Source organism: Aeromonas sp. R7-5, from assembly GCF_040908015.1.
Classification (GTDB): Bacteria; Pseudomonadota; Gammaproteobacteria; order Enterobacterales; family Aeromonadaceae; genus Aeromonas; species Aeromonas caviae.
Genome location: NZ_JBFOCZ010000032.1, coordinates 336,897 through 392,697 on the forward strand (window position 1 = coordinate 336,897; position 55,801 = coordinate 392,697).

51 protein-coding genes and 3 pseudogenes (2 of these 54 only partly in view) are annotated in these 55,801 nt (G+C 62.7%); 25 read left to right on the plus strand and 29 right to left on the minus strand.

The window, feature by feature from the left end:
* The 4 genes in view from AB5Y53_RS14605 to AB5Y53_RS14620 are tightly spaced (at most 39 nt apart) and all read left to right on the plus strand, a layout consistent with a single transcriptional unit that may run on beyond the window.
* Nucleotides 1-233: the 3' portion of a YeeE/YedE family protein gene (locus tag AB5Y53_RS14605; RefSeq protein ID WP_042881673.1), read on the plus strand. Its footprint begins 181 nt before the window's first position; only the last 233 of its 414 coding nucleotides appear in the window; its start codon lies off the left edge, out of view; the stop codon is at nucleotides 231-233.
* A 13-nt stretch (nucleotides 234-246) separates the two neighbouring features.
* On the plus strand, nucleotides 247-693 hold the full coding sequence (locus AB5Y53_RS14610) for a YeeE/YedE family protein (protein ID WP_041214809.1): 447 nt from the start codon (nucleotides 247-249) through the stop codon (nucleotides 691-693).
* A gap of 39 nt (nucleotides 694-732) precedes the next feature.
* A complete protein-coding gene (locus tag AB5Y53_RS14615; protein WP_368182456.1) occupies nucleotides 733-1,752 on the plus strand; it encodes an efflux RND transporter periplasmic adaptor subunit in 1,020 nt (339 codons plus the stop codon).
* Nucleotides 1,745-4,927 (plus strand): efflux RND transporter permease subunit, encoded by a 3,183-nt coding sequence (locus AB5Y53_RS14620; RefSeq protein WP_368182390.1) that lies wholly within the window; start codon nucleotides 1,745-1,747, stop codon nucleotides 4,925-4,927. The genes AB5Y53_RS14615 and AB5Y53_RS14620 overlap by 8 nt, the downstream gene beginning before the upstream one ends.
* Before the next feature lie 33 nt (nucleotides 4,928-4,960).
* Here the strand turns inward: AB5Y53_RS14620 and AB5Y53_RS14625 are convergent, their stop codons facing one another.
* Nucleotides 4,961-7,348 (minus strand): diguanylate cyclase, encoded by a 2,388-nt coding sequence (locus tag AB5Y53_RS14625; RefSeq protein ID WP_368182458.1) that lies wholly within the window; start codon nucleotides 7,346-7,348, stop codon nucleotides 4,961-4,963.
* A 468-nt stretch (nucleotides 7,349-7,816) separates the two neighbouring features.
* Here AB5Y53_RS14625 and AB5Y53_RS14630 point away from each other — a divergent pair, with 468 nt between their 5' ends.
* Both AB5Y53_RS14630 and AB5Y53_RS14635 read left to right on the plus strand, forming a co-directional pair.
* A complete protein-coding gene (locus AB5Y53_RS14630; protein ID WP_201901342.1) occupies nucleotides 7,817-8,830 on the plus strand; it encodes a lipoate--protein ligase in 1,014 nt (337 codons plus the stop codon).
* 176 nt (nucleotides 8,831-9,006) lie between these two features.
* A complete protein-coding gene (locus AB5Y53_RS14635; RefSeq protein ID WP_368182392.1) occupies nucleotides 9,007-10,701 on the plus strand; it encodes an aspartate aminotransferase family protein in 1,695 nt (564 codons plus the stop codon).
* A 74-nt stretch (nucleotides 10,702-10,775) separates the two neighbouring features.
* On the opposite strand, the gene AB5Y53_RS14640 is transcribed toward AB5Y53_RS14635, so the two are convergent.
* The 7 genes from AB5Y53_RS14640 to AB5Y53_RS14670 form a co-directional block, all read right to left on the minus strand.
* Nucleotides 10,776-11,153 carry a copper-binding protein gene (locus AB5Y53_RS14640; RefSeq protein WP_171268785.1) on the minus strand — a complete coding sequence of 126 codons (378 nt, stop codon included), beginning with the start codon at nucleotides 11,151-11,153 and terminating at the stop codon, nucleotides 10,776-10,778.
* A 44-nt stretch (nucleotides 11,154-11,197) separates the two neighbouring features.
* The gene (locus tag AB5Y53_RS14645; RefSeq protein ID WP_368182393.1) at nucleotides 11,198-14,326 is read right to left on the minus strand and encodes an efflux RND transporter permease subunit; all 3,129 of its coding nucleotides are present in this window, start codon (nucleotides 14,324-14,326) and stop codon (nucleotides 11,198-11,200) included.
* Between the two features lie 76 nt (nucleotides 14,327-14,402).
* Nucleotides 14,403-15,935 (minus strand): efflux RND transporter periplasmic adaptor subunit, encoded by a 1,533-nt coding sequence (locus tag AB5Y53_RS14650; protein ID WP_368182394.1) that lies wholly within the window; start codon nucleotides 15,933-15,935, stop codon nucleotides 14,403-14,405.
* Between the two features lie 283 nt (nucleotides 15,936-16,218).
* Entirely contained in the window at nucleotides 16,219-16,707 is a 489-nt protein-coding gene (locus AB5Y53_RS14655; protein ID WP_043154755.1) for a hypothetical protein, read from the minus strand.
* Between the two features lie 183 nt (nucleotides 16,708-16,890).
* Entirely contained in the window at nucleotides 16,891-17,697 is an 807-nt protein-coding gene (gene xthA, locus AB5Y53_RS14660) for an exodeoxyribonuclease III (RefSeq protein WP_010673667.1), read from the minus strand.
* Between the two features lie 252 nt (nucleotides 17,698-17,949).
* Nucleotides 17,950-18,912, minus strand: coding sequence for an ion channel (locus AB5Y53_RS14665; protein ID WP_029314056.1), 963 nt, complete (start codon nucleotides 18,910-18,912; stop codon nucleotides 17,950-17,952).
* Nucleotides 18,913-18,972: 60 nt separating this feature from the next.
* On the minus strand, nucleotides 18,973-20,619 hold the full coding sequence (locus AB5Y53_RS14670; RefSeq protein WP_042014219.1) for a response regulator: 1,647 nt from the start codon (nucleotides 20,617-20,619) through the stop codon (nucleotides 18,973-18,975).
* Between the two features lie 270 nt (nucleotides 20,620-20,889).
* Here AB5Y53_RS14670 and AB5Y53_RS14675 point away from each other — a divergent pair, with 270 nt between their 5' ends.
* A complete protein-coding gene (locus tag AB5Y53_RS14675) occupies nucleotides 20,890-21,315 on the plus strand; it encodes an Hsp20/alpha crystallin family protein (protein WP_113736095.1) in 426 nt (141 codons plus the stop codon).
* Nucleotides 21,316-21,356: 41 nt separating this feature from the next.
* On the opposite strand, the gene AB5Y53_RS14680 is transcribed toward AB5Y53_RS14675, so the two are convergent.
* Nucleotides 21,357-22,400 (minus strand): FAD:protein FMN transferase, encoded by a 1,044-nt coding sequence (locus AB5Y53_RS14680; protein ID WP_368182396.1) that lies wholly within the window; start codon nucleotides 22,398-22,400, stop codon nucleotides 21,357-21,359.
* Between the two features lie 299 nt (nucleotides 22,401-22,699).
* Between AB5Y53_RS14680 and azu the strand changes: the two genes are divergently transcribed.
* Both azu and AB5Y53_RS14690 read left to right on the plus strand, forming a co-directional pair.
* Nucleotides 22,700-23,140, plus strand: a complete 441-nt coding sequence (gene azu / locus AB5Y53_RS14685; RefSeq protein ID WP_043155526.1) for an azurin — start codon at nucleotides 22,700-22,702, stop codon at nucleotides 23,138-23,140.
* A gap of 181 nt (nucleotides 23,141-23,321) precedes the next feature.
* The gene (locus tag AB5Y53_RS14690; protein ID WP_103244534.1) at nucleotides 23,322-23,525 is read left to right on the plus strand and encodes a hypothetical protein; all 204 of its coding nucleotides are present in this window, start codon (nucleotides 23,322-23,324) and stop codon (nucleotides 23,523-23,525) included.
* On the opposite strand, the gene AB5Y53_RS14695 is transcribed toward AB5Y53_RS14690, so the two are convergent.
* The gene (locus AB5Y53_RS14695; protein WP_368182397.1) at nucleotides 23,522-24,091 is read right to left on the minus strand and encodes a HutD family protein; all 570 of its coding nucleotides are present in this window, start codon (nucleotides 24,089-24,091) and stop codon (nucleotides 23,522-23,524) included. The two genes, AB5Y53_RS14690 and AB5Y53_RS14695, sit on opposite strands and share 4 nt — an antisense overlap.
* Before the next feature lie 129 nt (nucleotides 24,092-24,220).
* Entirely contained in the window at nucleotides 24,221-24,643 is a 423-nt protein-coding gene (locus AB5Y53_RS14700) for a MarR family winged helix-turn-helix transcriptional regulator (RefSeq protein WP_257726140.1), read from the minus strand.
* Nucleotides 24,644-24,724: 81 nt separating this feature from the next.
* On the opposite strand from AB5Y53_RS14700, the gene AB5Y53_RS14705 reads away from it, so the two are divergent.
* The 3 genes from AB5Y53_RS14705 (at nucleotide 24,725) to AB5Y53_RS14715 (ending at nucleotide 26,553) form a co-directional block, all read left to right on the plus strand.
* On the plus strand, nucleotides 24,725-25,024 hold the full coding sequence (locus tag AB5Y53_RS14705; RefSeq protein WP_041214821.1) for a DUF3861 domain-containing protein: 300 nt from the start codon (nucleotides 24,725-24,727) through the stop codon (nucleotides 25,022-25,024).
* 132 nt (nucleotides 25,025-25,156) lie between these two features.
* A complete protein-coding gene (locus tag AB5Y53_RS14710; protein WP_368182398.1) occupies nucleotides 25,157-26,128 on the plus strand; it encodes a nucleoside hydrolase in 972 nt (323 codons plus the stop codon).
* A 95-nt stretch (nucleotides 26,129-26,223) separates the two neighbouring features.
* Nucleotides 26,224-26,553 (plus strand): DUF3634 family protein, encoded by a 330-nt coding sequence (locus AB5Y53_RS14715; RefSeq protein ID WP_039039207.1) that lies wholly within the window; start codon nucleotides 26,224-26,226, stop codon nucleotides 26,551-26,553.
* 90 nt (nucleotides 26,554-26,643) lie between these two features.
* Here AB5Y53_RS14715 and AB5Y53_RS14720 read toward each other — a convergent pair whose 3' ends face one another.
* Complete coding sequence (locus AB5Y53_RS14720) at nucleotides 26,644-27,552, minus strand: LysR family transcriptional regulator (RefSeq protein ID WP_368182400.1); 909 nt, start codon at nucleotides 27,550-27,552, stop codon at nucleotides 26,644-26,646.
* 119 nt (nucleotides 27,553-27,671) lie between these two features.
* On the opposite strand from AB5Y53_RS14720, the gene AB5Y53_RS14725 reads away from it, so the two are divergent.
* From AB5Y53_RS14725 to AB5Y53_RS14765, 9 genes and pseudogenes are all read left to right on the plus strand, one after another.
* Nucleotides 27,672-28,115 carry a carboxymuconolactone decarboxylase family protein gene (locus tag AB5Y53_RS14725; RefSeq protein WP_103260469.1) on the plus strand — a complete coding sequence of 148 codons (444 nt, stop codon included), beginning with the start codon at nucleotides 27,672-27,674 and terminating at the stop codon, nucleotides 28,113-28,115.
* Between the two features lie 506 nt (nucleotides 28,116-28,621).
* Nucleotides 28,622-29,710 carry a cytochrome o ubiquinol oxidase subunit II gene (gene cyoA, locus AB5Y53_RS14730; protein ID WP_080767819.1) on the plus strand — a complete coding sequence of 363 codons (1,089 nt, stop codon included), beginning with the start codon at nucleotides 28,622-28,624 and terminating at the stop codon, nucleotides 29,708-29,710.
* Nucleotides 29,711-29,713: 3 nt separating this feature from the next.
* Nucleotides 29,714-31,690: a cytochrome o ubiquinol oxidase subunit I gene (gene cyoB / locus AB5Y53_RS14735; RefSeq protein ID WP_041211612.1), complete on the plus strand. Its 1,977-nt coding sequence runs from the start codon at nucleotides 29,714-29,716 to the stop codon at nucleotides 31,688-31,690.
* Nucleotides 31,611-32,306: a cytochrome o ubiquinol oxidase subunit III gene (locus AB5Y53_RS14740; RefSeq protein WP_080560441.1), complete on the plus strand. Its 696-nt coding sequence runs from the start codon at nucleotides 31,611-31,613 to the stop codon at nucleotides 32,304-32,306. Before cyoB ends, AB5Y53_RS14740 begins: the two co-directional genes overlap by 80 nt.
* Entirely contained in the window at nucleotides 32,307-32,636 is a 330-nt protein-coding gene (locus AB5Y53_RS14745; protein WP_010673684.1) for a cytochrome o ubiquinol oxidase subunit IV, read from the plus strand. It begins immediately after the preceding gene.
* An 8-nt stretch (nucleotides 32,637-32,644) separates the two neighbouring features.
* Entirely contained in the window at nucleotides 32,645-33,538 is an 894-nt protein-coding gene (gene cyoE, locus AB5Y53_RS14750; RefSeq protein ID WP_010673685.1) for a heme o synthase, read from the plus strand.
* A gap of 13 nt (nucleotides 33,539-33,551) precedes the next feature.
* A pseudogene (locus AB5Y53_RS14755) lies at nucleotides 33,552-33,653 on the plus strand (protoheme IX farnesyltransferase); the annotation flags it as partial.
* A 164-nt stretch (nucleotides 33,654-33,817) separates the two neighbouring features.
* On the plus strand, nucleotides 33,818-35,179 hold the full coding sequence (locus tag AB5Y53_RS14760) for an MFS transporter (protein ID WP_041213223.1): 1,362 nt from the start codon (nucleotides 33,818-33,820) through the stop codon (nucleotides 35,177-35,179).
* 83 nt (nucleotides 35,180-35,262) lie between these two features.
* Nucleotides 35,263-35,631, plus strand: a complete 369-nt coding sequence (locus tag AB5Y53_RS14765) for a DUF1428 domain-containing protein (protein WP_010673687.1) — start codon at nucleotides 35,263-35,265, stop codon at nucleotides 35,629-35,631.
* Nucleotides 35,632-35,772: 141 nt separating this feature from the next.
* Here the strand turns inward: AB5Y53_RS14765 and tauD are convergent, their stop codons facing one another.
* From tauD to AB5Y53_RS14795, 6 genes are all read right to left on the minus strand, one after another.
* Nucleotides 35,773-36,624, minus strand: a complete 852-nt coding sequence (gene tauD, locus AB5Y53_RS14770; RefSeq protein WP_043155533.1) for a taurine dioxygenase — start codon at nucleotides 36,622-36,624, stop codon at nucleotides 35,773-35,775.
* Between the two features lie 79 nt (nucleotides 36,625-36,703).
* Nucleotides 36,704-37,534, minus strand: coding sequence for a taurine ABC transporter permease TauC (gene tauC, locus AB5Y53_RS14775; RefSeq protein ID WP_368182401.1), 831 nt, complete (start codon nucleotides 37,532-37,534; stop codon nucleotides 36,704-36,706).
* Nucleotides 37,531-38,298, minus strand: coding sequence for a taurine ABC transporter ATP-binding subunit (tauB, locus tag AB5Y53_RS14780; RefSeq protein ID WP_226043994.1), 768 nt, complete (start codon nucleotides 38,296-38,298; stop codon nucleotides 37,531-37,533). The genes tauC and tauB overlap by 4 nt, the downstream gene beginning before the upstream one ends.
* 16 nt (nucleotides 38,299-38,314) lie before the next feature.
* Complete coding sequence (gene tauA / locus AB5Y53_RS14785; RefSeq protein WP_368182402.1) at nucleotides 38,315-39,289, minus strand: taurine ABC transporter substrate-binding protein; 975 nt, start codon at nucleotides 39,287-39,289, stop codon at nucleotides 38,315-38,317.
* Nucleotides 39,290-39,577: 288 nt separating this feature from the next.
* Nucleotides 39,578-40,681, minus strand: a complete 1,104-nt coding sequence (locus AB5Y53_RS14790) for an ElyC/SanA/YdcF family protein (protein WP_368182459.1) — start codon at nucleotides 40,679-40,681, stop codon at nucleotides 39,578-39,580.
* 150 nt (nucleotides 40,682-40,831) lie between these two features.
* On the minus strand, nucleotides 40,832-41,725 hold the full coding sequence (locus AB5Y53_RS14795; RefSeq protein WP_161653013.1) for a LysR family transcriptional regulator: 894 nt from the start codon (nucleotides 41,723-41,725) through the stop codon (nucleotides 40,832-40,834).
* Nucleotides 41,726-41,825: 100 nt separating this feature from the next.
* On the opposite strand from AB5Y53_RS14795, the gene AB5Y53_RS14800 reads away from it, so the two are divergent.
* Together AB5Y53_RS14800 and AB5Y53_RS14805 are read left to right on the plus strand one after the other, a co-directional pair.
* Nucleotides 41,826-42,314: a DMT family transporter gene (locus AB5Y53_RS14800; protein WP_104454450.1), complete on the plus strand. Its 489-nt coding sequence runs from the start codon at nucleotides 41,826-41,828 to the stop codon at nucleotides 42,312-42,314.
* 10 nt (nucleotides 42,315-42,324) lie between these two features.
* Nucleotides 42,325-42,759, plus strand: coding sequence for a DMT family transporter (locus AB5Y53_RS14805; protein WP_368182404.1), 435 nt, complete (start codon nucleotides 42,325-42,327; stop codon nucleotides 42,757-42,759).
* 272 nt (nucleotides 42,760-43,031) lie between these two features.
* Here the strand turns inward: AB5Y53_RS14805 and AB5Y53_RS14810 are convergent, their stop codons facing one another.
* Nucleotides 43,032-43,274, minus strand: coding sequence for a DUF3297 family protein (locus tag AB5Y53_RS14810; protein WP_010673692.1), 243 nt, complete (start codon nucleotides 43,272-43,274; stop codon nucleotides 43,032-43,034).
* Nucleotides 43,275-43,365: 91 nt separating this feature from the next.
* On the opposite strand from AB5Y53_RS14810, the pseudogene AB5Y53_RS14815 reads away from it, so the two are divergent.
* Nucleotides 43,366-43,431, plus strand: a pseudogene (locus tag AB5Y53_RS14815) (metal-dependent hydrolase); the annotation flags it as partial.
* A gap of 138 nt (nucleotides 43,432-43,569) precedes the next feature.
* Here the strand turns inward: AB5Y53_RS14815 and AB5Y53_RS14820 are convergent.
* The 10 genes and pseudogenes from AB5Y53_RS14820 to AB5Y53_RS14865 form a co-directional block, all read right to left on the minus strand.
* Nucleotides 43,570-44,085, minus strand: coding sequence for a hypothetical protein (locus AB5Y53_RS14820; protein WP_368182405.1), 516 nt, complete (start codon nucleotides 44,083-44,085; stop codon nucleotides 43,570-43,572).
* Nucleotides 44,086-44,206: 121 nt separating this feature from the next.
* Entirely contained in the window at nucleotides 44,207-45,583 is a 1,377-nt protein-coding gene (locus tag AB5Y53_RS14825; protein WP_368182407.1) for a hypothetical protein, read from the minus strand.
* A gap of 94 nt (nucleotides 45,584-45,677) precedes the next feature.
* Entirely contained in the window at nucleotides 45,678-46,469 is a 792-nt protein-coding gene (locus tag AB5Y53_RS14830; protein WP_368182408.1) for a hypothetical protein, read from the minus strand.
* Between the two features lie 1,308 nt (nucleotides 46,470-47,777).
* A complete protein-coding gene (gene trpA, locus AB5Y53_RS14835; RefSeq protein WP_368182410.1) occupies nucleotides 47,778-48,584 on the minus strand; it encodes a tryptophan synthase subunit alpha in 807 nt (268 codons plus the stop codon).
* Nucleotides 48,581-49,774: a tryptophan synthase subunit beta gene (gene trpB, locus AB5Y53_RS14840; RefSeq protein WP_041214833.1), complete on the minus strand. Its 1,194-nt coding sequence runs from the start codon at nucleotides 49,772-49,774 to the stop codon at nucleotides 48,581-48,583. The genes trpA and trpB overlap by 4 nt, the downstream gene beginning before the upstream one ends.
* A 65-nt stretch (nucleotides 49,775-49,839) precedes the next feature.
* On the minus strand, nucleotides 49,840-51,345 hold the full coding sequence (gene trpCF / locus AB5Y53_RS14845) for a bifunctional indole-3-glycerol-phosphate synthase TrpC/phosphoribosylanthranilate isomerase TrpF (protein WP_368182411.1): 1,506 nt from the start codon (nucleotides 51,343-51,345) through the stop codon (nucleotides 49,840-49,842).
* Nucleotides 51,345-52,358, minus strand: coding sequence for an anthranilate phosphoribosyltransferase (trpD, locus tag AB5Y53_RS14850; protein ID WP_113736249.1), 1,014 nt, complete (start codon nucleotides 52,356-52,358; stop codon nucleotides 51,345-51,347). The genes trpCF and trpD overlap by 1 nt, the downstream gene beginning before the upstream one ends.
* Before the next feature lie 10 nt (nucleotides 52,359-52,368).
* Entirely contained in the window at nucleotides 52,369-52,968 is a 600-nt protein-coding gene (locus AB5Y53_RS14855) for an aminodeoxychorismate/anthranilate synthase component II (RefSeq protein WP_039039194.1), read from the minus strand.
* A gap of 16 nt (nucleotides 52,969-52,984) precedes the next feature.
* Nucleotides 52,985-53,056, minus strand: a pseudogene (locus AB5Y53_RS14860) (anthranilate synthase component II); the annotation flags it as partial.
* Nucleotides 53,049-54,683, minus strand: a complete 1,635-nt coding sequence (locus AB5Y53_RS14865; protein WP_368182412.1) for an anthranilate synthase component 1 — start codon at nucleotides 54,681-54,683, stop codon at nucleotides 53,049-53,051. The pseudogene AB5Y53_RS14860 and the gene AB5Y53_RS14865, both read right to left, overlap by 8 nt.
* Before the next feature lie 424 nt (nucleotides 54,684-55,107).
* Between AB5Y53_RS14865 and AB5Y53_RS14870 the strand changes: the two genes are divergently transcribed.
* Nucleotides 55,108-55,801, plus strand: the 5' portion of a protein-coding gene (locus AB5Y53_RS14870; RefSeq protein ID WP_319858931.1) for a PHP domain-containing protein. 188 nt of this gene lie beyond the right edge of the window; only the first 694 of its 882 coding nucleotides appear in the window; the start codon lies at nucleotides 55,108-55,110; its stop codon lies off the right edge, out of view.

A 55,801-nucleotide genomic window follows, 5' to 3' on the forward strand; every position in this document is an offset into this window, starting at 1 on the left:
TGGCGCTGACCCTGGGTTGGGCCACCATGCCCGCCTTTGATGCCTTGCCCGGCTGGCCCGTGGTGCTGCTGGCCGGCCTGCTGGTGGGCATCGGCACCCGTCTTGGCAATGGCTGCACCAGCGGTCACGGCATCTGCGGCATGGGGAGGCTGTCGACGCGCTCCGTGGTGGCGACGCTCACCTTTATGGGGATGGGCGTGGCGACCGTGTTCTTTACTCACCACATGTTTTGACGGGTTGATTGCCATGAAATTGCTGACAAGTCTGTTTGCGGGTCTGTTGTTCGGGCTGGGAATGGCCCTCTCCGGGATGATGGATCCGGCGCGGGTCACCGGGTTTCTCGATTTGGCCGGTGCCTGGGATCCCAGCCTGGCCTTCGTGATGGGAGGGGCCCTGGCTGTCTTCATGCCGGGCTACTTCCTGCTGGTGAAACCCCGTCGTCTGAGCCTGCTGGGGGAGCCCATGGCCCGGGTTCCCGCTCCCGTGCTGGATCGCCGCCTGATTGGCGGGGCCGCACTGTTCGGGATCGGTTGGGGCCTGGTCGGCATCTGTCCAGGGCCTGCCTTGAGTCTCATTTCCAGCGGGCAGCCCATGATATTGTTGTTCATCGGGGCCATGGCGGCCGGGATCCTGCTGGTGGACAAGGTCTGGAACAGGGTGCTGGAGAAGGCTCGCCAGCACCGTATTGCCTGAGTTTTCAAGGTGCCCATGAGCCAGGGAAGGAGAATCATGATGAACACAATCCGGTTGCTGGTGACCACCCTGCTGGTCATGACATCCACCCTGGTGGCGGCCGAGGAGGCCAAGGGGCCGCTGACGCTGACCCCGCAGCGCGTCACCGACTGGCTCACCCTGAGCGGTACCGTGAGCGCCATTCATCAGGGGACGGTCGCGGCCCAGACCAGTGGCCGCGTCTCCCGCATGCTGGTGGATGTGAACGACGAGGTACAGGCCGGGCAGCCCCTGCTTGAGATAAGCGGCAAGGAGCAGTCTGCCGCCGTGACCGGTGCCGAGGCGCGGGTGGCCAGGGCCCAGGCCCAGCAGGTGGAGGCCGAGCGCCAGCTCACCCGTTATCAGGCCCTCATCGCCAAGGGGGTGATCACCCGGGCCCAGCTCGACAACGCCCAGGCAACGGATCGGGCCGCCCGCGCCGAGGTCAATGCCGCCGAGGCCGCCCTCATCCAGGCCCGGGAAGCCTACGGCTATACCCGTATCCTCGCCCCCTACGCCGGGGTGGTGGCCAGGCGGCTGGTGGAGCTGGGGGAGACGGTGGCCCCCGGTACGCCGCTGCTCTCCGGTTTCTCCCTTGGCGAGCTGAGGGTGGAGCTGGAGCTGCCCCAGTCCGCGCTGGCTCTTTCCGGCCAGCCGTCGGATGTGCAGGTGCTGCTGCCCGGTGGCAAGGCCGTGACTCCCGTCAAGCTGACCCGCTTCAACTACGCCGACAGCCAGAGCCACAGTTTCCGGTTGCGCCTCGATCTGCCGCCGAACACGGCAGGGGTGCTGCCCGGCATGTGGCTCAAGGTGCAGATCAAACAGGGTGAGCGTCAGGTGTTGCAAGTGCCGGAGCCCGCCCTGCTGCGGCAGGGGGAGTTCAACGGCGTCTACCTCAAAGAAGGGGAAGGATGGGCCCTGACCCCGGTGCGGGTCGGCCACTGCGAGGCTGGGCTGTGCGAGGTCCTGGCGGGTCTCAAGGGCGGTGACACCCTGGCCCCCGATGCCTGGAGCCGTCAACAGGAGGTGCCCCATGAGTAGCGAGCTGAACGACAACCATGGCCGCCTTGGGCCGGCGGGTCGGCTGGCGGCCCTGTTTCAGGGCTCGGCCATCACCCCGCTGCTGGCGCTGGTGGGGCTCTTGCTCGGCCTCTTTGCCGTGCTGGTGACCCCCAAGGAGGAGGAGCCCCAGATCGATGTCACCTTCGCCGACGTCTACATTCCCTTCCCGGGGGCCAGCCCGGCAGAGGTGGAATCCCTCGTCACCACCCCTGCCGAGCAGGTGGTCTCCCAGATAAAGGGAATTGATACCCTCTACTCTTTTTCCCAACCCGATGGCGCCCTGCTGGTGGTGGTATTCAAGGTGGGGGTGAGTCGCGAGCAGGCCATCGTGGATCTCAACAACCAGCTCGACTCCAACCGTGACTGGTTGCCACAGGGGATCGGAGTCGGCCAGCCGCTGGTGAAACCCCGGGGGATCGATGATGTCCCCATCGTCAGTTTGACCTTATGGAGCAAAGATTGGAGCAAAGAGGGGAGCAAGCAACTGGGGGCCCCCGATCTGACCCGGGTCGCCCACGAGCTGGAGACCGAACTCAAGCGCATTCCCGGTACCCGGGACATCTACAGCCTGGGGGGACAGCGCGCCGTTCTGCGGGTGATGCCGGACCCGGCGGCCCTCAGCGCCCATGGCATCAGCTGGGGCGAGCTGAGCCAGCGACTTGCGGCCGCCAACCGGGTGGGCAGCGAGCAGGCCGTGGTGCAGGATAACCGGGAAATCAAGGTGCAGGTGGGGCAGTTCCTGCAAAGCGAGCAGGAGGCTAGAGAGCTGGTGGTGGGGTTGCACGACGGCAAGCCCGTCTACCTCGGTGAGGTGGCCCGGGTGGCGCTTGGGGAAGAGACCCCGGTCCAGCGCAGCTGGATGGGGCAGGGGCAAGCCAGCTACCCGGCGGTGACCCTGGCCATCGGCAAGCAGCCGGGGCAGAACGCGGTGGAGGTGGCCAAGCGGGTGGAGGCACGGGTCGAGAGCCTCAGGAATCGGCTCATCCCGGCTGGCGTCGAGGTGACGGTGACCCGTGACTACGGCGTCACCGCCGAGACCAAATCCAACACCCTCATCGGCAAGCTCATCTTTGCCACCACGGCGGTGGTATTGCTGGTGCTGGTGAGCATGGGGTGGCGCGAGGCGCTGGTGGTGGGGGTCGCCATCGTCATCACCCTGGCACTGACCCTCTTTGCCAGCTGGGCGTGGGGCTTTACCCTCAACCGGGTGTCCCTCTTTGCCCTTATCTTCTCCATCGGCATCCTGGTGGATGACGCCATCGTCGTGGTGGAGAACATCCACCGTCATCGCGGTCTGGGCAAGGGGTCCCTCAAGGATCTCATTCCGGGCGCGGTGGACGAGGTGGGGGGGCCGACCATACTGGCGACCCTGACCGTCATCGCAGCCCTGCTGCCCATGGCCTTCGTCAGCGGCCTGATGGGCCCCTACATGAGCCCCATCCCCATCAATGCCAGCATGGGGATGCTTATCTCCCTGCTGGTGGCCTTTATCTTCTCACCTTGGCTGGCGAGCCATTTACTCAAGGGGGAGGCGCACGGTGCCCACGGTGAAGCCAAGGCGGGTCTCTTTCACCGGCTGATGACCCCCTTCCTGATGGGTGACGGCGCCAAGCGTGCCAGACGCAAACTCTGGCTGGCCATTCTGCTGCTGGTGGCGGGGGCGGCCGCCATGCCCGTGGTGCAGTGGGTGGTGCTCAAGATGCTCCCCTTCGACAACAAGTCGGAATTCCAGCTGGTGCTCGATATGCCGGAGGGGGCGACCCTGGAGCAGACCGAACGCACCCTGCTGGCGGTTGGGCGGGAGCTTGCCAAGGTGGAGGAGGTGAAGAATTACCAGATCTACGCCGGCACCGCGGCCCCCATCAATTTCAACGGGCTGGTGCGCCACTACTTCATCCGCAGCGGCGCCAACGTGGGGGACATCCAGGTCAATCTGGTGGACAAGCATGAACGGGATCGCAGCAGTCACGAGATTGCCCGGTCGGTGCGTGCGCCCTTGCAGGCCATCGCCAGTGCGGCAGGGGGCAATCTCAAGGTGGTGGAGGTGCCCCCGGGACCGCCTGTCTGGTCGCCCATTGTCGCGGAAGTGTATGGCCCGACGCAGGCCGCCCGTGAAGCCGCTGCCCGCGCCGTACAGGCCCGCTTTGTGGCCACGGCGGGTCTGGTGGACGTGGACATCTATCTGACCGACCCCCAGCCCAAGTGGCGGCTGGTGGTGGATCGCGCCCAGGCGGCCCTGCTCGGGGTCGATCTCGGGGATCTGGTGGCGACCCTCAACGGGGGCGTGGGTTATCAGGATGCCAGCTGGCTGCAGGGGCAAGGCGCCAAGTATCCGGTACCGATCCGCATCGAGCTCGCCCCCGGTGACAAGCGGGATCTGACCGGCATCCTGGCTCTCAAGGTACGCAGCCAGAGCGGCCAGCTGGTGCGGGTCTCCGAGCTGGTGAGCCGTCGTGACGAGGTGGCCCCCAGCTACCTCATGCACAAGAACATGCAGCCCATGGTGATGGTGGTGGCTGACATGGGCGGCCATACCGACAGCCCGCTCTACGGCATGTTTGCCGCCGGTGCCGACATCTCGCTGCCACAGTATTACGTGCATCAGCCCGACAAGCTGGGGGAGGTGGCGCTGTTGTGGGACGGGGAGTGGAAGATAACCTACGAGACCTTCCGCGACATGGGGCTGGCCTACGGAGTGGGGATGATCCTCATCTACCTGCTGGTGGTGGCCCAGTTCCGCTCCTATCTGGTGCCGCTCATCATCATGGCCCCCATTCCGCTCACCCTCATCGGGGTGATGCCGGGTCACGCCCTGCTGGGGGCCCAGTTCACCGCCACCTCGATGATAGGGATGATCGCCCTGGCCGGGATCATCGTGCGCAACAGCATCCTGCTGGTGGATTTCATCGAGCAGCAGCGGGCGAGTGGCATGGCGTTCGAGCAGGCGGTGATCGAGGCGGCGCAGGTGCGAGCCAAACCCATCATGCTGACGGCGCTGGCGGCCATGATAGGGGCGCTTTTCATCCTGGATGACCCCATCTTCAATGGCCTCGCCATCAGCCTGATCTTCGGGATCCTGGTTTCCACCCTGCTCACCCTGGTGGTGATCCCGCTGCTCTACTACAGCCTGCTCGTTCGCCGAAGTCAGAGGTAAATACAGGGGGCCATTGCCCCCTGTTTTCTGGCATCACACCGCCTCGCGGGTATCGCAGGTTTTCATCAGGGGGAAATAACGGCGATCCGCCTGGCTCATGTGGCCCACGACCAGCTCCTGGATGATGAAGTTGAGCAGGGCGTCGTTGCCAAGGGTACCCGCCTGTGCGGCCGCCATCAGCTGACCGGCTTTTTTCAGCAGATGCTGGTGCTCCTGGCGATGGGCCGCCAGCTCCTCATAGCCATATTGCGCGAGGACCTGCTCTTCGAGGAGGAAGTGCTGGCGCGCCATCTCGAATATCTGCGCCATGTCTGCCAGCAAGGCATCCGGATGGATGCCGGGATCCTGAATGTGCTCGAGCAAGCGGTTGGCCAGCAGGTAGAGCTGGCGGTGGTCCGCATCGATGCGGGGGTGGCCGCATGCGTGGGCGGGCTGCCATTGTAGGGTGCCGGGGAGGGGCTCCTGCCCGGTGGAAAACAGGCAGACCCTGCCCCGGCCATGGTGCTTGGCCTGATACATGGCCTGATCGGCGTGGTGCATCAGGGTCTTGGGGTCGGTGCCGTGATCCGGATAGAGGGCGACCCCTATGCTGCCGGAGATGCGCAGCGCCTGCTGCTCAAGCTGGAAGGGGTGATGCAGGCAGTGGTGCAGCTTGTCGGCGACCGCGAGGGCCGAGGCATCCGTATCGGGCAGCATGATGACGAATTCGTCCCCCCCAAGGCGTGCCACCAAGTCTTCTTCCCTGACGCACCCCCCCATGCGCTCGGCCACCAGCTTGAGCAGCAGGTCGCCGGTTTCGTGGCCGAAGGTGTCATTGATGGGTTTGAAGTGGTCGAGATCGATGAAGACCAGGGCCAGGGGCTGCTGGGGAGCCTGCTCCAGGGTCTCCTTGAGCCGCTGTTGCAGCAGGCGGCGGTTGGCCAGGCCGGTGAGGGGGTCATAGAAGGCGAGGCGGCGCATCATCTCCTCCCGGGCCGAACGTTCGGTGACATCCCGGGTCACCCCCAAAATGGCGTCCGGTCTTGTGCTGGCGCTGCCATGCAAGGTAGTGACCGTCTCGATGGCCACCAGATGACCCTGCTTGTGGCGCAGCTGGGAGTGGATGACGCACCGGGTCTGCCCATGATCCCCCCGTTGCCAGGCCTCGAGGGAGGCGGTGATGCCGTCGCGAAGCTGTTTCCAGGACTCATCGGGGAGCAGCTGGCGCAGGGAGAGGGCAAAGAGTTCGGCGGGCTCATAGCCGCTCAGGGACGCGATGGCGGGGCTGATGTAACGAAAACGCAGGCTGTCGGTGTCCATGGTCCAGATCACGTCGCCGCTGTTCTCCGCCACGAAACGGTAGTGCTGCTCGCGCTGGGCCAGTTCCCGGGTGAGCCGCTGTCGGTCACTGGCCTCTTCCCGCAGACGCAGATAGAGGTGCAGGAAGACGCCGAGAAGGGCCAGCAGGGAGAAGGAGATCAGCATGGCGATGGCCACGCTCCTGTCGAGCAGTTGGCGCTGCTGGCGAAGGCTCGCCTGGGTACTGTTGTAGAGGAAGGGGGTGAGGTTGGGCACCGCCTTGATCATCCCGGCCTCCTGGTAGGTGCGGGCGATCTGCTGCCAGCGATCCTGCTGCATGTAGCCGGGCTCGATGATGTCGGGCTGCATCAGGGCCCGGGTTTCACGGGCCTCGAAGGCGAGCGCCTCGCGCCCGGCCCCGCTGGGGTAGTGCTCCAGGATCAGGTTGATCATCTCCTCGGGATGATCCATGGCATAGCGCCACCCCTTGAGGCTGGCCTGCAAGAAGCGCTGGACCCGCTCCTGCTGGTTGAAGACCTCATTTTCCGAGGTGAAGAGGTTGTCTCCGTAGAAGTCGTACCCGATGTCGCGGGGACTGAACACCCGGTAGGGAATGCCCTGTTGCTGCAGGGTGAAGGGCTCGGTTGTGCTGTAGGCGCTGATGGCGTCCGCCTGGCCCCTCAGCAGTGCCTGTACCCCCCGCTCGTAGGGCAGGGTATCCCACTGCCGGCTGCGGGTGTAGCGATGCAGGTAGGTGAGCAGCTCGTTGGAGCCGGGTTCGAGCATCAGCCGCTTGTTGGCCAGATCGCCCGGAGTCTGGATATCCGGCCGCTCCAGGGTGATGAGCATCAGGGGGGAGTGCTGCAACATGGCGGCGAGCACCACCACAGGGCGGCCTGCTGCCCGGGCCAGCAGCAGATCGCTGCCGCGGATGCCAAACTGGGCACGACCCGTGGTGACTTCATTGATGACGTCGGTGCCCGGCCCCGCCTCCCGCAGGGTGACCTGCAGACCGGCCTCCTGGTAGAACCCCTTGGCGATGGCGGCGTAGTAACCGGCAAACTGGAACTGGTGCTGCCAGGGAAGTTGCAGGATGACGCGCTCATCCGCCCTGAGGTGAGCCGTGGTCAGGGTGGCAATCATCACCCAGAAGGGCAGAAGCCAGCGTACAGGCTGGCGAGATGCATCGGACTCCGTCATACCGCTGTTCTCTCGGGAGGTGCTCTTCTGGCTAGAGTCAAACAATTTCCTGCCATTCGCAAGGGGAGCAGGCCCCAATAAGATGGGGCGCGGGAGGCAGTAAAAGTCATTTTTGTGTCATTCATCACGTCAATGGGCATCACGGCTCGTTTTGAAACCTTGTCAACCCGTCACCGGCCCGGTGACAAGGGCATAAGGTGTCATTCCAAGAGGGGTGGCTGCCGCCTCTCTTCTCGCCTGTTAATGACAAACTGCGTGTTTTCGGCGACTCCCTCTTGTCTTCTCCTGTCGTATCAGAAGTTGATGCTCTTGCCCCGATCGGGTGTCGACCTGTGGCGGTCGGGGGACGCCTTCCTCCGTTCAGGGTGGTATGGTAGTCATCCGTTTCCTGTTTTCCGAGAAGGTCCTGTCATGTCTTCCTTGCGCCTGCTGCTCTCCGACTCCCACGATCCCCTGTTCAACCTCGCGGTGGAGGAGTGTATCTTTCGCCAGATGGACCCGGCCCAGCGGGTGCTGTTCCTGTGGCGCAACGACAATACGGTGGTGATAGGCCGGGCCCAGAACCCCTGGAAGGAGTGCAACACCCGCCGCATGGAAGAGGACGGGGTGACCCTGGCCCGGCGCAGCAGCGGGGGCGGCGCCGTGTTCCACGACCTTGGCAACAGCTGTTTCACCTTCATGGCGGGCAAGCCCGGTTATGACAAGAGCGTCTCCACCACCATCGTCATTGATGCCCTCGCCAGACTCGGCGTGAGCGCTTTTGCCTCCGGGCGCAACGACCTGCTGGTGGCGACCCCGGACGGGGATCGCAAGGTGTCGGGTTCGGCCTACCGGGAGACCCATGATCGCGGCTTTCACCACGGTACCCTGCTGCTGGATGCCGATCTCGGCCGCCTCGCCCACTACCTCAATCCCGACCCCAAGAAGCTGGCGGCCAAGGGCATCAGCTCGGTGAGAAGCCGGGTGGCGAACCTTGGCGAGCTGCTGCCTGGTCTGGATCATGAGCAGGTGGTGCAGGCCCTGTGCGACGCCTTCTTTGCCCATCACGGTGAGGTGGTGCAGCCCGAGCATATCTCCCCCGAGCGGATGCCCGACCTGCCCGGCTTTGCCGAGACTTTTGCCCGCCAACGCAGCTGGGAGTGGAACTTCGGCCATGCTCCCGCCTTCAGCCACCTGCTGGAGGAGCGCTTCCCCTGGGGCGGGGTCGAGCTTCATTTCGACGTGGAGAAGGGGGTGATAGGAAGGGCACAGATCTTCAGTGACACCCTGGACCCTGCGCCCCTGGATGACCTGGCCGCACGCCTGCCCGGGGTGGCCTATCGTCCCGACGCCATCGACGAGTTGCTGCGTCAGTGGCGGGCGACGTTTTCGGCCAACTCCGAGCTGGAAGGATTCTCGGCATGGCTGCTGACCGCCCTGCGCTGACCTTGCCCATGACCAGGATCACAAGATGAACAGGGGAAAAGAGGGGAGAGGGGGCGCGGCGCCCGTCAGGGCGCCAACATGACAAAAAGTAGGGCAGACCATTAGTTATTGTCTCTGTTGATAGAGGTGTCACTGGAGTATAAAAACCGCACCTCAGCAGTATCAATGGTATAAAAATGAATCACTTGGTCTATCTGAAAGATGAGGGCGTCAACGCCGTCTCCCCCGAATTCGCCCGCCGTTTTGCCACCGTCAAAGCCCACTTCTTCTCCCGCAATCCCGATCTCTGGCCGGTCTTTCGCGAGCCCGGCTTTGCCGCCCTCAACGAGTTTCGCGCCCGTGGGCTGGCGCCGGATGCGCGGCTCAATGCCTGGCCCGATGGCCGCGCCCGCCTGGCGGATCTCTGCGAAACCATGCCGGTGCCAGCCACCATGCGCACGCCGGGGGAGCCCATGGCGGAGCTGCTGTTTGCCGGCGCCTTGTCAAAGGATTGGGAGAACCCCTCCAGCGTCGAGAACGTCATCACCATGTCGGCGGATCCCGCCATCTATGGCGCCCAGATGGGCATTCTGGCCAATCCCAACCTGGTCTACTCCGAATACGCCGGGGTGGCGGAGGAGCTCGAGAAGAAGGTGGTGCGCCAGATAGCGCTGCTGGCGGGTTATGACCCAGCTCGCGCCACCGGCATCTTCACCCAGGGGGGGACGTTTTGTAACCTCTACGGCTACCTGCTCGGCATCCGCAAGAGCCTGCCGGAGGCCAAGCACAAGGGGCTTGGCCACTATCAGGATTACCGCATCATCAACTCCCAGGGCGGCCACTACTCCAACATCACCAACCTTTCCCTGCTCGGGGTGGACATCGAGAACAAGACCATCCGCATCCAGGTCGGGGAGAACAACGACATCGATCTCGACCACCTCGAGCGCACCCTGACCGCCTGCTTCGCCCTTCATCACGTGGTGCCCACCATCATGCTCACTATGGGCACCACCGACACCTTCGGGGTGGATAGGGTCAAACCCGTGGTCGAGCTGCGGGACAGGCTGTGCGAGCGCTTCGAGGTGGCGGTCAGGCCCCACATCCACGTCGACGCCGCCATCGGCTGGTCGATGATCTTCTTCCTGGATTACGACTTTGCCGCCAACCCGCTCGCCATCAACAGCGCCACCCTGGCGGGGATCGAGCGCAACGTGAGCCGCTTCGCCGAGCTCAGATATGCCGATTCGTTCACCGTGGACTTCCAGAAGTGGGGTTATGTGCCCTACACCTCCAGCCTGGTGATGATCAAGGAGCAGGACGATCTCAAGGCGATGGAGAACGACCCGGAGAACTTCTCCTACTTTGAGCGGGACATCCAGGGTCAGACCCACCTGCAATCCACCATCGAGTGCTCCCGCGGGGCGAGCGGCCTGTTCGGTGCCTATGCGGCCCTCAACTACCTGGGGGTGGAGGGGTATCGCACCGTGCTTGCCCACTGCCTGCAAAACGCCAACTACTTCCGCTTCCGGTTAAGCCAGCTCGGCAACGTCAAGCTGGTGGCCCAGGAGAACCAGGGGCCCAGTGTCGGCTTCAAGATCTACAACCCCGAGTGGGTACAGGACCCCGAGGCGGAGTTCGCCTTCGAGCTGGCCCGCAGCCCGGATGCGGCCTACAAGGCGCGGCTGGCCCGCAACACCGAGTATCACCGCAGCCTGTTCAAGGGACGCGGCAAGGTGGGGCTCTACACCAACTGGGTGGAGGCGGTGGCTCACTCCGACTATGACTCTCGCGGCAAGTATTCCTACATCGCCGGCGAGAAGGCGGTCTTTATGAACCCCGCCTGCGGCCGCGAACAGATCGACGCCTTTATCGCGCATATTCGCGGCTGACAGAGCCACATCTTGTGATGTCATAAATAAAAACGGCGGGATAATCCCGCCGTTTTTATGGCTCAAGGCAGTGGTTACCGTTTCTGGATGGCGGTCACGGTGAGCTTGCCGGCCGGGTTCTCGGCGTGAAAGCGCACCGCATCCCCCACCTTCAGATCCTTGAGCAGGTCCGTATCGGCCACCCGAAAGACCATGGTCATGGGAGGCATCTTGAGGTTGGTGATCGCCTCGTGCCTGATCCCGACCTTGCCGCTCGCGGCATCGAGGCGGGTGATGGTCCCCTTGATCAGGGTCTGCTCGGTTTGCATGGCGGCCATGTCGTGGCCCTCATGGTTCATCCCCTCCATTTGCGCCATGTCGTGCCCCTGGTGGTTCATCATCTCGGCAGCCTGCAGGCTGGTGTGGGTGGCAAGGCCGAGCAGCAATGTCAGGGTCAACGTCTTGTAATTCATGATCTTTTCCTCGTCGTTTATTCAAAGTCGGTGGTGAAGTCGGGTCAATCGGCTTGCCGGGTTTCGGTCTTGCCAAGGCTGCGGCTGCGCCAGAGGTAATAGGCGGCAGGCAGCACCAAGAGGGTCAGCACCAGCGCGCTCACCATGCCGCCAATCATCGGCGCGGCGATGCGCTGCATCACCTCGGAGCCGGTGCCGTGGCTCCACATGATGGGCAGCAGGCCCGCGATGATGGTGACCACCGTCATCATCTTGGGGCGCAGGCGCAGGGCGGCGCCGTGGATCACCGCCCGGTGCAGGCCCGCCTGGTCCGGCTTGCCGCTGGCGACCAGCTCATCCCAGGCGTGGTTGAGGTAGACCAGCATCAAGACGCCCGTCTCCACCGCCACCCCCGCCAGGGCGATAAAGCCCACCCCGACCGCCACCGAGAGGTTGAAGTCCAGCAGCCAGAGGGTCCAGATCCCGCCCACTACCGCCAGCGGCAGGGTGGTGAGAATAAGCAACACCTCCTGAACGCGGCGAAACGCCAGATAGAGCAGCAGCACTATGATGGCGACCGTGAGCGGTACCACGTAGGCGAGGCGCGCCTTGGCCCGCTCCATGTACTCGTATTGGCCGGACCAGGTGAGGGCGTAGCCCGCCGGCAGTACCAGCTGCTTGCCCACCTCTGCCTTGGCCTCATCTACAAAAGAGCCGATATCGTGGCCGCGAATATCGACGTAGACCCAACCGTTGAGCCGCGCATTTTCACTGCGCAGCATGGGGGCCTCATCGCTGATGTAAACCCGGGCCACGTCCGCCAGCGCGATGCGCGCGCCGCTCGGGGTCACCACCGGCAGCAGCTCGAGGCTCGCCACCGAATCGCGATAGCTCTGGGGATAGCGCAGGTTGATGGGGTAACGCTCGCGCCCCTCGATGGTCTGGCCCACCTCCATGCCGCCCACCGCGGTGGCGAGCACCGCCTGCACGTCGGCGATGTTGAGGCCGTAGCGGGCTGCTTTGAGCCGGTCGATATCCACCTTCACATAGCGGCCACCGGCCACCCGCTCGGCGTAGACCGATGAGGCGCCCTCCACCTTGCCAACGATCTGTTCCAGCTGCTGGCCGAGCTGCTGGATCACCTTGAGATCGGGCCCCGCAATCTTGATGCCGACCGGGGTCTTGATGCCGGTGGCCAGCATGTCGATGCGGGTCTTGATGGGGGGCACCCAGGCGTTGGTGAGACCGGGGAAGCGGATGAGGGAGTCCAGCTCTTCTTTCAGCTTCTCCGGGGTCATGCCGGGGCGCCATTGGTCGCGTGGCTTGAGCTGGATGCTGGTCTCCATCATCACCAGATCGGCGGGGTCGGTGGCCGATTCGGCGCGCCCCGCCTTGCCGAACACGTTCTGCACCTCGGGCACGGTGCGAATGAGCTTGTCGGTCTGCTGCAAAATCTCCCGCGCCTTGCCCACCGAGATATTGGCCGCGGTGGTGGGCATATACATGATGTCCCCCTCATCGAGCGGCGGAATGAACTCGGAACCCAGGTACTTGAGCGGCCAGAAACCCGCCACCGTCACCACGGCGGCGATGGCCAGAGTGGTTTTCGGACGAGCCAGCACGGCTTTGAGCAGCGGCACATAGCCCTGGCTCAGCCAGCGGTTCAGCGGGTTGGCCTGCTCGGCCAGCACCTTGCCACGGATGAAGTAACCCATGATCACCGGCACCAGCGTGATGGCGAGCCCGGCCGCGGCGGCCATGGCGTAGGTCTTGGTGTAGGCGAGGGGGTGGAACATCCGCCCCTCCTGCGCCTCCAGGGCGAACACCGGCAGGAAGCTGATGGTGATGATCAGCAGGGAGAAGAAGATGGCGGGCCCCACCTCTATGCTCGCCTCGGTGATGATGCGCCAGCGGTTCTTGTCGGTGAGCGCCTCCCGCTCCATGTGCTTGTGGACGTTCTCGATCATCACGATGGCGCCATCCACCATGGCACCGATGGCGATGGCGATGCCGCCGAGCGACATGATGTTGGCGTTGATCCCCTGCAGGTGCATCACGATAAAGGCGGTCAGGATGGCGATGGGCAAGGAGATGACCACCACCAGGGATGAGCGCAGGTGGAACAGGAAGGCGAGGCAGACCAGCACCACCACTGCAAACTCCTCCACCAGCTTGCCGGAGAGGTTGTCGATGGCGCGCTGGATAAGGTCGGAGCGATCGTAGACGGTGACCACCTCCACCCCCTCTGGCAGGCTGCTCTTCAGCTCCGCTAGCCGTGCCTTGACCCCGTCTATGGTGTGCTGGGCATTCTCGCCATAGCGCATGACGATGATGCCGCCCACCACTTCTCCTTCACCGTTGAGCTCGGCCAGACCACGCCGGCTCTGGGGCCCGGTGACCACGTCCGCTACATCGCCCAGCAGCAGCGGGGCGCCGCGCACAGTGGTACCTAGCGGGATCTGCTTCAGATCCTCGAGGCTCTTGAGGTAGCCGTTGGAGCGCACCATGTACTCCGCTTCCGCCATCTCGATGACGGACGCGCCGGTCTCCTGATTGCCCTGCTTGATGGCGGTCTCGATAAGGGAGAGCGGGATGCCGTAGGCGCGCAGCTTGTCAGGGTCGACCCGCACCTGATACTGGCGCACCATGCCGCCCACGGTGGCGACCTCTGAGACCCCGTCCACCGTCTGCAGCTCGTACTTGAGGAACCAGTTCTGCAGGGAGGTGAGCTGGTTGAGGTCGTGCTTGCCGGTTCTGTCCACCAACGCGTACTGATAGACCCAGCCCACCCCGGTGGCATCGGGGCCGAGCTGGGGGCGGGCGGAGGCGGGCAGGTTGGGGGCCACCTGACTCAAATACTCCAATACCCGGGCGCGGGCCCAGTAGAGGTCGGTGTTGTCGTCAAACAGCACATAGACGAAGGAGTCGCCGAAGAAGGAGTAGCCGCGCACCGTGGTGGCCCCCGGCACCGCCAGCATGGCGGTGGTGAGCGGGTAGGTGACCTGATCCTCCACCACCTGGGGGGCTTGGCCCGGGTAGGAGGTCTTGATGATCACCTGCACATCGGAGAGATCCGGCAGGGCATCCACCGGGGTTTGTTTGACCGACCAGAGCCCCCAGGCGGTGAGCATGAGGGTCAGCAGCAGCACCAGAAAGCGGTTGCCGATGGACCAGCGAATGATGGAAGGGATCATGATCTGGCTCCTTCCTCTTGGCGTGGTGTGAACGGCAGGACATGGTTGCGAGTAAAGCGGCAAGAGATCGACAGGATCATGACTTCTTCTCCATCTCGGGCATCGCCATCTGATGCTGGCTATGGTCCATGCCTTCCATCTTCTCCATCTCATCCGCAGCAGGCTTGGTGGCGTCGCCGCTTGCCGGCGCTTGCTCCTGATGGATGGTGGTGATGCGGTACTCATCCCCCTCCTGCATCACTTGCAGGTGCAGGGTCTGCCCTTCGGTGAGCTTGCTCATATCGACCCCGTCGGCGACGGTGAATTCCATCTCCATGGCGGGCCACTGCCACTCGGGGATGGGCTGGTGGGAGACCATCAGGGTGCGGTTGGCCAGATCGATGCTTTCAACCTCGCCCTGGGTCCACACCTGGGCGGGGCGCACCGCCGTCATGCGCTGGAAGTCCGAATCGATGGCCGATTCGGAGTCGAGCAGGAACTGGGCCGAGCTTACGATGCTGTCCCCGGCTTCAACGCCCTCCCGGATGGCGACCTTGTCGCCAAACTGGGGGCCCAGGGTGACGGCCACCGACTTGAAGCTGCCATCCCCCAGTGCCAGCACCAGCCGATCCTGGCTGCCGGTGCGGATCACCGCTTCGCTCGGTACCACCAACCGGGGTTGGCCCTGCCCGGTGCGAATGCTCACCTTGGCGAACATATTGGGTTTCAGAAACTCGTCCGGGTTGGCAAAGCGCAGCCGCACCTTGAGGGTGCGGGTGGCGGCATCCAGGGTCGGGTAGAGGTAATCGACCCGGCCCTGCCAGTGGCGGCCGGGGGCATAGTCGAGGGTCATGGTGACCGGGTCCCCCACCTTCAGCTGGGCCGCCTGGCGCTCGAACACCTCGGCGCTTACCCACACCTGCTTGAGGGTACTGATGTTAAAGAGCGCCGCGGCGGGCTCCACATACTGGCCTTCCCGTACTTTCAGCTCCGAGACATAACCGCTGCTGGGGGCATAGATACGCACCGTCTCCTGCACCTGACGGCTGCCCTTGAGGGCCGCTATCTGGTCGGCCGGCACCTGCAGGGACTTAAGCTTGCCCTCGGCGGCGCGCAGCAGCAGCGGGTTGCTGGTGTTGAGAGCGAGCAGGTATTCGTGCTGGGCGTTGACCAGATCCGGGGCGTAGAGCTCGTAAATAAGGCTCCCCTTGCTCACCTGTTGCCCCTCGCTCTTGATGGCGAGGGTGCGGATCCAGCCCGCCATGCGGGCGTTGACCGCCTCCAGCTTGTCCTCGTCATAGCCGACATAGCCCACCGTCTCGATCTGCTGGTGGATTGGCAGTCGCTCGACCTTAGCCAGTCGCACCCCCAGGTTCTGCTGGATCTCGGGGCTGATGGTGACTGTGCCCGGCGAGCCGTTTTTTTGTTCCTCATAGACGGGGATAAAGTCCATCCCCATGTTGTCCTTGGCAGGGCCGTCGCGCTTGTCGCGCGGATCCATGGGGTTGACCCAGTAAAGGGGCGTCTTCTCCTTGGCTGCAGTGCCAGCGGAGGTCTGTTTGGCGGCCCAGTAGCCGCCACCGGCGCCGAGGGCGAGCAGCAGGGCGGACATCAACAGCGTCTTGTTCATGACAAGCCTCCGGCGCGCGGGAGGCGAAGGGGCGGCGGGCACGGCTGCGTGCAGGCAGACCGGGTAACAGGGGTAATTGACATGGTATCTCTTCTCTTCTGTCAGGCCGCCAGTGTGGTGGTGTGCGCGGGCAGGGCATCACCACGAGGCGGCAAACGGGGCGCAGCTGCATCAGCGCGCACGGCTCCCTGCGAGCAGGCCGGTTTGGCCGGGGCGCAGGGTCAGGCAAGGCGGCAGAAAACGGGCAAGCCGAGGCTTGCCGCTGCCGCGAGAGAAGCGCTTTCTAGTGGCGCAGCACCGACAACATCAGGTGTCGGCGCGGCCAGGAGGGAGGGTGGGTACCTCGGGATCGCAGGAAGGGATCCCGCAACCAGTTGTCCAGCAGGGGGGCGAGGCGCCACGAAGGGAACAGCAGCAGGGGAAGCAGCAGTGACAGCAGCAGGCCGAGCAGGGGCGGCGCACTGGTGGCGCCGAAGACGCCGCTCTGCATCTGGCACTCCTCCCCGGGCGGGGCCGCCTCACTCTGGGGGCCGCCGTGGCAGGAGAGAGAGGCTGTGTCGGCCTGGTGCATGGCGGAGTGCTGCACAGGCTCGCTCTGGTGCAGCCCATGAGACAGGGGGGACTGCGCCGGAGTCAGGATGGATGCGGATGCGTCGCTTGGCAGGGCGGTGGCCGCCCCATGCCAGCCGATGCACAGGGTGAGATTGCAGACGAGCATCAGTCCCAGCAACAGCCGGGCGATGAACGTGGTGGGCAATCTCGATGAGAGCATGGGTGGCTTCCCTGTGACGGATGGGCCGAATCTAAACCTTGCCGAAAGGAGAAGGTCAAGGCCTGGCAAGCGCCGTCTGCCTGGGAATTGATATGGATTAAGAAAGGGCGGGGCAGTGAACAAAAAAAGCCCCCGCATGGGCGGGGGCAGGTTCTTTTGGCGAGGGCTAGCCTGACGTGGGGATCAGGCGAAGCAGGTCCAGATGGGGGCGTGATCCGAGGGCTTGTCGATGCCGCGCAGCTCGTAGTCGATGCCGGTCTCGGTCACTTTGTCCTTGAGGGCGTCGGAGGCCATGATGAGGTCGATGCGCAGGCCCCGGTTCTCGTCAAAGCCCCTGGAGCGGTAGTCGAACCAGGAGAAGCGCTCGCACTCGGTGGGGTTGGCGGCGCGGAAGGTGTCGGTGAGGCCGAACCCCTTGAGCCGCTCCATCCATTCCCGCTCGATGGGCAGGAAGGAGCACTTGCCATCCCGCAGCCAGCGCTTGCGGTTCGCCTCGCCGATGCCGATGTCGAGATCCGTGGGGGAGATGTTCATATCCCCGATCAGCGCTATCTGGTCGTCCGGGGTGTGGTGGGTCTCGAGGTAGTGCTGCAGGTCTTCATAGAACTTCTGCTTGGCCGGGAACTTGGTCTCGTGATCCTGGCTCTCCCCCTGGGGGAAGTAGCCGTTCATCACCTTGATGACGGAGCCGTCTTCCCGCTTGAAGCTGGCCATGATCATGCGGCGCTGGGCATCTTCCGGATCGGTGGGGAAACCCTTTTGCACCTCGATGGGAGCCTGCTTGCTCATGATGGCGACCCCGTAGTGCCCCTTCTGGCCGTGGAAGACCACGTGGTAGCCCATGGCCTCCACATCCGCGACCGGGAAGGCTTCGTCGTGCACCTTGATCTCCTGCAGGCCGATCACGTCCGGCTGGTGCTTGTCGATAAGGGCTTGCAACTGATGAAGACGGGCGCGCAGGCCATTGATATTGAAAGAGATGATCTTCATGTTCGGGGTGCTCATGTCGTTTTTGTTCGTCGCTTATTGGACTAGGAATCCGCGATGGATGCAAGTTCGGGGGCGGTGACTGGCGCAGCGGCTCGGGAATCTGTTCACGATCTGTCGCGAGAGTCTGTCAGCAAGGTGACGCGCAGCAGAGGAACCTGAGTGCATATGTATACATGAGAGCGCCTGGCGACACACAAGCGAGCAGCATATGAGCCTTGGAAGTGGCCTCCCAGCAGGATCGTGGACAGGTTTCTAGCGGGTCATCTTCTTGACAAACACCACTACGAACAGTGCCAGCGTGAAGCTGCCGGTAAAGGCTTCGAAGGCGGCAAAGATCCGCGACAGCCCCACCGGGGTGAAGTCCCCATACCCCAGCGTGGTGAAGGTCACCACGCTGTAGTAGAGGCACTCCATCAGGAAGATGGCGTTCTGCTCCAGGGGGGCGTCCGGGCGATAGATGAGGTGGGTGCCCGCGAAGTTGAGGCCGCAGAAGAAGTAAAAAATGCTGCAGATGACGATGAGCAGCAGGGAAAAAAGCACCACCCGCATGGGGGCCTCGCCGTAGCCGCAGAAGAGATCCACTATCCAGGAGGCGAAGCGGCGGTAGGACCAGAACGGCATCTGCAGGCGGCGCATGGTGAGCTCCTGCTGGATGTAACGACCGGACATGGTGAAGATGCCCTGGGCCTCGGAGGCCTTGCGCAGATCCCGGTAGGTCTCCTCCGCCTCCTTGAACCAGACGCGGGCCTGCGCCGGGTCCCGCTCGCGGCGCCCCTTTCTGTCCTGCATCAGCCGCTTGCCCGTCTCCAGGTTGTCGAGGCGGGTGTTCTTCCAGCGGATGCCGAGCAGGTTGACGTCGTCGAGGGTGGCGCAGTGGAGGTTCGCTTCGCTCAGATCGGCCTTCATCAGGCTGCCGCCCTTGATGCGAATGCCGTAGAGATGGGCCCCCCGCAGGTTGGCGCGATAGAGGTTGCACTGCTCCAGCAAGAATCCCTCCGGACCCTGCCTGTTCACCAGGTTGAGATCCGCCAGCTCGGCGCGGGCCAGTTGCAGGCCGTGGCACAGGCCTCCCTGGCGCACATAGCGCTCCAGCGCCTCGGCGGTATCAGGGGTGTTGTGGGCCGCAGCGGGGTCGTGCCAGCGGCAGAGATCATGATCCCCTGCCTCTTCGGTGCAGTGGCGGCCATCGGCCACCAGGTATCGGCACATTGCCATGGTGTTACCCCTCCCTTCCCTGAGTCAGTATCAGCATAGGTGAGGGGAGGAGGGGGGATATCAGCTGTGCTGATGATATTCCTGGCGCAGCTTGCGAAAACGTTCCTGCTGGGCGGGGTTGAGGGGGATGCCCTCCAGCACCTCCAGGGTCTCCTTGCACTCGGCGCCAAACTCCGGGCTCTTGCGGTTCTTCTGCATGAGTTGCAGCAGCACCTGGATCTTGTTGAGGGCGGCGCCGGTATTGGCGGGCGCCCGGCGCAGGGCCTCGCGAAAGTGGCCGAGGGCCTGCTCCAGCTCTCCGGCCTGATAGGCCTTGATGCCCAGATCGTTGAGCTGCTGATAGCGCTGGCGCCGCTCCTGCACCGTCTTGTCATCTCGGGTCACCTGGATGCAGGTGGTGAGCAGCCGATCCTCATCCTCCGCCAGCAGGGATTGCAGGCTCTCGGCGTACTCGAACTCCCCGAGCTGATAGAGGGCGAGTATGGTCTCGCCAAGGAGGGCCGGAGGCATGGTGGCGGGCTCGTCCAGCCAGTTCTGGTTGGCGCGATAGAGCATCTTCTTGCCCTTTAGCAGCTCCCCCAGGGCGATGCGCACCCGAGCCTGGCAGATCTGCTCGAACACCGGGTAGTTGAACTCCGACATCATCAGGGAGTCGCGGATACGCGACAGGGCGGAGTTCACCTGCTTTTGCAGGTTGGCGATGTGGTAGCCGTCGTTGCTGTTGAGGGCGTAGAGAGTGAGGGTCTGGATATAGGCCCCGAGATAATGCGGCGTGCGGTGGATCGAGTTGCGCGACAAGTCGATGAGGGCGAGCAGCACGTCCTTGGCCTGGGCGTAGTCGTGCCGTTGCAGGCACACCTCCGCCAGACGGCGGGAGAGCTGCACCGACTGGGGAGAGATGTCCACCGCCCGGCGCAGCTCCTGCTGGGCTTGCTCGTCATTGCCCAGCGCCAGCAGGGACTCCGCGAGCCAGAGGTAGGCCTCCACCATCAGGGGGGTGTGTTTCAGGGTGGCTTGCAGGTGGCTCACCGCCTCCTCGTGCAGACCCAGGGTATGGCACGCCTTGCCCAGAGTGAGGCGAGCCCAGCTGTTCTCCTGCCCCGCCAGCAGCTGGCGCATCAGGCTGCGGGCCTCCTTGGCCTGGCCCAGCTTGAGCTGGGTATCGGCCTGCAGGCAGCGGCAGAAGTTGGCAAAGCGGGGCACCGCGTCCGCCTGTTTGGCACAGGCCTCCACCAGGGCGGGCAGATCGTCCCGGGTGAGGGCGCTGAAGACGCTCTCCAGTGCCTGGCGCCGGGCGAGGGCGCGTTTGAGGCGAAACGAGAACTGCTCCTGGGAGAAGGGCTTCATCAGGTATTCGTCGGGCTCGGCTTCCAGCGCGCTCAGCACCATGGCGCGGGAGCCGTCGCTGCTGACCATGATCACCACGCTCTGGGGCGGAATGAGTTGCTGATCCCGCAGGCTTTCCAGCAACTGGCGGCCGTTCTCGCCCGCCCCCAGCTCATAGTCGAGCAGATAGATGTCGAAGCTCTCTTTCTGGCAGCGGCGGCGCGCCTCGTCGGCGGAGTTGGTGTAGGTGATGCGGTTGATGCCGATGTTGATCAGCATCGCCTTCATCATCATCTGGAAGGAACGCTGTTCGTTGACCAGCAGGATGCGCTTGGGCTTGGGCTGGGGTTTCTTCTCGGGTACGGAGTCCGGTGTCTGCATCTGTCTGGCATCAAGGCGCTACGGGCTGGTGGGAGAAGTGTGCCACCAAAGTCCGCAGGCAGGCAATTGCACATGGGGAGGGGCCCCGGTTTTTCCCGCAGACCTTGGGTAAAAAAAGGGTGTCTTGCCTTTGATCCCGGTCAAGGGAAGGTGAGTTGGCACTGGCAGGCGCTGTCCCGGTTTTTAGACTTGAAGAGCGTCTGCATGCGGGAGGCGGCAGAAGGGCAGGGTGCCCGTCTGCTCCCTTGCCCGCTCACAAGGAGGGATCAGATGAGTTTGCTACCAAGTCGCACCAGCCTGTTTGATGACCTGTTCCACGACATGGCCTCCGGCTTCTACATCCGCCCCCTGCACGGGGACCCGTTGCCCGGCCAGATCAAGCTGGATCTGCGGGAGAGCGGGGATGACTACCTGCTGCAGGCGGAATTGCCCGGAGTGGCGAAGGAGGACATTCACGTGGACGTGCACGGCAAGCTGGTGACCCTGAAGGCGGAGATCCGCCAGTTTGACAGCCAGAACAAGGATGAACGGGCCCTGCGCAGCGAGCGTTATTATGGCAGCGTGTCGCGCAGCGTCGAGCTGCCGGTGGAGGTGTCGCCAGAGCAGGTGAGCGCCCGCTTTGACAACGGCATCCTCACCCTGCGCCTGCCCAAGCAGGCGGCCAGCCCCGCGCCCCACCGCATCCCCATCGAATAGGCGGTCAGTGAACGAGGCCCCGCGCTGCGGGGCCTCGTCATTCAGGGCTGTTTACGCACCAGATAGGGGGCAAACTCGGGGGTGTGGCTGGCCGCAAAGCCCGTGGCGGTCTTCTCGATGAGATAGACCGCCAGCTTGTGCTCCCTGGCAAAGGCCATCGCCCGCTCGGGACCCATCACCATGAGGGCGGTGTCGAGGGCATCGGCCTCCAGGGCCGTGGGGGTGATGACGGTGGCGGAGACCAGCTTGTGGGTCACGGGCTCGCCGGTGGCAGGATCGATGATGTGGGAGTAGCGCTTGCCGTCGAGCTCGTAATAGTTGCGATAGCTGCCGGCGGTGCTCACCGCCATGCCGTTCGGGGTCACCACGTCCTCGATGGCGCCCGGTCTGTCCGAGGGCTCGACGATGGCCACCCGCCAGGGATTGCCCTTGTCGTTGTGCCCCTTGCTGCGCACTGCCCCGGCCACTTCGATGAGGTAGTTGTGAACCCCTCTTTGCTCCAGCAGCCCGGCTATCTCGTCGGAGGCCGCCCCCTCACCCAGGGTGGAGAGATCCAGATAGAGGTCTGGGATGGCCTTGCCGAGCAGGAAGTGATCCCCCTCGGGGGTCAGGGTGAGCTTGTCGATGCCGACCCGCTCCCGCGCCTTGGCGATCTGCTCTGCGCCGGGCCGCCTGACCGGGCGCTTGTCCGGCCCGAATCCCCACAGATTGACCAGGGGGCCCACGGTGACATCGAGAACCCCCCGGGTGAGGTGCCCGGCGTCAATGCCCTGTTGCACAATCTTCGCCATGGTGGCCGGGATGACCTGGGGGGGTTGCCCCGTTCCCTGATTGAAGCGGGAGATGAGGGAGCCCGGATCATAGGTGGAGATCTCCTTGTTCAGGCGTGCCAGCAGCGCCTCTACCTCCTGATGCAGTGCCCCCTGTCCGCCGGGGAAGGGGTCGCTCAGGGTCACCGCATAATAGGTGCCCATGGTGTTGCCCTGGATGCGGGTCTGGGTCGGGGCCGGCTGGCAGGCGCCAAGCAGCAGGATCAGGGAGAGCAGCAGGGTGCGCGCCAGCGCAGGCGCAAAGGGGAACTTCATCTCTCATTCTCGCGGGAGTCATCGACGGGGGAGCAGCTTAGCCAACGGCTGCGGTGTTGGCGAGTGGCCGTGGGCGGGAAGGCGGCAAATAATTAAGCCGGAGGGGAATTTGATCAACCTGCTTTGGGCCCGGGGTCGGGAGAAAAGAAGTGACCGGGCCCGCAGGCTGGCCCAAAAGCGGTCGTCCTTCGGTGACATTTGAATACAATGAAGATCGATCCTGACAGCATCTTTGCGGGTCGCGCCCACGGGGGCGAGATGCCTGTGCTGTCATCCTTCGTCAATCAAAGGAGAACGTGATGAAAAAGGTGTTAACCCTGCTGCTTCTTGGCTCCCTCGCCACCCCGGTCCTGGCCGACGAGTGCGCATTGGTGATCGAAGGCAATGACGCCATGCAGTTCAACCAGACGGCGATGAGCGTGCCGGCCACCTGCAAGGAGGTGACGGTGACCCTCAATCACACGGGCAAGCTACCGGTGGCCAACATGGGCCACAACTGGGTGCTGGCCAACACCGCCGACTATCAGGCCATCGCCACCGCCGGCATGAGCGCCGGGGTCGATCACGACTACCTGCCCAAGGATGACCCCAGGATCCTGGCCCACACCAAGCTGGTGGGGGGCGGTGAGAGCACCAGCGTCACCTTCAAGACCGACGGCCTGGCGGGCAAGGATCTCACCTTCTTCTGCTCCTTCCCGGGCCACTTCGCCCTGATGAAGGGCAGCTTCAAGGTGGGGTAGTGCCAAGGACAGTGTCGCCGCCAGTACAAGCAAAAGCCGGGAGGGTCCCGGCTTTTTTGTCTTCGCTTGCGCTGCGTCGCGGTGCTTTCATGATCTGGTCTGGGGTGGCAAGGAGATGACCGGCGTAGAATAGGCCGCAAATGGGCCAGTGGCCCGCCTACGCCCCTTCGGAAAAGAGAGAATGAACGCAGTGAAATGGATGCTTGGCTGTTGCCTGATGCTGTTGTGCGCCATGGCGCTGGCCGCCGAGCCCCCGGTGAAGAAGAGCCGGAGCGGCATCTGCCACCCCAAGGGCGGCACCTACTACAGCCGCACCAGGCACTATACCCCCTATGACACCATGCAGGCCTGCCTCGACAGCGGGGGCCGTGCCCCCCGGCGTTAAACGGCGGCCTGCTTGGGCTGCAGGGTAAAGAAGGCGAGGGTGGTCTTCTTGCCGCACTCGAAGCGGATGTTCTCCTCCCCCTGCACCACCAGGGTCTCGCCCGGTGCGACCTGCTGTCCCTGCACGGTGAGCTGGCCCTCCAGCAGGTGGCAGAGGTAGCACTTGTCCGTCTCCAGGGTGAGGCTGAGGGGGAAGGGCAGGTTCAGCACCCGCACGTTGGCGCTGATGCGCGCCGGGTGGTAGATGAGCCCGAGATCCGTCACCTCTTTTTTCAGCAGCTCGCAGCGGGTCTCGTCATCCCCGCTGAAGTGGGCCGCCTCGAAGGTGGCGTAGGGGTGGCCGTTGAGCACGAAACCGGCACCGCTGACGGGCAGCAGGATGCGCTGGTAGCCGGGAAAGCGGGAGAAACTCCCTGCTTCCTTGATGGGGGCCGAGCTCAGCCGGTAGTCAAAGTCGAGCTTGTCCAGGGTCGAACCAGGGGGGGAGATCAGGATCTGGGCCGTGGTGCCCTGCCTGTTCTTCCAGGGCATTTTCAACTGGTCGGACTCTTTAATCAGGGTGATCACGATGGCGCCTCGGCGGGAAGGGGAGAGTGGGGCCAGTGATACCATCTCCGGGAGTGGCTCACAAGGCGCCGCCAGCGCAGGCCGCGCTGGTTGGCCACAAATCAGGCAGCGGCCCCCCTGACGCTGACCCTAATCGGTCGACTCAAGCCCTTTTTCTATCTTGTCCAGCAGTTGCTGCAACTGCGCTATCTCCGCCGGCGTCAGCAGGGAACACAGCCGTTCGTCGAGCCGTGCGGCCTGCTGCTCCCCCTGGTTGACCCGCTCGCAGGCCAGCGGGGTCAAGGCCAGACAGATGCTGCGTCTGTCAGTGGGATGGGGCTGCTTCTCGATGAGCCCCTGTTTCTCCATCTCCTGCAGCAGGCGCGTCACCTGCGCCTTGTCGCGGCCCGACCGCTGCGCGATGAGCTGCGGCGTGGCGGGATCCAGCGCATGGATCAGTTGCAGCACCTTGTAATGGAGGGGGCTAAGGGCGATCTGTTGTGCCCGGAAATGCTGGGTCATGGCGATTTTGTACTGATCGAGGATCCGGAAGAGGCGGTTTGACAACTTCATGGTTGATAAAGTCAACTTAAAAGGGTTTAATTGATTTTATCAACCATATGGGCAAAAGCCCAGCCCGAGAGGAGATGAAAGATGCCACACACTTATCGTGTACAGGTCCAGGCGCTGGACCGCGAGGTGCCCCCGTTGCAGTTCGACTGCCAGAATCACGACGACATCTTTGCCATCCTGGCGCTCAGCAAGGGGAAGCTGCCCATGTCGGAGCAGGAACATCAGGCGTTTATCGTCGGGTTGAAGCTGTTTGGCGAAGTCATGATGCAGCATCGCAAAGAGGAGCTGTTCAAGGGGTTTCTCCCCCATTTCAAGCAATTCATGGGGCAACTGAAACGCACCGCCAGGGGAGAGGAGGCCGTGGTCGCCCCTTCCGAGTGACTCCTGCCCTGACCCCAGGGGCGAGTGCTCCCTCCAGCATGCCTGATGCAAAGGAAACCCCGAGGTTGTGATCCCGGTGCTGTCAAAGCGGCGACGGCCCGCTACACTGGCAGCTCGTTTCACGGAGGACCCATGACCCACAAGATCATTCTGGATACCGATCCCGGCATCGACGATGCCATGGCCATTCTGTTTGCCGAGGCGCACCCCGCCGTTGACCTGCTCGCCATCACCACGGTGTTTGGCAATGCCACCATCGAAAACGGCACCCGCAACGCCCTCTGGCTCAAGCAAAAATATGGCATGAAGGCGGATGTGGCCCGGGGCGCCGCCGCGCCGTTGCTGCGCGAGCCTGTGGGGCCGACGACGGTGGTGCACGGCCCGAGCGGCTTTGGCGACGTCCAGGCGGGGGAGGTGACCCTCATCCCGGATCCCCGCCCGGCCTGGCAATACATCGTCGAGACGGTGAAGGCCCATCCCGGCGAGATCACCCTGGTGACCATCGGTCCCCTCACCAACCTGGCGCTGGCGCTCGAGGCGGCCCCCGAGGTAGCCGCCCTGGTGAAAGAAGTGGTCGTGATGGGCGGCGCCTTTGGCGTCAACGGCCATCGCGGCAACGTGACCCCCTATGCCGAGGCCAATATCCACGACGATCCCGATGCGGCGGACCGGGTCTTCACCGCCCCCTGGCCCCTGGTGATCATCGGGCTCGACGTCACCCAGCAGAGCATCTTCACCGCCGACTATCTGGATGCGCTGCGGGACGATGCGGGGGAGCCGGGCCGCTTCCTGTGGGATGTCAGCCGCTTCTACCTGCGCTTCTATTCCGAGCGCATCGGCATGGCGGGGTGCCATGTGCACGATCCCTCCGCCATCGCCTATGTGATCGATCCTGCGCTGTTTACCCTGCGCAAGGGGCCGGTGCGGGTCATCACCGAGGGGCCCGCCATCGGCCATACCCTGCAAAAGTTTGACGACACCCGCCATCCCCATGACGAGTGGGCCGACTGCCCGGCCCAGCAGGTCGGGGTCGCGGTGCGGGATCAGGCCCTGCTCGCCCTCTATCGGGATACCCTGGTGGCCTGGGGCAAGGGGCGCCGATAAGGCCCGGCAGTGAGTGAAAGCGTGATGGCGGCCGGGTCATGGTGAGGCGCCCCCGGTTATACTGGCGAACATCGGGTTGACGGGAGGAAGACGCAATGGCCTGGTTGTCTCTGTTGGTGGCGATAGCCCTGATCGGGTGGTTGATGACGCTGGGGCGCGGTGCCCTGTTCGAGGTCCGGCTCGCGCCGGGCAAGGTGGTGGTGAAGCGGGGCTCGGTGCCGCCGCGCTTTGTGACCCAGGCGACCCAGATCCTGCACCATGAGCCGGTGCGCGGGCGCATCCTGGGCCTGCGGGACGGCAACGGAGTGAGGCTGGTCTTCTCCCGCTCCATCCCCGAGCCCGTGGCCCAGCGCCTGCGCAACATCTTCCCCTACGGGGATTACCGGGGGCTCTCCCCGAGCCCTGACGGGCGAAAATCACGCTGAGCGGTCGCCGTGGCGACCCTCATTTCCAGACGCCGGGCCCTGTGCCCGGCGTCTGCGTTTTCAGGGTTTCGCCAGGAGGCCCTGTTGCGGTCAGCGCGGCCCTTGCAAGGGCCTGATCGCCTCGACCAGAAAGTCGATGAAGGCGCGGGTCTGGGGTTTGAGGAAGCGGCCGCCACGAAACACCGCGTGGATCTCGTCCTGGCGATCCTCGTAGGGGGAGGCGAGCCACTCTGGCAGCAGCGGCAGCAGGGTGCCCTCGTCGATGCTTTGCTGCACCATCCAGCTCGACAGCAGCAGCACGCCGCACCCCGCGAGGGCGGCGCAGAGCAGGGGCGTGCCCCCGACCGAGGCAAGGTTGCCCTGCACCGCCACCTTCTCGCTCTCCGTGCCCTGCTGGAAGTACCAGTGCTGGCGCTGGCGCCCATGGCCGCGAATAAGGCAGTTGTGGTGGGCCAGCTCGGCGGGATGGGCGGGTTCGCCATGGCGGGCCAGATAGGCGGGGGAGGCGACCAGCAGCGAGCGGTTGGTGAGCAGATGACGAGTGTGCAGGCTGCTGTCGGCGGGCTTGCCGATGCGCACCGCCACGTCCACGTTCTCGGCATCGAGATCCACCATGCGGTTGTCCAGCGCAACCTCCAGGCGCACCCCGGGGTAGCGGGCGAGGAAGTCGGGCAGGCGGGGAGAGAGCCAGGACGCGCCGAAGCTCTCGAACACCGAGACCCGCAGCGGCCCCTCTGGCGCCACCGAGAGGGGTTGCAGGGATTGCACCAGCTGATCCGCCTCCTCCAGCAGGGGCAGGGAGCGGGCGAGAAAATAGGCGCCCTGCTCGGTCAGCACCAGTTGGCGGGTGCTGCGCTTGAAGAGCGGGATCCCGAGCTGCTGCTCCAGGGCGTCGATGGCACGGGTCACGGAGGAGGGGGCCTGGTTGAGGGCGCGGGCGGCACGGGAGAAACTGCCCGATTCCACCACCTGGGCCAGGATGCGGATGCGATCCAGCATGGATTCACCTTTGCGATAAACGCAAAACTGTTGCAGGTTATGACGATATTCTAATCAACAATGAAAAAGTGAACAATCAGCTCACCGCCCCATCCGGGGTCCATCACAGGAGTCTTGCCATGTCACACCGTATCCAGCTCGCCAACCAGGTGCCCGCCGCCGTCTCGGCCATGATGGGCCTCGAGTCCTACCTCGGGGGCACCGACATTCCCCTGTCGCTCAAGGAGCTCATCAAGCTGCGCGCCTCCATGATCAACGGCTGCGCCTACTGCATCGAGATGCACGCCGACGTGGCGATGAAGCACGGGGAGAGTGCCCAGCGTCTGCTGGCGCTGGCCGCCTGGCAGGAGTCGCCGCTGTTCGACGCCCGGGAGCGGGCGGTGCTGGCCCTGACCGACGAGGTGACCCTGATCGCCGACAAGGGGCTCACGACGCAGACCTATGAGGCGGCGCTGGCCCAACTGGGGGAAACCCTGCTGGCCCAGTGTCTGGTGCAGGTGGTCACCATCAACGCCTGGAACCGGATCGCCGTGGCGACCCGGATGGAACACAATCACTCCTGACTCCGACTCCGAGGGAGGGAGAGAAAACGATTGTCAACGGGCCCGCACAAGGGCCCGTTTTGTTACGAAGTGTGCCTTCTGGCGTCAGGGGTTGCGACCGTTGTCGGGGGGCGGGAAGTTAATCATACATTTGTTTGATTAATTATTTTTTTAATCTTCCCCGAAAAACACCCATCCAGATCAAGGTGTGGAAAAATGACCTGTGAGTCGAAAAGGGGCTGTATGGCTCTTTTTTGATCGCAATGGCGGGTTAAAAACAGACCAGATGGATCTTTTTGGTTAATTGGTGGTCACTTTTGGTGGCGCGAGAGATTAACGGAAGATGAATTGCCGCGGTGTAACTTGAATAAATTGGTCAATGTCAAGGGATTAACATCTGATACCGCTTTCCATCACCTTTTGAACATTTTTGGGATTAATTTTTCATGTTGTTCACATGCCGGTCTGATGCAATAAAATGCTGCATTTTTTTATACCAATAAGCCTTCAAAAGATGAGGACATTGCATGAGACTCTTTGATGTGAAGAGGGGCTTGGGCGCTTTGCTGCTGCTCGCGACCGCCAGCTTGCTGAGTGGCTGCGACATGGCACTGATGAGCCCCAAGGGGCAGGTCGGTATGGAGCAGAAGTCACTGATACTCACCGCACTCGGCTTGATGCTGATCGTGGTGGTGCCCGTGATTGTCATGGCGGTGGCGTTCGCCTACAAATACCGAGCGTCCAACACCAGTGCCACCTATGCGCCGGACTGGGCCCACTCCAACAAGATTGAGGCAGTCGTCTGGACTGTACCCGTCATCATCATCGTCATCCTGGCGGTGATCACCTGGAAAACTTCCCACTCCCTCGACCCCTACAAGCCGCTGGAATCGGACGTCAAACCGGTTCAGGTGGATGTCATTTCCCTGGACTGGAAGTGGTTGTTCGTCTATCCGGAGCTGGGCATTGCGTCGGTCAACGAGCTGGCCTTCCCGGTCAACACCCCGGTCAACTTCCGGGTGACCTCCGACACCGTGATGAACTCCTTCTTCATCCCGCAACTGGGCGGCCAGATCTACGCCATGGCCGGCATGCAGACCAAGCTGCACCTGATTGCCAACGAGGCGGGCGAGTACAAGGGCATCTCCGGCGGTTACAGCGGTGCCGGTTTCTCCGGCATGAAGTTCAAGGCCATCGCGACCCAGGATCAAGCCGGTTTCGACGCCTGGGTAGCCAAGGTGAAGGCCTCTTCCAAGGCCCTGAGCACCATGGATGAGTTCAATGCCCTGGCCAAGAAGAGCGAAAACCACCCGGTGGAGTACTTCGCCAGCGCCGATCCCAAGCTGTTCGTCAACATCATCAACAAGTTCATGGGCGGCATGTCCCATGGTGGTCACGCCACCCCGGCTGCGGGCTCTGCGGATCACGAGGGCATGAACCACGAGGCCATGAACCATGACGCCGCCCCGAAAGCGGGTGCCATGGACCACGAAGGGATGAACCATGAGGCCTCGCAAGAGGACGCCATGGAGAACCAGGCCATGAACCATGACGCCCATGCCGGACACATGGCCATGTCGGCCGACAAGAGTGTGAAAGCAGGATCCGAGGAATAATCGATGTTTGGAAAATTGACACTCGAGGCTATTCCGTACCATGAACCCATCATCATGGTCACGATAGCCGGTATCATTCTGGGGGGCCTGGCCATCGCCGGTCTCATCACTTACTACGGCAAGTGGCAATATCTGTGGAAAGAGTGGCTGACCTCGGTCGACCACAAACGCCTCGGTATCATGTATCTCATCCTGGGCATGGTCATGCTGCTGCGTGGCTTTGCCGACGCCGTGCTGATGCGTGGCCAGCAGGTCATCGCCTCCGGGGGTGGCGAAGGCTACCTGAATGCCCATCACTACGACCAGATTTTCACCGCCCACGGCGTCATCATGATCTTCTTCGTGGCCATGCCGCTGGTGATCGGTCTGATGAACATCGTGGTGCCGCTGCAAATCGGTGCCCGTGACGTGGCCTTCCCCTTCCTGAACAACCTGAGCTTCTGGTTCACCGCCGCGGCCGTGGTGCTGATCAACGTCTCCCTCGGGGTCGGTGAATTCGCCCAGACCGGCTGGCTGGCCTATCCGCCCTTGTCGGGGCTGGAGTTCAGTCCCGGGGTCGGGGTCGATTACTGGATATGGAGTCTGCAGATTTCGGGTCTGGGGACCCTGCTGACCGGCGTGAACTTCTTCGCCACCATCATCCGCATGCGTGCCCCTGGCATGACCATGATGCGCCTGCCGGTCTTCACCTGGACCGCCCTGTGTGCCAACATCCTGATCATCGCCTCCTTCCCGATCCTGACCGTCACCATCGCCCTGCTCACCGCAGACCGCTACCTGGGTACCCATTTCTTTACCAATGACATGGGTGGCAACATGATGATGTACATCAACCTGATCTGGGCCTGGGGTCACCCCGAGGTGTACATCCTGGTGCTGCCGGTGTTCGGGATCTTCTCCGAAGTGGTGGCGACCTTCTGCAAGAAGAAGCTGTTCGGTTACACCTCCCTGGTGTGGGCGACCGTGGCGATCACCGTGCTGTCGTTCATCGTCTGGCTGCACCACTTCTTCACCATGGGGTCCGGCGCCAACGTGAATGCCTTCTTCGGCATCACCACCATGATCATCTCCATCCCGACCGGGGTGAAGATCTTCAACTGGCTGTTCACCATGTACCGCGGTCGCATCGAGTTCACCTCGCCCATGCTGTGGACCGTCGGCTTCATCATCACCTTCACCGTGGGTGGCATGACCGGGGTACTGCTCTCCGTGCCGGCCGCCAACTTCGTGCTGCACAACAGCCTGTTCCTCATCGCCCACTTCCACAACGTCATCATCGGCGGCGTGGTGTTCGGCTGTTTCGCCGGTATCACCTACTGGTTCCCGAAAGCGTTCGGCTTCAAGCTGGATGACGTCTGGGGCAAGCGTGCCTTCTGGTGCTGGATCACCGGCTTCTTCGTGGCCTTCATGCCGCTCTACGTGCTGGGCTTCATGGGCATGACCCGTCGTGTCAGCCAGAACATCGATCCCGAGTTCCACGGCTGGCTGGTGGTCGCCGCCTGCGGCGCCGGTCTGATTGCCCTGGGCGTGCTGTGCCAGGTCATCCAGATCGTGGTCAGCATCCGCGACCGCGAGAAGAACCGCGACCTGACCGGCGATCCCTGGGGTGGCCGTACCCTGGAGTGGGCGACGTCCTCTCCGCCGCCGTTCTACAACTTCGCCATCGAGCCGAAGGTCACCGGTCTGGACGCCTTCTGGGAAGCCAAGGCTGACGGCAGCGCTTACAAGAAGCCTGCCCAGTATGCCCCCATCCACATGCCGAAGAACTCCGGTGCCGGTGTCATCATCGCCGCCTTCAGCGTGGTGTTCGGCTTTGCCATGATCTGGCACATCTGGTGGATGGCCATCGCCGGCTTCATCGGCATGATCGCCACCTGGATCATCCACAGCTTCAACGACGATGTGGACTACTACGTACAGGTTGACGAGATCGAGCGCATCGAAGGTCAGCATTTCGACAACATCAACAAGGTGGCTTAATTCCATGGCGACTGACGTACTACATCACTCTCACGGTGCCCATGAGGATGGGCACCACGATGCCGGTGCCACCAAGGTATTCGGTTTCTGGATCTACCTGATGAGTGACTGCATCCTGTTCGCGACCCTGTTCGCGACCTATGCGGTCCTGGTCAACGGCACTGCCGGCGGCCCCACCGGCAAGGACATCTTCGAACTGCCGTTCGTGTTCGCCGAAACCATGCTGCTGCTGCTGAGCTCCATCACCTTCGGGTTCGGCATGCTGGCCATGAACAAGAACAAGGTCGCGGCGGTCAACACCTGGCTGTTCGTCACCTTCCTGCTGGGTGCCGGCTTCATCGCGATGGAAATCTACGAGTTCCATCACCTGATCGTGCACGAGGCGGGCCCGGATCGCAGCGGCTTCCTCTCTGCCTTCTTCACCCTGGTGGGGACCCACGGTATCCACGTGACCAGCGGCCTGGTCTGGATCATCGTGATGATGGTGTCGATCACCAAGAAGGGGCTGACCGAGCGCAACCGCACTCGCCTGATGTGCCTGAGCCTGTTCTGGCACTTCCTCGACGTGGTATGGATCTGCGTCTTCACCGTGGTCTATCTGATGGGGGTCATGTAAATGAGTCATTCCGTTGACAATCACGGCGCCAGCCACGGCAGCGTCAAGTCCTACATGATCGGCTTCGTGCTGTCACTCATCCTGACCGCCGTGCCGTTCTGGATGGTGATGGACGGCTCCGCCTCCCACGCCGTGGTGCTCGGCACCGTGGTGGCCATGGCGGTGGTGCAGATCTTCGTACACCTGGTCTACTTCCTGCACATGAACACCTCCTCCGAGGAGCGCTGGAACCTGGTGGCACTGGTCTTTACCGTGCTCATCATCGCCATCGTGGTCGTGGGTTCCCTGTGGATCATGTACAACCTCAACATCAACATGATGGTTCACTGAGCGGGTTGATGATGATGAAGCAATACCTGCAAGTGACCAAGCCGGGCATCATCTTCGGCAACCTCATCTCGGTTATCGGGGGATTCCTGCTGGCCTCGAAGGGGAGCCTGGATGTGCCCCTGTTCATCCTGACCATGGTGGGGGTGTCACTGGTGGTGGCCTCCGGTTGCGTGTTCAACAACTACATCGACCGGGACATCGACTGCATCATGGAGCGCACCAAGAACCGCGCCCTGGTGCGGGGGCTCATCGCCCCCGGTGTCTCCCTCTGGTATGCGACGGCGCTGGGCGTTGCGGGCATTGCACTGCTCTACTTTGCGGCCAATCCGTTGGCCGCCTTGCTGGCGGTGCTGGGCTTCCTGGTTTATGTGGGGGTCTACAGCCTCTACATGAAGCGCCACTCGGTCTATGGCACCCTGGTCGGCAGCCTCTCCGGCGCCGCGCCGCCGGTCATCGGCTACTGCGCGGTGAGCGGGCAGTTCGACTCGGGGGCCCTGATCCTGCTGGCGATCTTCAGCCTGTGGCAGATGCCGCACTCCTATGCGATCGCCATCTTCCGCTTCAAGGACTACCAGGCCGCCAACATCCCGGTGCTGCCGGTGGTGAAGGGGATCCCGGTGGCCAAGCTCCACATCACTCTCTACATCCTGGCGTTCATGGTGCCGACCCTGATGCTGTTCCTCGGCGGCTACGCCGGGTACAAGTATCTGGTGGTGGCCACCGCGGTGAGCGTCTGGTGGCTGGGGATGGCGCTGTCGGGCTACAAGGCGGCGGTGGACGACTCCCTCTGGGCGCGCAAGCTGTTCATGTTCTCCATCGTCACCATTACTTGCCTGAGCGTGATGATGTCGGTGGACTTCCAGCCGGACGCAGCGCCTGTATTGGTGAGCATGCTGCCCTGACGCTGGAGCTGACATGTTCTCCATCGTCGTCATCATCTTCACCTGCCTGAGCGTGATGATGTCGGTGGGCTTCCAGCCGGACGCAGCGCCGGTGCTGGTGAGCATGCTGCCCTGATAGTGTGAACTGCACCCCTGAAATGCATGAAATCCAGAGCCGGGAATCTTCCCGGCTCTGCTATTATGGGCGCCGCCCTGCGAGGGGTATCGCCGATTTTTCGGGGCGGCCGGGCGCCTGTCACCCCTTTCTTTCTCTCTTCTTTTTGACTCATCGAGGCCCTCATGAATGATTTCACCATGACGAGGGGCGAGCGACGCGCGACCTGGGCGCTCGGCTCCGTCTTCTCGCTGCGCATGCTCGGCATGTTTATGGTGCTGCCGGTGCTGACCACCTACGGCATGTCCCTGGCGGGCGCCTCCGAGGCGCTCATCGGGCTTGCCATCGGCATCTACGGCATGACCCAGGCCCTGTTCCAGATCCCCTTCGGCCTGCTCTCCGACAAGGTGGGGCGCAAGCCCCTCATCGTCGGCGGCCTGCTGATGTTTGCCCTTGGCAGCGTCATCGCCGCCCTGAGCGACGCCATCTGGGGGGTCATCGTCGGGCGCGCCCTGCAAGGGAGTGGCGCCATCTCCGCCGCCGTCATGGCGCTCCTGTCTGATCTCACCCGGGAGCAGAATCGCACCAAGGCGATGGCCTTCATCGGGGTGAGCTTTGGCATCACCTTCGCCATCGCCATGGTGACCGGCCCCCTCATCACCCATGCCCTGGGCTTGTCCGGCCTCTTCTGGCTCATCGCCCTGCTGGCCCTGGCCGCCATCGCCATGGTGCTCTGGGTGGTGCCGACCCCGGCGGCCCACCTGCAAAATCGCGAGTCCGCCATGGTGCGAGGCAGCTTTCGTACCGTGCTCACCAACCCTCGCCTGCTCAAACTCAACCTCGGCATCCTCTGCGTCCACACCCTGCTGATGTCGAGCTTCGTGGCCCTGCCGCCCCTGCTGGAACGTGCGGGCCTGCCCCGTGACAGCCAGTGGCAGGCCTATCTGGTCACCATGCTGATCGCCTTCGTGAGCGTGGTGCCCTTCATCATCTATGCCGAGAAGCACCGCCAGATGAAGCGGGTCTTCATCGGGTGCGTGGTGGTGATGCTGGCCGCCGAGCTGGTGCTCTGGCAGAGCGGCCAGCAGCTGTGGGGTCTGCTCGCCGGGTTGCAGCTCTTCTTCATCGGCTTCAACGTGATGGAGGCGCTGCTGCCGTCTCTCATCAGCAAGGAGTCCCCGCCGGGCTACAAGGGCACCGCCATGGGGGTCTACTCCACCAGTCAGTTCCTCGGGGTTGCCATCGGCGGCAGTCTCGGCGGCCTGCTCTACAGCCTGGGGGGTGGCCCCCTGGTGTTTGGTGGTTGCGCCGCCCTGGCCCTCGCCTGGCTCGGGGTGAGCCTCACCATGGCCGAGCCCCCCTATGTGAGCAGCCTGCGCATCGTGCTGCCGGAAGGAGTCGAGGCAACCCCGGCCCTGGAGCAGCGGATCCGCGCTTGCGAGGGGGTGAGCGATGTGCTGCTGGTACGCGAGGAACACTCCCTCTACGTGAAGGTGGACAGCAAGCGCCTGACCCGCAGCGATCTGGAGCGGCTGGTCTCGTTGTGATGGCTGGCTGCGCGGGGCGGCGCAGAGCGCGGGCTGATGGGCGGCTGCTATGCTGAGATCCTCACTCACTGGAGGAACCTCTGATGTCATACGTGGACGGATTCGTGCTCGCCGTGCCGACGGCCAACAAGCAGGCCCTGATCGATCATGCGGGGCAGTTTGACCCCATCTTCCTCGAATATGGCGCCACCCGGGTGCTGGAGTGCTGGGGGGACGACGTGCCCCACGGCAAGCAGACCGACTTTTATCGGGCGGTGGCGGCCAGGGAGGATGAAACCGTGGTCTTCTCCTGGGTGGAGTGGCCGAGCAAGGCGGTGCGGGACGACGCCATGGGCAAGATGATGCAGGACCCCAGGATGGACCCCGCCAATCCCCTGCACCAGACCATGCCGTTTGACGGCGCCCGCATGATTTTCGGAGGCTTCACCACCGTGCTGGAGCTCAAGGGCTGAGACCTGCCATCGGGGCTTCACCCTGGTGGCCGGAGCGCAAGGGCCGATAGCACACCCAGGCCCGTCAGATGATGAAAAAGCCCGCCAGCCGGCGGGCTTTTTGCTGGGCGTTATCTCATGGTCGCTCTCCATGAGGGATGTTCAGCCCGGGCGCCAGAAGGGCTTGTCCCCGAGAATGGTGGCCCTGTGCATCACCCGGCGGGCCGGCAGGTAGTCGGCATTGGCATAGTGCTGGGTCACCCTGTTGTCCCAGATGGCGATGTCGTTCTCCTGCCAGCGCCAGCGCACCTGGAACTCGGGGCGGGTGATGTGCTCGAACAGAAAGCCGAGCAGGGCCTCGCTCTCTTTGGGGGGCAGCCCGGGCAGCCGGGTGGTGAACCCCTCGTTGACGAACAGGGCCTGACGGCCGCTCACCGGATGAGTGCGGATCACCGGGTGGCGCAGGGGCGGGTGACGGGCCACGGCCGCCTGCCAGCGCTGGCGCGCCTCCTCGCTGTCATCATGGCGATGGGCCGGGAAGGACTTGGTGAAGTCGTGCTCGGCTTCCAGCCCTGCCAGCAGGGTTTGCAGGGGAGGGGAGAGGGCCGCCAGCGCCGCGATGCCGCTGGCCCAGAGGGTGTCCCCCCCGGTGGGGGGCAGCTGCTTGGCGGCCAGAATGGCCAGTGCCGGGGGCGTCTCGATAAAGGTCACGTCGGTGTGCCAGTTGTCGTTGTCCGGCGGATTGTCATCGTGGGTATCGAGCACGATGATCTCCTCGGCCTCCTCCGTGTGAGGGTAGACGGGGTGGATGTGCAGATCCCCGAAGCGGTTCGCCAGCGCCCGCTGGGCTCGCGGGGTGATGGGCTGGTTGCGAAAGAACAGCACCTGGTATTTGAGCAGGGCGCGATGGAGCTGCTCGAACTGCCCCTGGCTCAGGGGCTCGGCCAGATTGACGCCGGCGATGACGGCGCCGATGTGGGGGCCGAGGGGGGTAATGGTCAACTTGTCGGTCATGGTCTTGCTCCATGTCTGGGGGCGTGAAGGCCCGATACCAATAGGAAAGGGGGGCGAAGGAAAGAGGTCAGCCTGTGGCTCATTGTCCTTCTCCATGCCAGGGGGTGAGCCTGCGCTGCAGGGCGCGCAGGCCCAGTTCCAGTACGAAGGCGATCAGGGTGATCACCAGGATGCCCGCCAGCACCACGTCGGTGGCGAGAAACTCGCCGGCGGATTGCACCATGAAGCCCACCCCCCGGGTGGCGGCGATAAGCTCGGCCGCCACCAGGGTGGACCAGCCCACCCCGAGCCCGATGCGAAGCCCGGTCAGGATGTCCGGCAGGGCGCCGGGCAGGATCACGTGCCAGAGCACCTGGGACCGGGATGCTCCGAGCGCCTGGGCCGCCCGCACTCGCACCGCGTTGGCGCTCTGCACCCCCGCCAGGGTCGCCAGGGCCACGGGCGCGAAGATGGCCAGATAGATGAGCAGCACCTTCGATGTTTCACCGATGCCAAACCAGATCACCATGAGTGGCAGGTAGGCGAGCGGCGGCACCGGGCGGTAGAGCTCGATGAGGGGATCCAGCACGCCGCGCACCGTGGGGGAGAGCCCCATGGCGATGCCCACCGTGATGCCAAAGAACGCCGCGGCAGCGAGCGCCACCAGGATGCGCCCCAGGCTGGCCCCCAGGTGTTGCCACAGGGTGGCATCCATAAAGCCCGTAGGGCCTGCGATGGTGATGAGCTGTGCCAGCACCCGCTGTGGGGGCGGCAGGAACAGGGGATCGACCCAGCCGAAGTGGGCCACCAGCCACCACAGGGCCAGCAGCACGATCAGGGTGGCGAGGCTCAGGGTCAGACGGCGGGACAGGGGCCAGCCCGCTGCCCGTGTGTGGGTGACATCCCGTTGCCGGGCGAGGGCGAGAGTCATGCGAAGGCCTCCCGCTCTGCGAACACCCGTTCCAGCACGTATTCACGGCGCTCGATGAAGGCCGGATCGGACTTGATGCTGCGGCAGGGCTCTCCGGCGGCGAAGCGGCGACCGAAATCCAGGGTCAGCCGCTCCGTCACCCGCCCGGGGGAGGGGGAGAGCAGCACCAGATCGGTGGCCATGAAGATGGCCTCCTCGATATCGTGGGTGATGAGCAGCACCTGACGCCGGTGCTCGTGCCACAGGCGCAGCAGCAGAGTCTGCATCTGCTCCCGGGTGAAGGCGTCCAGGGCGCCGAAGGGCTCGTCCAGCAGGAGCAGGCGGGGTTGGGTGGCCAGGGCCCGGGCGATGCCGACCCGCTGGCGCTGGCCGCCGGAGAGCTGCCAGATGGCGCGATCGCCGGCCCCCTCCAGCCCCACCTGACGCAGCAGTGCCCGGGCCTGTTCGGTGCGTTCGGCACTGGGCACACCCGCCAGCTGCAGGCCGAGGGCCACGTTGTCTCGCACGTTGCGCCAGGGCAGCAGCCCCTCGCTCTGGAACACCACGCCGCGCTCGGCGCCGGGGCCGGTGACCGGCTTGCCCTCAAGGCTTATCTGGCCGTGGTGGCAAGGCTCGAAGCCCGCCACCAGGTTGAGGAGGGTCGTCTTGCCCGAGCCCGAGGGCCCCAGCACCACCATCAGCTCCCCCTCGGACAGGGAGAGGTTGATGTTGTCGAGCACCCGCCTGCCGGCGTACTCGGCGGACACATGAGAGAGCTGCAGCATGGTCGTCTCCTTGGATTTACTGGGCCACGGCTTTCACGAAGCGATCGGTCACGAACTGGCGGTAGTCCGAGGCGGCGTTCGCGACCTTGCCCTGGCTCTCGAGGAAGCGGGCGGTGTCGATGATGGTCTGGTTGACGAGGCGCCCGAGCTCGGCGCTCTGGGCCTTCGCATCGAGGTAGGTGTTGCCCTTCACCAGCGCGGGAACGTCCGCCTCGGGAACGCCGCTCAGCTTGGCCAGCTTGGCGAGGTTGTCCGGCTTGGTGAGCCAGCCGTCGGGGTTGGCCAGGTAGTCGCGCTGGGCGGCCAGGGTGCTGTTCACGAAGGCCTGCACCACGTCGGGGTGGGCCTTGGCAAAGTCCTTGCGCACCACCCAGACGTCCAGGGTCGGCGCCCCCCAGTCACCCACCTGGGCGGAGTCGGTCAGCACCTTGCCCTCCTTGATGAGCTGGTTGAGGGCGGGGGCCCAGACATAGGCACCGTCGATGTCGCCCCGCTGCCAGGCGGCGATGATGGCCGGTGGTTGCAGGTTGACGATCTGCAGCGTCGCGGGGTCGACGTTCCAGTGCTTGAGGGCCGCCAGCAGGCTGTAGTGGGTGGTGGAGGTATAGGGCACGGCGATGCGCTTGCCCGCGAGATCCTCGGGTTTTGCGAGCCCCTGCTTCACCACCAGGGCCTCGGACTCCCCGAGCTTGGAGGCGAGCAGGAACACCTCGATGGGCAGGTTCTGGCTCGCCGCCACCGCCAGGGGGCTGGAGCCGATGTTGCCTATCTGCACGTCGCCAGAGGCGAGCGCCCGTACCACGCTGGCGCCGCTGTCAAACTTGCGCCAATCCACGGTGGCGCCGCTCTCCCTGGCGAAGCTGTTGTCGGCCTGGGCTACCTTGGCGGGTTCGGCGGAGGTCTGGTAGGCCACGGTGACGTCGAGGGCCTGGGCGGACTGGCCGAGCAGCATGGAGGCCGCGAGCCACAGAGAGATGCCTTTTGCTGTCATGATGCACTTCCTTGTTGGGGGTGTTGGAAGCCACATCTTTATCTGAACATCCCCGGGGGCGAAGGAACGAGAAGGGGGTTCTCATGCCGTTTGGTTCTTAGAAAAAGAACGGTAAATCAATGATCTGATTGAGATATGCCAGAAAGTGGATAGCTTGCTCACCCGCCATCTATCGGGTGGATGGCGCAAGGGGCCAGCAGGTGCGTGCAGGGGAAGGCCAACAGGGGGGGCAGTGACTGGCAGGGAGAAGAGAGGAAAAGGCCCCGCCAGGGTGGCGGGGCCGGGGGATCAGCGCTCCACCAGCGGGGCCGAGCGGTAGCTCCACAGGCCATAGGTGCGCAGGGCGTCCCGGTAGATGCCAAGCAGCTCCTCCGGGCTTGCCTTGGCCAGGGCCGAGAGGGGCTTGTCCGGGTAGGCGACGCTGTCGATGCGGATGTTCGCCGGGCCGCTCTGCCAGCAGGCGATTTCCAGCAGGGTCTGGCCCCGGCGCACATGGCTCGCCGAGCTCACCAGGGTGGCGAACTCAATCTCGTGGCGGGCGAGGGCATAGCCGCTGTAGAGGGCGTTCTCCACCGTGCTGGTGGCGTAGTTCTCCTCGATGATACGGGAGCGGTCGATGCCCTTTTTCGCCAGCCAGTCCGCCATCAGCTTGCCCTCGGTCTGGCGGTTCTGGGGCACGCCGCCGGTGAGGATGACGAGGGCCGCCGGATCAGCCTGGGCCAGGGCGCGGGTGGTCTCGAGGCGTCCCAGCAGGATGTCGTGCATGGAGCCATCGGGATTGAGGGCATAGCCCAGGGTGACGATGGCGCGGCGCCCCTTCTTCTCGCCCCGTCCCTGACGCTCCTTGAGGGGGGTGGCGACTACCCGATCCACGGTGGCGAACAGTCGCTGCAAGTCGGCGGCGCGACCGGCATTGAGCTCGCCGACCCGCTTGAGGTAGCCATCGGATTTGGCCCGGTTGCCCTTGAAGCGCTGCCAGGTGGCCAGATAGGTGTTGATGTCCAGATCGTCCGGGGCGGCGGTGAGGGCCTGCTCGAACAGGGCGATGGCCCTGTCCACGTTCCCGTTGTAGATCTGGGCATTGGCCGCCGAGATGAGCAGATCGGTGCGATAGGGCTCGAGCTGGTGGGCCTCCAGCAGCAGGGTGGTCACCTGCTCCATGTTGCTCGGCATCTTGGCGGTGAAGCCCGCATCGGAGACCCGGGCAGGGGAGTGGAAGATGCGGGCGGCGTCTGCCAGCAGCTGATCCACCACCTGGCGCTTGCTGATGAACTGCTCGTAATTCTGCTCCTTTTGCAGGGAGCGCACCGGGGCGGCCCAGGCATCGGATGAGACAAAGAGCGGCAGCGTCAGCAGGCTGGTGAGGGTCAGGGCAATCGCGGTTTTCTTCATCATGGGGCTCCCTCTGGGGTGCGGGGCGCGATGCCGTGGCTCGTCCCCTGAATGCTTTTCCAATAAAAACAGATGCTTGGTTTGCTGCCTACTCTACTCCCTTCCCGATGAAAAAAACGTGAACCGTTCCGGTTATCCCGATGGCCCCCCTCAGCGCAGCCCCAGACGCGCCTGCAGGAAGGCCAGCCAGGCCTCCACCTTGGCGGGCAGGTGGCGGCGCTTGGGATAGACGCACCAGATGCCGTGCTCGGGCAGGGCATGGTCTGGCAGGACGGGCACCAGCCGCCCGATGGCGAGATCCCGCGCCACGATGAAGTCCGGCATGTTGCCGATGCCAAGCCCCGCCAGCAGCGCGGTGTGGATGGCATCGCTGTTGTTGACCTCGAAATTGCCCCTGGGGGTGATGGCCACCTCTCCTTCGGGCCCGTGCAGCCGCCACTGGGTGCCGCCGCGAAACAGGGAGTAGAAGAGGCAGTTGTGGCGCTCGAGATCCGCCGGGATGCGGGGCGTGCCGGCCTGCGCCAGGTAGGCGGGGGCGGCGCACAGGGTGCTGAGACAGGGGGCGAGGCGGCGGGCGACCAGGCTCGAATCCTCCAGCTCGCCGATGCGCACCGCCACGTCGAACCCCTCGGCCACCAGATCCTGCCGGGCGTCGCTCATCTCCAGCTGCAACTGCACCTCGGGGTGAAGGGCGAGAAACTCGGGGACAAGGGGGGCGATGTGACGCCGGCCATAGACCATGGGCACCGTCACCCGCAGCAGGCCGCGGGGGGCCGATTGCAGGGCGCCGATGGCATCTTCCCCGTCGCTGGCCAGGCGCACTGCATGGCGCACCGTCTCGAAGTAGCGCTCCCCCGCCTCGGTCAGGGTGAGGGAGCGGGTGGTGCGATAGAGGAGCTGGCAGCCGAGGGCCTGCTCGAGCTGGCTCACCTTCTTGCTCAGCACCGACTTGCTGAGGCCGAGCTGACGGGCGGCGCCGGAGAAGGTGCCCGACTCCACCACGGCGACGAAGGCCGGGAGCAGGGCGAAGGCTTCCTGGTTCATGTTGTTCTCGATATGTAAACAATGTTGTTCAAAGAGGGTAGATTATCCCCAAATCAAAAACAATTTACCCTGCTCGTCAGTTCAACCAAGGAGCAACCCCATGATCCCCCCGCTTGTTGACCGCGGCCCCGGCCGCCCCGCCCTCGGCCAGACACTTGGCCAGACCCTGGGTGCCCTGGCCGCCTTCGCCGCCGGCCTGCTGCTGGCGCTGATGATCGCCCAGAACGGCGCCCTGTCCCGCGCCACCGACCCCTGGCTCGCAAGTTGGCTGGCCCACGGGGTCGGCAGCCTGGTGGCCGGGCTCCTGTGGTGGCTCTCCCCAAGGCCCCCGACGCCGGAGGCGGCCCCGCCCTGGGCCTGGCTCGGCGGTCTGCCGGGGGCGCTCACCGTGGTGCTGGCGGCCCTGTGCCTCAACTCGCCCCTCGGCATGGCGGGCACCCTGGCCCTGCTGCTGCTCGGCCAACTGCTGTTTGGTGCCCTGTGCGATGGCCTCGGCTGGCTCGGACTGGCTCGCCGCCGCCCCTCGGGAAAAGACGCGCTCGCCGCCCTGCTGGTGCTGGCCGGCGCCCTGCTCATCGTGCTGCATTAGGAGAGACACCATGACCTTATTGATCCTGCTGGGACTGCTGAACGGCGTGGCGGTGAGCCTGTCGCGCACCCTCAATGGCCGCCTCGCCAGCGCCCGGGGCGCCATGACGGCGTCCCTTGCCAACCACCTGCTCGGCTTCGGGCTGCTCGGCGCCCTGCTCATCCTCAAGGGGGCGCCCTGGGAGCGGCTCGCCGGGCTCGATCCCTGGCTGCTGCTCGGCGGCGTGCTGGGGGCGCTGTTCGTCGCCATCAGCAGTTGGGCCATCGGCCGGATCGGCGCCCTGGCCTGCGCCCTGCTCATCGTCACGGGCCAGCTGGCGGGGGGCGCCCTGCTCGATGTTCTGGCCGGACGGCTGGCCGCGAGCGATCTGCTCGGCATCCTGCTGGTGCTGGCGGGGGCTGCGCTGCAACGCTGGCAGGGCGGCAAGTCGCGCTCCCGAGGGTGAGTGATGCGGTGATGGCCTGGGCAAACCGGCAGGGATGACAGGAGCGCCGCCTTGCCTGGATGCCAAAGGTGGCTCGCCAGCCGGATCAGGGCCCAGATGAAAAGGAAAAGGCGAAAGAAAGGGAGGGAAAGGAAGAAACAGGAAGGCAACAGAGAGCAAAGAAAGAGAGGCGCCTGTCACCCTGGGCCGCCCTCAACAGCAGAACACCGGCGCAAGGCCGGTGTTCTGAACAGCATGGCGGCGGGCCCGGCGGGGCGCGCGGTCAGGGCCGCTTAGGCGTAGAAAGCCTCGACGGTGCCCTTGACGGTGATCAGCATGGGGTTGCCGTAGCGATCCTTGGCCTTGGGGGAGGGGATCTTCACCCAACCTTCGCTGATGCAGTACTCCTCGACATTGGTGCGCTCCTTGCCGTTCACGCGAATGCCGATCTCGTGCTCGAAACACTCCGCCACATGGTGCGGGCTGCGCGGGTTGGCCGCCAGACGGTCGGGCAGTGCAGGTTTGTTGTCGCTCATTTTATTTACCTGAGAGTGATAAAAAGTGGGTCATTGTAGGCAATGCCCGTCATGGGCTCAAGGCTGGGTTGCGTCCCATGGGGTGTGCATCTTTGCCACATGGCAGGTGATCCAGGCCGTCCCTTTCAAACTCAAGGTTTACCTTACAGCCCGAGGTTAGGTGGTGAGCCTCTCCGAGCTCTACTGGGTTTGGCTACCGAGGCCCCTAAGACACCTTGATCCCCGCGCTGTCGCAAGATCCACAATGCATGTTGTATGTAGAGGTCCTAGATCATCAGATATATAAAAGGTAATGCTAGGCAAGTCTGTAGGCTTTTTGGTAGAGCGACTTCCGACGTCTTTCAGTCTTCTTTTTTCTGCGATACCAGCCAAGGGTTACAAGAACACTTATAGCAAGCAGCATAAGGCAGATATAAAATTTTTCTGTGAATATTAATATCACAACACAGGTTATGAATAAATTGAATGCTGTAGACCTAAGTAAGCGGAGTTCGAAGTCTGACGCCACCAGTTCTTTATATGCATCAGGATACCGAAGTCTCATAATAGATGAATCATGTCCATTATATTCTCTAGGTTTAAAGAATGATGGAAAATCTTCAATAGCTGCTGTGATGCTGTCAATCATTGCACCAACAGAATAACATGTTGCGATAACAATTAGGATTATTAATGCAGATGTGTCTTTAACTATATCGATATTTTCAATGTAAATGTGATACACATTATTTAAATCGAGAGAAATTAACAGCCATATGCTTGCTTGAAACCCTATTATTAAAAGTTCAATTCTAAGTGCGGTTGTAGTCATGATAAATAGTCATTGTTTTTAATTAATCTAAACGTTAGAGATGACAAAGCTTGGGTTCCTACCTTTTGTAGACTGGTTATGTAGCGTCTTACTCAGAAAGGTGGGTGAATCTCATGCTTTGTTATTCTTCCAATGTAAACTTGCAGATTGATCCACAGTCTTGACAGTGGAGCTCGATCCCACTTCTATTCATTTTCACTTCAACCGAACTGGAGTTGCAGTCTTTACAAGCTAACTTAGCTTCTTCATTCCCATCCAAGCTACAAAAATTTCTCGGAAAAAGCACTTGCTCCCAATACTTACCTGGTGATTTAACAAAACCTGCATCTTCATCGTGGAGGAAAAAATCATAGAATATTTTGCTTATAGCTGAGCGAGGAGCCCTTGAGTCCCTGGTGTATTTGTAGGTATTCCATTGTTCATTCAAAGCCCGCTCTCCAAGAGACAGCATTTTGTTTGGAATAGTATTTCCTGCATGCTTTTTATTTTGAGCGTATCCCTTCGCATGATAGATATGAGCATTTTCAATAGATTTTTTAACGAAGTAATAAATTTCGCTGACTGAAAAATTGTGAAGTAGTTGGTTGACGACTTCTCTAGTTTTATTTTCTGCAGAAAATGATACATTCAGTTCATCGGATTTTATATAAACATACTGAAGAACCTCCTCTCTTGCAATTCTGAATAATGTATTAAAAATATCTTTTTCCCAGTGAGGTTGAATTCCTTCTGTCAGCTCTTCATATATTTCATGATAGAGTTCACTAAGGGATGAACGCTTGTCATTGAAAAGTACGACATTTGGAATCCATTGTATTTTGCTAATATAAAACGAATCGAAGTCTTCTTCTTCAACAAATGCACTTAATTTTGACTGTGGATCTACTATGATTGCTCGCTTATCAAATAGTTCTTTAAGGCACTCAATAGACATATCACTTGTTGGGGTGAAAATCTCAGTCTTGGCAGGGTCATTTAAAGCAATTATGTGATCAAAATCCCCATCTGTTTGCATACGAAACAGAGTTAGAAGAAACAACTTGTCAGTAAAGCTGAGTTCTGAGTACGATATTGTCACTCTCTTTTCAGGGTCATATTTATCTACGAGTATTTTTCTTTTCTCTTCTTCGGCTCTTACCTGAGATTCAATACGAACAACTTCACAATTCTGACAGGAGCAATTATCCGGCCTAAATCTTGATGTTTGATGTATCTTATGCTCGCATTGTAAACACTCTATCGGGGGCTTATTCCAACTACTTTGGCTCTTACTCTCCCGTTTCTTGTACATGGGAACGTCACAGTAAGGACAGACCTGATCCATCAATATCTGTGGTGGGAGTATTTTAATCAATTTATTAGGGTTGATATCAAGTTCGTATTCCTTAACTAGATCTGAGTTTTTTTCACCACTAAGGTACCGTTTATAAATCATCTCAATGTCATCTACTGTAAGATGACTTATTTCATTTGCCAACTCAAGAAACTTATGTTTCATGACGAAACCTCAATGGGAATTTTAATACCAATGATTAAGCTATGGAGAGAAAAGATGTATATTTTGACTTCCGCTGAAATGATTTTCTAGCAGGCTACTTTTGGCCAGCCTTGAGGTTTCCATTTTCCCATAGCCTGAAGCTTGTACTGCCAGGCGTATATTTCCTCGCATGCTTAAATGCCACACCAACACTTTCTCCCTCGAGAAGATGAAAGGCTAGGAAAGTTTGCGCAAACTGTGATGCCACTGCACCGTGTACGCTATGAAACGGAGCAATGAAGTGACTACAAATTGCCATTTCTGAGAGCTTTCCTCCTGCAGTCTTGTAGCCTGTTTGGCAGCTAAGAGAGATAAATACTTTCTTCGGTGCCCCCCTAACTTTAAGAGTGGCATCTAGTATATCGGATTTTACCCATTTATCTACTGAGAACTTGATACCTTCACGGCTACCATGGCCAATAATTACCACATGCGAATATGCTGCTTGTTCTCTATGCCAAATAATTTCTAGCTCTGCAACAGAGCGTATTTTGTAAGCACGTAGATAATCATCTGGAACAAGTAATCGACAATATTGGAGAACGGACTTTGCAAGCGGATCAAGTAACCCTATCTCCGTCTCAAGATCTCCGAACGTAAAAATTAGAATGCCGACATTCTTCTGGCATAGACCAGTGCCAATCCACTCTGAAGTGGTTCCACCTTGTAAGTGGACTTTTACTTTTCTGATTCCGACTTCTGCGATGCGTGTTTCGTAGAATGCGGAGGGATGCCCCTCCATTCCTGGGATCCTAGATGCTGGAACAAAAACTTTGTCATTGATTGTGAAGTCTGTGGCCATATCAACTTGCCTGCTAACAGTAATTAGATGATAGGCGGCATTCATCTGATAACAGAGTTTTCCGAAAACTCAGATTATCTTCATAACCACCACGGAAAATTTAATTTAAATCACGTTATGGCTAGCCCGTCTCTGGTGTCTGAACGTATTCGCTTAACTTCTTCTTTTGGCTCTACCGTTACCGCTGTATAAAAACACCATCAAGGAATCGGCATGATCAACAATGCCTGTCGATGTTATTTTGAACAGATAAGGCTACCGCCCCTGAGTTCCAGCCCCCAGCCCGCTGCTTTCACCTGCGAGATATCAGCAATCACTCCCATGGTGTCCTCCCGAGAGATGGATTGTCCTTGGCTATCTTAAGGGCTCTGATTGGGGCATAGGAAGAGAAGATTAAGAAAAATTCGAGCTGGTTCAACCAATTAGTGAGCAACTGCCGTTTTAAGTGGGCTGTTGGGTTTGTAGAGAGTGCGGAAATCCCCTCACCCCAACCCTCTCCCAAGGGGCGAGGGAGCTTGTCTGCGGTTAGACGGGAGCTGAGGGCTGGCACTGTCTTGTTTTGAGCCCCCTCTTATTCGCTGAGGCGAGCCCTCCTGTCCAGGCCGCGAGGCAGGATGCCGAGCGAGCGTCGCTGGGCCATGGGCAAAATCGGAAAGGGCGAGCACAACTCGACCCGATTTGGCGCGAGAACACGGATGTTCGAAGCGGACTTTGGCCGGAGCCATGGATGGCGCAGGCCAAAGGCCCATCGGCGCGTGCCGTTGGACAAGAGGGTGAGCCGAAGGTACCCGACGTCAGTCGGGCGAATAAGTGGGGGTGGCCGCTCGATTGGTGACTTTTCTTTGGCCACGCAAAAAAAAGTCACTCGCCCACGCCCGAAGGGCGGGCGAAACCCCGTCGAGGACGGAGTCCTCGCATCCTGCGTGGCAAAGCCACGCCATCAGGGGCATCAGCAGGATTGGGAGTTCGGATTAACTCCGCCCGGATCGCGAACGTCCGAATACGCTGCGCTATTCGAACCTACGGGCACTCATCAAATCGATAACCTTCGGGGAACCCTGGCTCCCCTCACCCTAGCCCTCTCCCAAGGGGAGAGGGGACAAAGACGTCGGGAGCGGCAGCAAGGAGGAAAGAGAAAGGGAGCCGGTCAGGCTCCCTTTGATGCGTTGATAGGGTGATACAACGATGGCCGCTATGCCGCTATGCCGCTATGCCGCTATGCCGCAATGCCGCAATGCCGCAATGCCGCAATGCCGCAATGCCGCAATGCCGCAATGCCGCAATGCCGCTATGCGTAAGGCGGATACGCAGTCGGACCATTCACGGCCAATGGCATCTGACCCATGCCGCCTCTTATCGATTGGTCGCCGCCTTCATCCCTTCCACAAACTCTTTCAGACGAGTGAGCATATGCGCTGGGTTCTGGTGGTGGGTCTCGATGATCTTCACCACGGCGGAGCCGGAGATGGCACCGGCGGCGCCAGCCTTGATCGCGTCACGCACCTGGGCCGGTTCGCTGATGCCAAAGCCGAGCAGGGCGGGGGGGGCATTGAACTCGCGCAGGGTGTTGATGAGGCCCTCCACCGGCATGCCGGCCTTGGTCTCGGCACCGGTCACGCCGGCGCGGCTCACCAGATAGGTGTAACCGGAGCCCAGCTCTGCCACGGCCTTTAGCGTCTCGGCATCGCCGTTGGGCGGGGCGATAAAGATGCTGTCGATGCCGAACTTGTCGGCCGCCGCCTTGTAGGGTTCGCACATCTGCACCGGCACGTCCGCCACCAGCACCGAGTCCACCCCTGCCTGCTGGCACTTCTCGTAGAAGCCGTCGATGTGGCGCACATAGACCAGGTTCGCGTAGACCAGGAGGCCAATGGGCAGCTGTGGGTACTTGGCGCGGATGCGGGCGAGCAGGCCGAAGCAGTCGTCCGGGGTGGTGTGGCTGGCAAAGGCACGCAGGGCGGCGCCCTGAATGGTGGGGCCGTCTGCCACCGGATCGGAGAAGGGAATGCCGAGTTCGAGGGCGTCGGCGCCCCCTTCGACCAGGGCATCGACGATGGCCAGGGACAATTCGGGGGTGGGGTCACCCAGCATCACGAAGGGCACGAAGGCGCCCTGATTGGCCTTGTCCAGACGGGAGAAGAGTTGTGCGTAACGGTTCATGACAAGGTTCCTTCTTTTTCAAAGATGTCGGCAACGGTGAAGATGTCTTTGTCGCCACGGCCGGAGAGGTTGACGATGAGCACCTGCTCTTTTTCCGGTTCACTGCGGGCCATCTTGAGGGCATGAGCCAGGGCGTGGGAGGACTCCAGCGCCGGGATGATGCCTTCGGATTTGGCCAGTTCCTGGAAGGCGTCCAGCGCCTCCTTGTCGGTCACCGAAGGGTACTCGGCGCGGCCGATGGCGGCCAGATGGGCGTGCTGAGGGCCGACGGAGGGGAAGTCCAGCCCCGCCGAGACGGAGTAGGACTCCTGGATCTGGCCCTGGTTGTCCTGCATCAGGAAGGAGTGCATGCCAAAGAAGACCCCCTTGCTGCCGTGACCCAGCGGCGCGCCGTGCTCGCCGCTCTCGATGCCGTGACCACCGGGTTCGACGCCGATAAGGCGCACGGAAGGCTCATCGATAAAGTCCGCAAACATGCCGATGGCATTGGAGCCGCCGCCAACGCAGGCGATCACCGCATCGGGCAGGCGCTCTTCTTTTTCGAAGCACTGGGCCTTGGCCTCTTCCCCGATCATCTTCTGGAACTCCCGCACGATGGTGGGGAAGGGGTGGGGACCGGCGGCGGTGCCGAGCAGGTAGTGGGCGGTCTCGTAGTTGGCGGCCCAGTCCCGCAGCGCCTCGTTGCAGGCATCTTTGAGGGTGCTGGAGCCGGAGTGCACCGGGATCACGGTGGCACCCATCAGTTTCATGCGAAACACGTTCGGCTTCTGGCGCTCGCAATCCTTGGCCCCCATGTAGACCCGGCACTTGAGGCCGAGCAGTGCGCAGGCCAGCGCAGTGGCCACACCGTGCTGACCGGCGCCGGTCTCGGCGATGATCTCGTGCTTGCCCATGCGCTTGGCAAGCAGGGCCTGACCCAGCACCTGGTTGGTCTTGTGGGCGCCGCCGTGCAGCAGATCTTCACGCTTCAGATAGAGGCGGGTCTTGGTGCCCTTGGTCAAATTGCGGGTCAGGGTGAGCGGGGTCGGGCGACCGGCGTACTCGGTCAGGAGCGCCTGAAACTCGGCGACGAAGGCCGGATCGTCCTTGGCATCGACGAAGGCCTTCTCCAGCTGGAGCAGGGCGGGGATGAGGATCTGGGGCACATACATACCACCAAATTCACCGAAAAACGGATTGAGCAGGGTCATACATTATTCCTTGTGCTTATGGGCAAACGCAGTTCATTAATTCGTTGAATGAGTCACGGGGGCGCTCACAGTTGGCGCAGGGCGCCAAAGGCGGCAGCCAGCTTGTGGGCATCCTTCCTGCCCGGGGCACTCTCCACCCCGGAGTTGAAATCAAGGCCCACACAGCCCACCCGGGCGGCCTCGAGGGCGTTGTCGGGGTTGAGCCCCCCTGCCAGCATCAGTTTGCTCTTGTCGAGCCCGGCCAGCAGAGTCCAGTCGAACGCCTGACCGGTGCCGCCGCTCTGGCTGCCGACTTTCGTATCCAGCAGCAGGCGATCCGCCGGGTAGTCGAGGGCGGGCAGGGGCTCGCCGCTCGTTATTCCTACGGCTTTCCAGATCTGGCAGCCCGCCGGCAGCAGGGGGCGCAGGGTCTCGATATAGGCGGCGTCTTCGTCCCCGTGCAGTTGCACGGCGGCGAGCCCCAGCGCATCCACCGTCTTGGCGATGGTGGCGGGCTGGGCATTGCGAAACACCCCGACGTAAGAGAGCGGCGCACCCGCCATCACGGCGCGGGCGGCGGGTATGTCCACGTAGCGCGGGCTTTTCGCCACAAAGATGAGGCCGCCGAACACGGCACCCGCCTGATGGGCGGCGGCGGCGTCCTCGGGACGGGTCAGGCCGCACACCTTGTTCTGGCCGAGCACGAGCTTGCGTACCGCGGCCTCCAGATCCGGCTCCGCCATGAGGGAAGAGCCCACCAGGAAGCCCTTGGCGTGGTGGCGCAGGGCCGCCACCTGGGCGCGGTGGTTGATGCCGGATTCGCTGATCACCACCCTATCCCCCGGGATCCTGGCCGCCAACTGCTGAGTGCGGGCAAGATCGACGCTCAAATCCCGCAGATCCCGGTTGTTGATGCCAATCACCGGGGCGCCGAGGTCGATGGCGCGGGTCAGCTCCTCCTCGTTGCTCACCTCGGTGAGCACCCCGAGGCCCAACTCTTTCGCCACTTTGAACAGGGCGCGATACCCCTCGTCGGTGAGCACGGAGAGCATCAGGAGGATGGCGTCCGCCTGATAGTGGCGGGCCAGATAGACCTGATAGGGGTCAATCATGAAGTCCTTGCAGAGCACCGGCTGCTGGACGCGGCCCCGTACCCGGGGCAGGAAGGCGAAATCCCCCTGGAAGAACTTCTCGTCCGTCAGCACCGAGATGGCGGTGGCGTAGTGGCCATAGATGTCGGCGATGGCCTCCGGGCTGAAGTCGTTGCGGATCAAGCCCTTGGAGGGGGATGCCTTCTTGCACTCCAGAATGAAGCGGGTGGAGCCTTGGCGCAGATCCCCCTCGAAGTCCCGATCGCTCGGGGTGAGCGCGTCCTGGAAGCTCGCCAGGGGCTGGCTCTCCTTGCGGGCGGCGACCCACTCCTGCTTGGCCGCCACGATCTTGCCGAGGATGGTCTGGCTGATGGAGGCCATGTTCAGAAAGGCGTGGGGAGCAATGACATCTGACATCTCGTTATCCTTGCGAAGCTGGCTGTTGCCCGTCGGGCGTTCTGGGTGAGTGCCCCTGGGGCACGCTGTGGTGGTGGCTGACATCATGCCTCCTGATGGCTCAGGGTGGCGAGATCCCGGGCGAGGAGGGCGGCCTGGCCGCTTGCCAGCACCGTCAGCACCCGGGCGGCGGCCTGCCGAAAGTCCGGGGCCTCGCCCGCCATCACCAGGAGCGGCGCCACGTTGGCGGCGATGGCGGCGTTGTGGGCCGGGCTGCCGCGCCCTTCCAGGATGGCGGCGGTGATGGCGCGGTTCTCCTCGGGCTCACCGCCCTGGATGGCGCTGACCGGGTAGGTGTCGAGGCCAAAGTCCGCCGGGGTGAGCAAGTACTCGCGAATTTCGCCGTCACGGATTTCCGCCACCTGGGTCGGGCCGTGGATGGCAATCTCGTCGAGACCGGCGCCGTGCACCACCATACCGGTTTTCAGGCCGAGTGCCAGCAGGGTTTCGGCGATGGGGCGCACCAGCTCGGGGGCATAGACCCCCATCAGCTGGAAGCTGGGACGAGCGGGGTTGATGAGCGGCCCCAGCACGTTGAACAGGGTGCGGGTCTTGAGGGCCTGGCGCACCGGCATGGCGTGGCGTACCCCGGCGTGGTACTGGGGGGCGAACAGGAAGCAGACCCCGAGCTCGTCCAGGCAGCGACGGGCCTGGGCCGGGCTCATGTCGAGCTTGATGCCCATTTTATCGAGCAGATCGCTCGACCCCGACTTGCTCGAGACCGAGCGGTTGCCGTGCTTGGCCACTTTCAGGCCGCAGGCGGCGGCCACCAGGGCCGAGGTGGTGGAGACGTTGATGGTGTTGAGGCCGTCCCCTCCGGTGCCGACGATGTCGCAGAAGGCATAGTCCGGGCGCGGGAAGTCGCGGGCTTCGGCCAAGAGCGCCTCGGCGGCGCCTGCGATCTCCTCCGGGGTCTCCCCCTTGATCTTGAGGGCGGTCAAAAGGCTTGCGAGCACGATGGGATCCACTTCACCACGAACCACCTGGCCGAAGGCATCGCGGGCGGCGTCGCGGGTGAGAGACTGCCCCTGATAGAGGGTGTTGAGATGTTGATGCATGGTCTCTTCCTTACCGCACGTGGCTTTCTGGACGGGTGACATGGGCGAGGGCCTGGGTGAGCAGGCGGGCCCCTTCGCTGGTCATGATGGATTCCGGGTGGAACTGGAAGCCCAGCACCCGCTCGTCACGCTGCTCGATGGCCATGGGCATGCCCTGATAGTGGGCAATCACCTGCAACTCTTGTGGCACATAGGTGGCCACCAGGGAGTGGTAGCGGGCCACCGGCAAGGGGCTCGGCAGCCCCGCGAAGGCGCCATGGCCGTTGTGCTCGATGAGGGAGCGCTTGCCGTGAACGATTTCCCCCGCCGCTCCGACGGTGCCGCCGTAGGCTTCGCACAGGGCCTGATGACCGAGGCAGATGCCGAGGATGGGCACCCGGCCCCGGGCCAGCTTGATGAGATCGATGAGGCAGCCCGCCTCATGGGGGGCGCCCGGCCCCGGGGAGAGCACCAGCACGGCGTCCCCTTCGCAGGCGTCGATCTCCTGCATGATGCGGCTCGCCGGCAGGCTGTTGCGGTAGATACGCACCGGGTAGCCCAGGGTGCGGAACTGGTCGACGAGGTTGTAGGTAAATGAATCGAAGTTGTCGAGCAGGAAGATGTTAGTCATGGGACTGCTCCTTCGAAGTGCGGAACTGGTCGGCCAAAGCGTTGTAAGTGAACGAGTCGAAGTTGTCGAGCAGGAAGATGTTAGTCATGGCTCACGTCCTTGTGTTGTTCCTGCTGGGCGCTGAGGGCCTGCAGGGAGGTGCCATGGCTGGCAGCGATGGCGGCCAGCACGGCCGCCGCCTTGGCGCGGGTCTCGTCCGCCTCGGCCTGGGGTTTGGAGTCATAGACCACCCCGGCGCCGGCCTGGACATGGGCGACCCCCTCTTTCACAAAGGCGGAGCGGATGACGATGCAGGTGTCCATTTCCCCTGCGCCATTCAGGTAACCCACGGCGCCGCCGTAGCTGCCGCGACGCTTGCCTTCCACCATGCGGATGAGCTCGCTGGCGCGCAGCTTGGGGGCACCGGTCAGGGTGCCCATGTTCATGCAGGCCTGGTAGGCGTGCAGGGCGTCAAGGTCGGCGCGAAGGGTGCCCACCACCCGGGAGACCAGGTGCATGACGTGGCTGTAGCGATCCACTTTCAGCAGATCCTTGACGTAGCGGGTACCGGGGGCGGAGATGCGAGCGATGTCGTTGCGGCCCAGATCCACCAGCATCAGGTGCTCGGCCACCTCTTTCTCGTCCTGACGCAGCTCCAGCTCGATGCGGCCGTCCAGATCCAGGTTGATGCTGCCGTCCGGGTTGAGGCCGCGGCGGCGGGTACCGGCGATGGGGTACATCTCCACCTGGCGGCTATTGGCACAGAACTTGACCGCGCTCTCGGGGGAGGCGCCAAACAGGGTGAAGCCCTCGTCCTGCACGTAGAACATGTAGGGGCTGGGGTTGGTCTGCTTGAGGCGGCGATAGGCGGCGACGGGATCCGGGCAGGGGAGGGAGAAGCTGCGGGACGGCACCACCTGGAAGATGTCACCACGGCGGATGAAGCCCTTGAGCTTCTCGACCTCGGCACAGAACTGCTTGTCCCCCTTGTCGACGGCCAGGGCGCCGGTCAGCGGCGCCGTGCCCTGTGGCGCAGGCAGCGGCTGCTGACAGGCCTGTTTGAAGGATTCGAGGCGAGCGGTCAGGCGGGCGTAGCGCGCGTCCAGCTGCTCATCCTCTTCGCCGCCGAACAGGCAGGCCACCAACTGGGTGCTCTGCTTGATGTGGTCGATGGTGATCAGGGTCTCGGCCACATAGAAGCAGTAGTCAGGGCAGTCGTTGCTCCCCTCTGGCACCTCGGGCAAGTCTTCAAAGGAGGCGATGAGGTCGTAGGCGAAGCTGCCCGCCATGAAGAGGGCCTCTTTGCCCTGCGGGCATTGCAGTTCCCGCTGCAGGGTGCGCAGCACGTCCAGCACGCTGCTGCCCTTGAGGCGGCTGTCTTCGTCAAGCTCCCGATCGGACGCCGGGAAGTCGAGGTGCAGCTCGTCCGCCACCCGGGTCTGGATGATGACGGCGGGCAGGCGCTGCTCCAGCAGGCGCAGCAGGGCGGCGCCGTTGTCGCCGAGGGGGCGCACCTGCACGGCGCGGCCGCGGCACTCGATGCGCAGGCAGGCGTCCACCAGCAGCAGGCTCTGGGTGCCGGCCTTGGAGTCGATCTCCACCGATTCGAGCAGCAGGTTGTTGGGTCTGTCCTGGCAGAGTCGGGTATAGAGTGCCAGGGGGTCTGTCACATAGGGGGCATTGAGCCGGATGGTATCGAATTCGCCCAGGGGCAAACGGGTCTTGTTGCCTGTCATAATGCCTTCCCTTGCATGTGTTGTGTGTCACCGATGGTCATGGCGCTGTCTCTCTTGAAAATGGGTCGGGTTCGGGTCACGTCAGCGAGTTCGCCATCGCCATGTCAGTGTGCTTCTCTGAATTGTCGGTTTCATCACAGGTCCATTTGCCGGATAATAAAAAAGCCCGCTGGGGTCAGCGGGCTTTTTCTTTGGGTTCTTAACTTGCTGTCAGATTACAGGTACAGCAACGACCACACGCCCGCATGTCAGGGAGTGTGCCACCACCAGATGGTCAGGATGGAAGTCGCTTGCATGAGATTGAGTCCTGTAAAAAGATGTTTGCAATGAAGTGCCTACAGAAAACGATAAAGCCGCGGCCAAGTCAAGTCGCTTTTTTGCCGGCCTTTTCCAGGCAGGTCCCAAACAAGAGCGAAACACGCCGATGAGATTCGATCTGCATTGCCACACCACCGCCTCGGACGGGGTGCTGAGCCCCGCCGACCTGGTGCGCCGCGCCGCCGAAAAAGGGGTGGAGGTGTTAGCGGTCACTGACCACGATACCCTCGACGGGCTTGAGGAGGTGCGCCAGACCATCTCGGTTGACCAGTTGCCACTGCGCCTGGTGAGCGGGGTGGAGATCTCCACCGGGTGGGAGCATCACGAGATCCACATCGTGGCCCTCGGGGTGGACGAGAAAAATCCCCAGTTGCTCGCCTTTCTGGCAGGGCAGCGGGCCCGCCGGGAGGCGCGCGCCGAGGAGATCGGGCGTCGTCTGGAGAAGTGCCTCATCCCGGGCACCTATGAAGAGGCCAAGCAGCTTGCCGGTGACGCCGCCGTGACCCGGGCCCACTTTGCCCGGGTGCTGGTGGCGCGCGGGGTGGCCGACAATATGCAGAAGGTGTTCAAGAAGTACCTGAGCCGGGGCAACAAGGGCTATGTACCCGCCGAGTGGCCCGGGATGGGGGAGGCCATCGAGGCCATCCACGCCGCAGGCGGGCTGGCGGTGCTGGCCCACCCGAGCCGCTACAATCTCACCGCCAAGTGGATCAAGCGGCTGCTGGTGGCCTTCAAGGCCGTCGGGGGGGATGCCATGGAGGTCTCCCTGCCCCAGCAGAGCCCCCAGGAGCGGGCGAATC

Bases quoted from the DNA above. Each gene is read 5' to 3' on its own strand.
- AB5Y53_RS14820 (WP_368182405.1), bottom strand. From the start codon at position 44,085: ATGACTACAACCGCACTTAGAATTGAACTTTTAATAATAGGGTTTCAA.
- AB5Y53_RS14640 (WP_171268785.1), bottom strand. From the start codon at position 11,153: ATGAATTACAAGACGTTGACCCTGACATTGCTGCTCGGCCTTGCCACC.
- trpB (WP_041214833.1), bottom strand. From the start codon at position 49,774: ATGACCCTGCTCAATCCGTTTTTCGGTGAATTTGGTGGTATGTATGTG.
- AB5Y53_RS14765 (WP_010673687.1), top strand. From the start codon at position 35,263: ATGTCATACGTGGACGGATTCGTGCTCGCCGTGCCGACGGCCAACAAG.
- tauB (WP_226043994.1), bottom strand. From the start codon at position 38,298: ATGCTGCAGCTCTCTCATGTGTCCGCCGAGTACGCCGGCAGGCGGGTG.
- AB5Y53_RS14745 (WP_010673684.1), top strand. From the start codon at position 32,307: ATGAGTCATTCCGTTGACAATCACGGCGCCAGCCACGGCAGCGTCAAG.
- tauC (WP_368182401.1), bottom strand. From the start codon at position 37,534: ATGACTCTCGCCCTCGCCCGGCAACGGGATGTCACCCACACACGGGCA.
- AB5Y53_RS14790 (WP_368182459.1), bottom strand. From the start codon at position 40,681: ATGAAGAAAACCGCGATTGCCCTGACCCTCACCAGCCTGCTGACGCTG.
- AB5Y53_RS14645 (WP_368182393.1), bottom strand. From the start codon at position 14,326: ATGATCCCTTCCATCATTCGCTGGTCCATCGGCAACCGCTTTCTGGTG.
- AB5Y53_RS14715 (WP_039039207.1), top strand. From the start codon at position 26,224: ATGGCCTGGTTGTCTCTGTTGGTGGCGATAGCCCTGATCGGGTGGTTG.
- AB5Y53_RS14635 (WP_368182392.1), top strand. From the start codon at position 9,007: ATGAATCACTTGGTCTATCTGAAAGATGAGGGCGTCAACGCCGTCTCC.
- cyoE (WP_010673685.1), top strand. From the start codon at position 32,645: ATGATGATGAAGCAATACCTGCAAGTGACCAAGCCGGGCATCATCTTC.
- tauA (WP_368182402.1), bottom strand. From the start codon at position 39,289: ATGACAGCAAAAGGCATCTCTCTGTGGCTCGCGGCCTCCATGCTGCTC.
- tauD (WP_043155533.1), bottom strand. From the start codon at position 36,624: ATGACCGACAAGTTGACCATTACCCCCCTCGGCCCCCACATCGGCGCC.
- AB5Y53_RS14725 (WP_103260469.1), top strand. From the start codon at position 27,672: ATGTCACACCGTATCCAGCTCGCCAACCAGGTGCCCGCCGCCGTCTCG.
- trpCF (WP_368182411.1), bottom strand. From the start codon at position 51,345: ATGTCAGCCACCACCACAGCGTGCCCCAGGGGCACTCACCCAGAACGC.
- cyoA (WP_080767819.1), top strand. From the start codon at position 28,622: ATGAGACTCTTTGATGTGAAGAGGGGCTTGGGCGCTTTGCTGCTGCTC.
- AB5Y53_RS14650 (WP_368182394.1), bottom strand. From the start codon at position 15,935: ATGAACAAGACGCTGTTGATGTCCGCCCTGCTGCTCGCCCTCGGCGCC.
- AB5Y53_RS14710 (WP_368182398.1), top strand. From the start codon at position 25,157: ATGACCCACAAGATCATTCTGGATACCGATCCCGGCATCGACGATGCC.
- AB5Y53_RS14740 (WP_080560441.1), top strand. From the start codon at position 31,611: ATGTGGACTACTACGTACAGGTTGACGAGATCGAGCGCATCGAAGGTC.
- AB5Y53_RS14705 (WP_041214821.1), top strand. From the start codon at position 24,725: ATGCCACACACTTATCGTGTACAGGTCCAGGCGCTGGACCGCGAGGTG.
- AB5Y53_RS14865 (WP_368182412.1), bottom strand. From the start codon at position 54,683: ATGACAGGCAACAAGACCCGTTTGCCCCTGGGCGAATTCGATACCATC.
- AB5Y53_RS14760 (WP_041213223.1), top strand. From the start codon at position 33,818: ATGAATGATTTCACCATGACGAGGGGCGAGCGACGCGCGACCTGGGCG.
- AB5Y53_RS14680 (WP_368182396.1), bottom strand. From the start codon at position 22,400: ATGAAGTTCCCCTTTGCGCCTGCGCTGGCGCGCACCCTGCTGCTCTCC.
- AB5Y53_RS14615 (WP_368182456.1), top strand. From the start codon at position 733: ATGAACACAATCCGGTTGCTGGTGACCACCCTGCTGGTCATGACATCC.
- AB5Y53_RS14610 (WP_041214809.1), top strand. From the start codon at position 247: ATGAAATTGCTGACAAGTCTGTTTGCGGGTCTGTTGTTCGGGCTGGGA.
- AB5Y53_RS14655 (WP_043154755.1), bottom strand. From the start codon at position 16,707: ATGCTCTCATCGAGATTGCCCACCACGTTCATCGCCCGGCTGTTGCTG.
- AB5Y53_RS14675 (WP_113736095.1), top strand. From the start codon at position 20,890: ATGAGTTTGCTACCAAGTCGCACCAGCCTGTTTGATGACCTGTTCCAC.
- AB5Y53_RS14810 (WP_010673692.1), bottom strand. From the start codon at position 43,274: ATGAGCGACAACAAACCTGCACTGCCCGACCGTCTGGCGGCCAACCCG.
- AB5Y53_RS14630 (WP_201901342.1), top strand. From the start codon at position 7,817: ATGTCTTCCTTGCGCCTGCTGCTCTCCGACTCCCACGATCCCCTGTTC.
- AB5Y53_RS14855 (WP_039039194.1), bottom strand. From the start codon at position 52,968: ATGACTAACATCTTCCTGCTCGACAACTTCGATTCATTTACCTACAAC.
- AB5Y53_RS14805 (WP_368182404.1), top strand. From the start codon at position 42,325: ATGACCTTATTGATCCTGCTGGGACTGCTGAACGGCGTGGCGGTGAGC.
- xthA (WP_010673667.1), bottom strand. From the start codon at position 17,697: ATGAAGATCATCTCTTTCAATATCAATGGCCTGCGCGCCCGTCTTCAT.
- AB5Y53_RS14825 (WP_368182407.1), bottom strand. From the start codon at position 45,583: ATGAAACATAAGTTTCTTGAGTTGGCAAATGAAATAAGTCATCTTACA.
- azu (WP_043155526.1), top strand. From the start codon at position 22,700: ATGAAAAAGGTGTTAACCCTGCTGCTTCTTGGCTCCCTCGCCACCCCG.
- AB5Y53_RS14665 (WP_029314056.1), bottom strand. From the start codon at position 18,912: ATGGCAATGTGCCGATACCTGGTGGCCGATGGCCGCCACTGCACCGAA.
- trpA (WP_368182410.1), bottom strand. From the start codon at position 48,584: ATGAACCGTTACGCACAACTCTTCTCCCGTCTGGACAAGGCCAATCAG.
- AB5Y53_RS14830 (WP_368182408.1), bottom strand. From the start codon at position 46,469: ATGAATGCCGCCTATCATCTAATTACTGTTAGCAGGCAAGTTGATATG.
- AB5Y53_RS14800 (WP_104454450.1), top strand. From the start codon at position 41,826: ATGATCCCCCCGCTTGTTGACCGCGGCCCCGGCCGCCCCGCCCTCGGC.
- cyoB (WP_041211612.1), top strand. From the start codon at position 29,714: ATGTTTGGAAAATTGACACTCGAGGCTATTCCGTACCATGAACCCATC.
- AB5Y53_RS14795 (WP_161653013.1), bottom strand. From the start codon at position 41,725: ATGAACCAGGAAGCCTTCGCCCTGCTCCCGGCCTTCGTCGCCGTGGTG.
- trpD (WP_113736249.1), bottom strand. From the start codon at position 52,358: ATGCATCAACATCTCAACACCCTCTATCAGGGGCAGTCTCTCACCCGC.
- AB5Y53_RS14690 (WP_103244534.1), top strand. From the start codon at position 23,322: ATGAACGCAGTGAAATGGATGCTTGGCTGTTGCCTGATGCTGTTGTGC.
- AB5Y53_RS14670 (WP_042014219.1), bottom strand. From the start codon at position 20,619: ATGCAGACACCGGACTCCGTACCCGAGAAGAAACCCCAGCCCAAGCCC.
- AB5Y53_RS14720 (WP_368182400.1), bottom strand. From the start codon at position 27,552: ATGCTGGATCGCATCCGCATCCTGGCCCAGGTGGTGGAATCGGGCAGT.
- AB5Y53_RS14620 (WP_368182390.1), top strand. From the start codon at position 1,745: ATGAGTAGCGAGCTGAACGACAACCATGGCCGCCTTGGGCCGGCGGGT.
- AB5Y53_RS14625 (WP_368182458.1), bottom strand. From the start codon at position 7,348: ATGATTGCCACCCTGACCACGGCTCACCTCAGGGCGGATGAGCGCGTC.
- AB5Y53_RS14700 (WP_257726140.1), bottom strand. From the start codon at position 24,643: ATGAAGTTGTCAAACCGCCTCTTCCGGATCCTCGATCAGTACAAAATC.